General features: G+C 44.3%; 58 protein-coding genes and 1 other annotated feature (2 of these 59 running past the window's edge). Of the genes, 20 read left to right on the forward strand and 38 right to left on the reverse strand.

Annotated elements, in window-relative coordinates; translation table 11 throughout:
- A protein-coding gene (gene cax / locus AC58UU_RS07410; RefSeq protein ID WP_497314330.1) for a calcium/proton exchanger crosses the window boundary here: on the forward strand, positions 1-262 show its end. The gene continues 785 nt to the left of window position 1, outside the view; 262 of the gene's 1,047 nt are visible here — the last part of the coding sequence; its start codon lies beyond the left edge, outside the window; its stop codon occupies positions 260-262.
- 42 nt (positions 263-304) lie between these two features.
- On the opposite strand, the gene AC58UU_RS07415 is transcribed toward cax, so the two are convergent.
- The 4 genes from AC58UU_RS07415 to AC58UU_RS07430 all read right to left on the reverse strand — a co-directional run bounded on the left by AC58UU_RS07415 (position 305) and on the right by AC58UU_RS07430 (position 4,019).
- Positions 305-592, reverse strand: a complete 288-nt coding sequence (locus tag AC58UU_RS07415; RefSeq protein ID WP_497314332.1) for an Fpa/YlaN family protein — start codon at positions 590-592, stop codon at positions 305-307.
- 124 nt (positions 593-716) lie between these two features.
- Positions 717-965 (reverse strand): HPr family phosphocarrier protein, encoded by a 249-nt coding sequence (locus AC58UU_RS07420; RefSeq protein WP_171648663.1) that lies wholly within the window; start codon positions 963-965, stop codon positions 717-719.
- Positions 966-1,079: 114 nt separating this feature from the next.
- On the reverse strand, positions 1,080-1,589 hold the full coding sequence (locus tag AC58UU_RS07425) for a TVP38/TMEM64 family protein (protein WP_497314334.1): 510 nt from the start codon (positions 1,587-1,589) through the stop codon (positions 1,080-1,082).
- 441 nt (positions 1,590-2,030) lie between these two features.
- Positions 2,031-4,019 carry a diguanylate cyclase gene (locus tag AC58UU_RS07430; RefSeq protein ID WP_497314336.1) on the reverse strand — a complete coding sequence of 663 codons (1,989 nt, stop codon included), beginning with the start codon at positions 4,017-4,019 and terminating at the stop codon, positions 2,031-2,033.
- A 352-nt stretch (positions 4,020-4,371) separates the two neighbouring features.
- On the opposite strand from AC58UU_RS07430, the gene rpsD reads away from it, so the two are divergent.
- A complete protein-coding gene (gene rpsD / locus AC58UU_RS07435; RefSeq protein WP_057302933.1) occupies positions 4,372-4,971 on the forward strand; it encodes a 30S ribosomal protein S4 in 600 nt (199 codons plus the stop codon).
- 45 nt (positions 4,972-5,016) lie between these two features.
- Here the strand turns inward: rpsD and tyrS are convergent, their stop codons facing one another.
- The gene (gene tyrS / locus AC58UU_RS07440; RefSeq protein WP_497314338.1) at positions 5,017-6,276 is read right to left on the reverse strand and encodes a tyrosine--tRNA ligase; all 1,260 of its coding nucleotides are present in this window, start codon (positions 6,274-6,276) and stop codon (positions 5,017-5,019) included.
- A gap of 51 nt (positions 6,277-6,327) precedes the next feature.
- Positions 6,328-6,605, reverse strand: a binding site (T-box leader).
- A gap of 128 nt (positions 6,606-6,733) precedes the next feature.
- Between tyrS and AC58UU_RS07445 the strand changes: the two genes are divergently transcribed.
- Positions 6,734-9,862 carry a transglycosylase domain-containing protein gene (locus AC58UU_RS07445; RefSeq protein ID WP_497314339.1) on the forward strand — a complete coding sequence of 1,043 codons (3,129 nt, stop codon included), beginning with the start codon at positions 6,734-6,736 and terminating at the stop codon, positions 9,860-9,862.
- 115 nt (positions 9,863-9,977) lie between these two features.
- Here AC58UU_RS07445 and acsA read toward each other — a convergent pair whose 3' ends face one another.
- Positions 9,978-11,702, reverse strand: coding sequence for an acetate--CoA ligase (acsA, locus tag AC58UU_RS07450; RefSeq protein ID WP_497314340.1), 1,725 nt, complete (start codon positions 11,700-11,702; stop codon positions 9,978-9,980).
- Between the two features lie 223 nt (positions 11,703-11,925).
- Between acsA and AC58UU_RS07455 the strand changes: the two genes are divergently transcribed.
- Positions 11,926-12,564 (forward strand): GNAT family N-acetyltransferase, encoded by a 639-nt coding sequence (locus tag AC58UU_RS07455; RefSeq protein ID WP_497314343.1) that lies wholly within the window; start codon positions 11,926-11,928, stop codon positions 12,562-12,564.
- Positions 12,565-12,633: 69 nt separating this feature from the next.
- Positions 12,634-13,818, forward strand: a complete 1,185-nt coding sequence (locus AC58UU_RS07460; RefSeq protein WP_497314344.1) for an acetoin utilization protein AcuC — start codon at positions 12,634-12,636, stop codon at positions 13,816-13,818.
- 70 nt (positions 13,819-13,888) lie between these two features.
- Here the strand turns inward: AC58UU_RS07460 and AC58UU_RS07465 are convergent, their stop codons facing one another.
- The 7 genes from AC58UU_RS07465 to AC58UU_RS07495 form a co-directional block, all read right to left on the reverse strand.
- Positions 13,889-14,593 (reverse strand): 5'-methylthioadenosine/adenosylhomocysteine nucleosidase, encoded by a 705-nt coding sequence (locus tag AC58UU_RS07465; RefSeq protein ID WP_497314346.1) that lies wholly within the window; start codon positions 14,591-14,593, stop codon positions 13,889-13,891.
- A gap of 88 nt (positions 14,594-14,681) precedes the next feature.
- A complete protein-coding gene (gene ccpA / locus AC58UU_RS07470; RefSeq protein WP_312880513.1) occupies positions 14,682-15,686 on the reverse strand; it encodes a catabolite control protein A in 1,005 nt (334 codons plus the stop codon).
- Between the two features lie 274 nt (positions 15,687-15,960).
- Positions 15,961-16,368: a hypothetical protein gene (locus tag AC58UU_RS07475; protein ID WP_029195585.1), complete on the reverse strand. Its 408-nt coding sequence runs from the start codon at positions 16,366-16,368 to the stop codon at positions 15,961-15,963.
- Positions 16,369-16,492: 124 nt separating this feature from the next.
- The gene (locus tag AC58UU_RS07480) at positions 16,493-17,035 is read right to left on the reverse strand and encodes a type 1 glutamine amidotransferase domain-containing protein (RefSeq protein WP_171688344.1); all 543 of its coding nucleotides are present in this window, start codon (positions 17,033-17,035) and stop codon (positions 16,493-16,495) included.
- 1 nt (position 17,036) lies between these two features.
- The gene (gene ptsP, locus AC58UU_RS07485; RefSeq protein ID WP_171648643.1) at positions 17,037-18,776 is read right to left on the reverse strand and encodes a phosphoenolpyruvate--protein phosphotransferase; all 1,740 of its coding nucleotides are present in this window, start codon (positions 18,774-18,776) and stop codon (positions 17,037-17,039) included.
- Entirely contained in the window at positions 18,773-20,662 is a 1,890-nt protein-coding gene (locus tag AC58UU_RS07490) for a glucose PTS transporter subunit IIA (RefSeq protein WP_497314349.1), read from the reverse strand. Before AC58UU_RS07490 ends, ptsP begins: the two co-directional genes overlap by 4 nt.
- Before the next feature lie 198 nt (positions 20,663-20,860).
- The gene (locus AC58UU_RS07495) at positions 20,861-21,523 is read right to left on the reverse strand and encodes a hypothetical protein (protein WP_497314351.1); all 663 of its coding nucleotides are present in this window, start codon (positions 21,521-21,523) and stop codon (positions 20,861-20,863) included.
- Positions 21,524-21,708: 185 nt separating this feature from the next.
- On the opposite strand from AC58UU_RS07495, the gene AC58UU_RS07500 reads away from it, so the two are divergent.
- The gene (locus AC58UU_RS07500; protein ID WP_497314353.1) at positions 21,709-22,275 is read left to right on the forward strand and encodes an NAD(P)/FAD-dependent oxidoreductase; all 567 of its coding nucleotides are present in this window, start codon (positions 21,709-21,711) and stop codon (positions 22,273-22,275) included.
- 84 nt (positions 22,276-22,359) lie between these two features.
- Here the strand turns inward: AC58UU_RS07500 and AC58UU_RS07505 are convergent, their stop codons facing one another.
- From AC58UU_RS07505 to crcB (AC58UU_RS07525), 5 genes are read right to left on the reverse strand one after another with little or no spacing between them, the layout of a single operon-like run.
- Entirely contained in the window at positions 22,360-22,785 is a 426-nt protein-coding gene (locus tag AC58UU_RS07505) for a CoA-binding protein (protein ID WP_171648637.1), read from the reverse strand.
- An 11-nt stretch (positions 22,786-22,796) separates the two neighbouring features.
- Positions 22,797-23,615 (reverse strand): C39 family peptidase, encoded by an 819-nt coding sequence (locus AC58UU_RS07510; protein WP_497314355.1) that lies wholly within the window; start codon positions 23,613-23,615, stop codon positions 22,797-22,799.
- 30 nt (positions 23,616-23,645) lie between these two features.
- Positions 23,646-24,944, reverse strand: a complete 1,299-nt coding sequence (gene aroA / locus AC58UU_RS07515; RefSeq protein ID WP_497314357.1) for a 3-phosphoshikimate 1-carboxyvinyltransferase — start codon at positions 24,942-24,944, stop codon at positions 23,646-23,648.
- Positions 24,945-24,970: 26 nt separating this feature from the next.
- Positions 24,971-25,330, reverse strand: coding sequence for a fluoride efflux transporter CrcB (crcB, locus tag AC58UU_RS07520; protein WP_497314359.1), 360 nt, complete (start codon positions 25,328-25,330; stop codon positions 24,971-24,973).
- A complete protein-coding gene (crcB, locus tag AC58UU_RS07525; protein ID WP_497314361.1) occupies positions 25,327-25,707 on the reverse strand; it encodes a fluoride efflux transporter CrcB in 381 nt (126 codons plus the stop codon). Before crcB (AC58UU_RS07525) ends, crcB (AC58UU_RS07520) begins: the two co-directional genes overlap by 4 nt.
- A gap of 108 nt (positions 25,708-25,815) precedes the next feature.
- Between crcB (AC58UU_RS07525) and AC58UU_RS07530 the strand changes: the two genes are divergently transcribed.
- A complete protein-coding gene (locus tag AC58UU_RS07530; RefSeq protein ID WP_497314362.1) occupies positions 25,816-26,106 on the forward strand; it encodes a rhodanese-like domain-containing protein in 291 nt (96 codons plus the stop codon).
- A gap of 23 nt (positions 26,107-26,129) precedes the next feature.
- On the opposite strand, the gene AC58UU_RS07535 is transcribed toward AC58UU_RS07530, so the two are convergent.
- Positions 26,130-26,705 (reverse strand): shikimate kinase, encoded by a 576-nt coding sequence (locus tag AC58UU_RS07535; RefSeq protein WP_497314364.1) that lies wholly within the window; start codon positions 26,703-26,705, stop codon positions 26,130-26,132.
- 78 nt (positions 26,706-26,783) lie between these two features.
- On the opposite strand from AC58UU_RS07535, the gene AC58UU_RS07540 reads away from it, so the two are divergent.
- On the forward strand, positions 26,784-27,107 hold the full coding sequence (locus AC58UU_RS07540; protein WP_057302951.1) for a hypothetical protein: 324 nt from the start codon (positions 26,784-26,786) through the stop codon (positions 27,105-27,107).
- 13 nt (positions 27,108-27,120) lie between these two features.
- On the opposite strand, the gene gnd is transcribed toward AC58UU_RS07540, so the two are convergent.
- The 10 genes from gnd to AC58UU_RS07590 all read right to left on the reverse strand — a co-directional run bounded on the left by gnd (position 27,121) and on the right by AC58UU_RS07590 (position 38,350).
- Positions 27,121-28,533 (reverse strand): NADP-dependent phosphogluconate dehydrogenase, encoded by a 1,413-nt coding sequence (gene gnd, locus AC58UU_RS07545; protein WP_497314366.1) that lies wholly within the window; start codon positions 28,531-28,533, stop codon positions 27,121-27,123.
- 32 nt (positions 28,534-28,565) lie between these two features.
- Positions 28,566-29,333 (reverse strand): SDR family oxidoreductase, encoded by a 768-nt coding sequence (locus tag AC58UU_RS07550; RefSeq protein WP_497314368.1) that lies wholly within the window; start codon positions 29,331-29,333, stop codon positions 28,566-28,568.
- Between the two features lie 61 nt (positions 29,334-29,394).
- Complete coding sequence (gntK, locus tag AC58UU_RS07555; RefSeq protein WP_497314370.1) at positions 29,395-30,963, reverse strand: gluconokinase; 1,569 nt, start codon at positions 30,961-30,963, stop codon at positions 29,395-29,397.
- Entirely contained in the window at positions 30,960-32,231 is a 1,272-nt protein-coding gene (locus tag AC58UU_RS07560) for a nickel pincer cofactor-dependent isomerase, group 22 (protein WP_497314372.1), read from the reverse strand. The genes gntK and AC58UU_RS07560 overlap by 4 nt, the downstream gene beginning before the upstream one ends.
- Before the next feature lie 18 nt (positions 32,232-32,249).
- The gene (locus tag AC58UU_RS07565; protein ID WP_497314373.1) at positions 32,250-33,254 is read right to left on the reverse strand and encodes a LacI family DNA-binding transcriptional regulator; all 1,005 of its coding nucleotides are present in this window, start codon (positions 33,252-33,254) and stop codon (positions 32,250-32,252) included.
- 101 nt (positions 33,255-33,355) lie between these two features.
- Complete coding sequence (locus tag AC58UU_RS07570) at positions 33,356-34,657, reverse strand: 6-phospho-beta-glucosidase (RefSeq protein WP_497314375.1); 1,302 nt, start codon at positions 34,655-34,657, stop codon at positions 33,356-33,358.
- Positions 34,658-34,662: 5 nt separating this feature from the next.
- A complete protein-coding gene (locus AC58UU_RS07575; RefSeq protein WP_497314377.1) occupies positions 34,663-35,661 on the reverse strand; it encodes an N-acetylglucosamine kinase in 999 nt (332 codons plus the stop codon).
- Positions 35,662-35,691: 30 nt separating this feature from the next.
- A complete protein-coding gene (locus tag AC58UU_RS07580) occupies positions 35,692-36,687 on the reverse strand; it encodes a LacI family DNA-binding transcriptional regulator (protein ID WP_497314379.1) in 996 nt (331 codons plus the stop codon).
- Between the two features lie 613 nt (positions 36,688-37,300).
- A complete protein-coding gene (locus AC58UU_RS07585) occupies positions 37,301-37,897 on the reverse strand; it encodes a YkzI domain-containing protein (protein ID WP_497314381.1) in 597 nt (198 codons plus the stop codon).
- A 216-nt stretch (positions 37,898-38,113) separates the two neighbouring features.
- A complete protein-coding gene (locus AC58UU_RS07590; RefSeq protein ID WP_056833181.1) occupies positions 38,114-38,350 on the reverse strand; it encodes a DUF6953 family protein in 237 nt (78 codons plus the stop codon).
- 220 nt (positions 38,351-38,570) lie between these two features.
- Here AC58UU_RS07590 and AC58UU_RS07595 point away from each other — a divergent pair, with 220 nt between their 5' ends.
- On the forward strand, positions 38,571-38,675 hold the full coding sequence (locus AC58UU_RS07595) for a YjcZ family sporulation protein (protein ID WP_497314384.1): 105 nt from the start codon (positions 38,571-38,573) through the stop codon (positions 38,673-38,675).
- Between the two features lie 59 nt (positions 38,676-38,734).
- On the opposite strand, the gene AC58UU_RS07600 is transcribed toward AC58UU_RS07595, so the two are convergent.
- Genes AC58UU_RS07600 through AC58UU_RS07610 form a run of 3 tightly spaced genes read right to left on the reverse strand, consistent with a single transcriptional unit; the run spans position 38,735 to position 42,017 of the window.
- On the reverse strand, positions 38,735-39,889 hold the full coding sequence (locus AC58UU_RS07600; protein ID WP_497314386.1) for an ABC transporter permease: 1,155 nt from the start codon (positions 39,887-39,889) through the stop codon (positions 38,735-38,737).
- Positions 39,882-41,069, reverse strand: coding sequence for an ABC transporter permease (locus tag AC58UU_RS07605; RefSeq protein ID WP_497314388.1), 1,188 nt, complete (start codon positions 41,067-41,069; stop codon positions 39,882-39,884). The genes AC58UU_RS07600 and AC58UU_RS07605 overlap by 8 nt, the downstream gene beginning before the upstream one ends.
- Before the next feature lie 12 nt (positions 41,070-41,081).
- On the reverse strand, positions 41,082-42,017 hold the full coding sequence (locus tag AC58UU_RS07610; RefSeq protein WP_497314390.1) for an ABC transporter ATP-binding protein: 936 nt from the start codon (positions 42,015-42,017) through the stop codon (positions 41,082-41,084).
- 201 nt (positions 42,018-42,218) lie between these two features.
- Between AC58UU_RS07610 and AC58UU_RS07615 the strand changes: the two genes are divergently transcribed.
- Both AC58UU_RS07615 and AC58UU_RS07620 read left to right on the forward strand, forming a co-directional pair.
- Entirely contained in the window at positions 42,219-43,355 is a 1,137-nt protein-coding gene (locus AC58UU_RS07615; protein ID WP_497314391.1) for a sensor histidine kinase, read from the forward strand.
- Between the two features lie 18 nt (positions 43,356-43,373).
- Positions 43,374-44,036: a response regulator transcription factor gene (locus AC58UU_RS07620; RefSeq protein ID WP_497314392.1), complete on the forward strand. Its 663-nt coding sequence runs from the start codon at positions 43,374-43,376 to the stop codon at positions 44,034-44,036.
- Here the strand turns inward: AC58UU_RS07620 and AC58UU_RS07625 are convergent, their stop codons facing one another.
- Positions 44,037-44,882, reverse strand: coding sequence for a stalk domain-containing protein (locus tag AC58UU_RS07625; RefSeq protein WP_497314394.1), 846 nt, complete (start codon positions 44,880-44,882; stop codon positions 44,037-44,039).
- Positions 44,883-45,075: 193 nt separating this feature from the next.
- Between AC58UU_RS07625 and AC58UU_RS07630 the strand changes: the two genes are divergently transcribed.
- The 5 genes from AC58UU_RS07630 (at position 45,076) to AC58UU_RS07650 (ending at position 49,205) form a co-directional block, all read left to right on the forward strand.
- Positions 45,076-45,708, forward strand: coding sequence for a YktB family protein (locus AC58UU_RS07630; protein WP_497314396.1), 633 nt, complete (start codon positions 45,076-45,078; stop codon positions 45,706-45,708).
- Between the two features lie 118 nt (positions 45,709-45,826).
- Positions 45,827-46,519, forward strand: a complete 693-nt coding sequence (locus AC58UU_RS07635) for a hypothetical protein (protein WP_497314398.1) — start codon at positions 45,827-45,829, stop codon at positions 46,517-46,519.
- 196 nt (positions 46,520-46,715) lie between these two features.
- Positions 46,716-47,444, forward strand: a complete 729-nt coding sequence (locus AC58UU_RS07640; protein ID WP_497314400.1) for an ABC transporter ATP-binding protein — start codon at positions 46,716-46,718, stop codon at positions 47,442-47,444.
- The gene (locus AC58UU_RS07645) at positions 47,441-48,487 is read left to right on the forward strand and encodes an ABC transporter permease (protein WP_497314402.1); all 1,047 of its coding nucleotides are present in this window, start codon (positions 47,441-47,443) and stop codon (positions 48,485-48,487) included. Before AC58UU_RS07640 ends, AC58UU_RS07645 begins: the two co-directional genes overlap by 4 nt.
- A 115-nt stretch (positions 48,488-48,602) precedes the next feature.
- Complete coding sequence (locus tag AC58UU_RS07650; protein WP_497314898.1) at positions 48,603-49,205, forward strand: TetR/AcrR family transcriptional regulator; 603 nt, start codon at positions 48,603-48,605, stop codon at positions 49,203-49,205.
- 77 nt (positions 49,206-49,282) lie between these two features.
- Here AC58UU_RS07650 and AC58UU_RS07655 read toward each other — a convergent pair whose 3' ends face one another.
- Positions 49,283-50,455, reverse strand: coding sequence for an MFS transporter (locus AC58UU_RS07655; RefSeq protein ID WP_171688374.1), 1,173 nt, complete (start codon positions 50,453-50,455; stop codon positions 49,283-49,285).
- A gap of 34 nt (positions 50,456-50,489) precedes the next feature.
- The gene (locus tag AC58UU_RS07660) at positions 50,490-51,752 is read right to left on the reverse strand and encodes an MFS transporter (RefSeq protein WP_497314403.1); all 1,263 of its coding nucleotides are present in this window, start codon (positions 51,750-51,752) and stop codon (positions 50,490-50,492) included.
- Between the two features lie 171 nt (positions 51,753-51,923).
- Between AC58UU_RS07660 and AC58UU_RS07665 the strand changes: the two genes are divergently transcribed.
- Positions 51,924-53,393: an aminotransferase class I/II-fold pyridoxal phosphate-dependent enzyme gene (locus tag AC58UU_RS07665; protein ID WP_497314405.1), complete on the forward strand. Its 1,470-nt coding sequence runs from the start codon at positions 51,924-51,926 to the stop codon at positions 53,391-53,393.
- A gap of 87 nt (positions 53,394-53,480) precedes the next feature.
- Positions 53,481-53,900, forward strand: a complete 420-nt coding sequence (locus tag AC58UU_RS07670) for a DUF1885 family protein (RefSeq protein WP_497314407.1) — start codon at positions 53,481-53,483, stop codon at positions 53,898-53,900.
- Positions 53,901-53,961: 61 nt separating this feature from the next.
- On the opposite strand, the gene AC58UU_RS07675 is transcribed toward AC58UU_RS07670, so the two are convergent.
- From AC58UU_RS07675 to AC58UU_RS07685, 3 genes are all read right to left on the reverse strand, one after another.
- The gene (locus AC58UU_RS07675) at positions 53,962-54,273 is read right to left on the reverse strand and encodes a DUF1292 domain-containing protein (RefSeq protein ID WP_497314409.1); all 312 of its coding nucleotides are present in this window, start codon (positions 54,271-54,273) and stop codon (positions 53,962-53,964) included.
- Between the two features lie 91 nt (positions 54,274-54,364).
- A complete protein-coding gene (locus AC58UU_RS07680) occupies positions 54,365-54,982 on the reverse strand; it encodes a stalk domain-containing protein (RefSeq protein WP_497314411.1) in 618 nt (205 codons plus the stop codon).
- 80 nt (positions 54,983-55,062) lie between these two features.
- The gene (locus tag AC58UU_RS07685) at positions 55,063-55,956 is read right to left on the reverse strand and encodes an alpha/beta hydrolase (RefSeq protein ID WP_497314412.1); all 894 of its coding nucleotides are present in this window, start codon (positions 55,954-55,956) and stop codon (positions 55,063-55,065) included.
- 97 nt (positions 55,957-56,053) lie between these two features.
- Here AC58UU_RS07685 and AC58UU_RS07690 point away from each other — a divergent pair, with 97 nt between their 5' ends.
- Both AC58UU_RS07690 and AC58UU_RS07695 read left to right on the forward strand, forming a co-directional pair.
- Complete coding sequence (locus tag AC58UU_RS07690) at positions 56,054-56,806, forward strand: MBL fold metallo-hydrolase (RefSeq protein ID WP_497314414.1); 753 nt, start codon at positions 56,054-56,056, stop codon at positions 56,804-56,806.
- A gap of 421 nt (positions 56,807-57,227) precedes the next feature.
- Positions 57,228-57,671, forward strand: partial view of an ATP-binding protein gene (locus AC58UU_RS07695; protein ID WP_497314416.1) — the 5' portion only. It continues 957 nt past the right edge of the window; the window shows 444 of its 1,401 coding nt (coding positions 1-444); its start codon is at positions 57,228-57,230; its stop codon lies off the right edge, out of view.

Genomic DNA, 57,671 nt, shown 5'->3' on the forward strand with positions numbered 1-57,671 from the left:
TAAAATGGGTGCAGCCGTAGAAATAGCAATCGGCAGTTCGTTGCAAATCGCTTTATTCGTAGCTCCTGTGCTTGTACTTGTCAGTTTCTTCGTAAGTGGAACACCCATGAACATTGTCTTCACCACCTATGAACTTGCTGCAATCGGAGTCGCTGTCTTTATTACGAAGTCAATAACCCAAGATGGCTCAACCAACTGGTATGAAGGTCTCCTGCTGCTTGTGGTCTACATCATTCTAGGCGTCGTATTCTTCCTCGTCTAAATACGCAAACAAAGACAAAAAAAAGTAACCCATTGTGAAGGGTTACTTTTTGTTATTCAACGCTTCATATAGCTCCGCAAGGTTACGTTCAAGCTTGCTGAGAATTTGTTTACCAGGTATTTCGGAAATAAGTCCCGCTCGAATGGCAAAATCAATTTCTCTAGAAAGTCCGTACATTTGCGTATCTAAAACTTCTTCATACAGTGGACATTGACGCGTTGTCAAATTCTCCATTTGTACTTCGATTAGCTTTTCGATTTTATCTGCATCTTCTTGGAGAAGATTAAGCGCTTTTTGATTCATGTCCAGCAATAGATCAGATGAAGACATTCCCAACTTCCCCCTATACGCATAGTCATCCGTCCTTATATGATCTATATTAAGCGAAATTGGATCAATATACAAGAGAAGGTACCCTCAGAGATTCTGAGAGTACCTTCTTTAAGCATGAATTCTATTCTTGAACAACGTTTACGCCCAAATTGTGCTTAGCGAATACTTCAGCCATAGCGATTTTCGCTTCTTCTGCATCCGGCCCATGTACATGAAGATCATAGTTGCTGGAGCTAAGCAATGTAGTAAACAAACCTAAGATACTTTTTACATCGATATACTTATTATCATATTGGAGAACGATTGAAGATCTGAATTTATTAGCTGTTTGTGAAATTTCAACAATTGCGGCATTATTAGCACTTGGCATATTTCATTCCTCCATTTATTTGCATCTGAATTGGTCGCCTTGCTCCCTATATGATAACTTGGAAAGGTTACTTAACGCAACTAAAAATTTCCTTCATTCTCCAAGTAAAGCGCTTTACTTCGTCTTTGCTGCAATGGCTTTCTTCACGCCGTTCCCTATTAGAATCAAAACAACGAAAATACCTAGCAACAAAAGTAGTCTTCCCTTATATTTCTGGAAATGAAATAAATCATGTGCAATCATCGATTCCAGGAATACGATCGGCAGTTTCCCCAGCAAGGTACCCCATAGAAAATGAGTAAACCGCATTCGAGTTAGCCCAGCACCAAAATTAATCGCAGAGGAAGGTAAAATCGGAATCAATCTGCCTAGAAGGACATATAGGAATCCGCGCTTCTCCATCCGCTTACTAAACTGCGTCACTAATGGAAATCGCTCGAGCTTTTTTTCTACCCATGCATGTCCATAATAGCGAGCAAAATAAAAAGAGGCAACTGCTCCTAAACAAGACATTATGTAATTAACAAGAAACCCTATTTTAATACCGAAAATAGCAACATTCGTACCTGCTACAACAACAAAGGGAATAAACGGAAAGAACGTTTGAAAAAAAATTAAAGCCATTCCGATGATTTTACCGGGCCAACCAATGTCCCTTAAATGTTCAGATAGCTGTCGCATATTGCTGTGAGTAAGTTTAATGCCTGTAGGGTTATAAAATAAAAAGGCAATCAGGGCAACGAGCAAAATACAAATAAAAAAAACTAGCAAAATGTGTTTTCTGTTTCTGTTTAACACCGACAAATTTCGACCATCCTTCCCTTAGACCAAACCATTGTAACATGTTACAGAAGGTTCAGGAAGAGAAAAGTGAGGAGTTATCTGGTTATACAACAGTGAAGTACCCTATACTATTTCTATCCTTCATATAGTTTACCCTACCTATGCAAATTTATTAGATTAGATACCTTTTTTCGACATTATATGCAAATTGAGCAACCAAGTTCTTGATGTGAAAGTGTTAAAGCGAAGCAAAAGCACCTGTCCTTAGACAAGTGCTTTTTATTAGCCGGTTCGAATTTGGTTACGACCGTTATTTTTAGCTTGATAGAGAGCCATATCTGCACGATAGAACAGCGATTCTACACTAATCTTGTCTTCTTCCCAATTCCAATCCGAAACACCACAGGAAACGGTTACTTGCGGATTAGTCTCCTCAAGCACACGAATACGAATACGTTCTGCAATTCGAATCGTTTGAGCCTTGGCAACTTGGGGTAAATAGACCGCAAGCTCTTCCCCGCCCCACCTTGCTGCAATATCACTATCCCTAATACTAGTTTTAATAATTTGGCTTACCTGGATCAAGATTTTATCGCCTACCTGATGACCGTAGGTATCATTAACCCGTTTGAAATTGTCTATATCAACTACAATAAGTGAACCGCAGAAGTCCTTCTTTTGCATCGAATTGGCCTGTTCGTCCAAATAATGTCGTACATAAAGTCCTGTCAAGTTGTCTGTAATAACCATTCGTTTCACTTCAGCATGCAGGGAAGCATTCGTCATGGCAAGACCAATATGCCCCGAAAGAACCTGCAGCAATTTGTAGTTATCATAGGAAAAGAAATTTGGCTTGCTGTGGACGACTAGAATAACGCCTTCAACTTGTCCATTCACGAGAATCGGCGAACCAATAAGCGATCTGGAGTTGGTTAACTGCATCAGCTTTGACTTGACCTTTTCATTGCTCCAATAGTCCGAAATAATAATCGGTTCTTTGGAGGTATAGACGACGCCAGAAAAGCCTTGATCTACGGTAAAGGTCTCATGAAACATCGCAGGCAAATTAGTCGCTTGTACGATTAAATTCTCACTATTTTTATCCGCTTGCAGAATACAACTATAATCCGCGCCGAAAATACTTAAAATTTCGCTCGATGCTGAGTTAAAGATTTCGTTTAAACGCAAGCTCTGATTTAACTGCTTGGTGATTTCATTAATAAGTCGAAGCTCGTTAATCATTAAATTCGACTGTTCATATAATTTAGCGTTTTCAAAAGCAGACCCGGCTGTATCGGCAAGCAATGATATGAATTGCAAATCCGAAGCGTGAATCAAATCGCTCTTAGACGTCATATATAACACGCCATATACACCCTGTTTGCCTGATAATGGAGCAGCGATATGACCTGTACTTGGGCCACTATTCTCGGATGATGGTTCAAATATCACATGCCCTTCCATAAAAGCACGTGTTCGAATGTCATTCTCTGTACTTTGGAAATTCAAAGGCTTCACAGATAGATTCGTAGAGTCATTATCTTGTGAAAGCAATAAATCTACTTGCATATTGGGGTAAACGCTATGCATGCACTCAATGACTTCAGTCAATACCGAATCAACATCGATTTTGGCGTGTAGTTTCTTAGAAGCCTCAAATAAAATATCATGCTTCTTAAACTCAAGTTCCCTATTTAGATGCTGCATAAACAAATGGTCGTACTTACGACGATCCTCTACGCTCTGCACACTACTTTGGAAAGATAGGGAGAGTATATAGAACAATTGTGCAAGTTCGTCTGCTTCTTCAAGTGTATGGGAAAATAGTCCCAAATATAAAATTGGAGCCCCTTGTGGATCTAGGACTGGAATCGAAGCAGCCAAAACGGATTTCAGTGCTTTTGCGCTCATTTCTTCGCTAGTCATTATATGCATTTTTGGATTTTCAGCACATCGTGCCAACGGATTGTCATTACGTTCTGCATAGCTCCATGATGCTCCTACCTGCAGCAATGCATCAGTAAGAAGTGTATCATGGGAGCAAGCCTTAACCACTTTAAGATCCGTATCCACGCATAGCAGTGCGGTTTGAGGCGGTAGCATCGCTTGCCCGAATTGGTGAATCCACTCATCAAAAGCATCTAGCGCTACATGATGACAATTGGATTCCCAATAGGAAAAGTTGCTAGAAAGAACAAGTCCTTGCCGAAGAAACTCTTCGAAGTGATCTGCACGACTATGTTGTTTCATACTACGAAGTGGTTCACTCATAGGCTCTCCTTCACCAACAAACTGTAGTCCTATTGATCCAGGCTAAATCTTACCTCATTTATCATACTATTTTTCTGTGCTTATTGCACGATATTTTAGAATCACTTTAAAGGATTGAGACTTGACACATGCCCCTGTTTTTAATAAAATTAGAAGTCGAGTAACAACATGATTTCGGTGAATGCCATTTGTGATCACCCTCACTGCTTTTGCTCCTGCCAAGACAGCGGCTGAACTACTCTTGTCAGGGAATCACATTATGATTCGTAAGCAAAACCAGGCACTTGTCTTCACCCTGACATCTAGATGCTATCTACTAAACTAATTGTTGAAAAGAAGGAGTTTTTCCTAAATGTCACGTTATACAGGACCTAAATTTAAATTAAGCCGTCGTGTTGGTATTTCTTTGAGTGGTAACGGTAAAGACTTGAAACGCCCATTCCCTCCAGGTCAACATGGCCCAGGACAACGTAAAAAAATGAGCGGCTATGGCGTTCAATTAAATGAAAAACAAAAACTTCGTCACATGTACGGTTTGAACGAGAAGCAATTCCGCAACTTGTTCGATAAAGCTTCCAAACTAAAAGGTATTTCCGGTGAGAACTTCATGATCTTGCTTGAAAGCCGCTTGGACAACCTGGTTTACCGTCTTGGTCTTTCCAACTCCCGCGCAGGCGCGCGTCAACTAGTTGCTCACGGTCACGTAACTGTGAACGGCAAAAAAGTAGATATCGCTTCTTACATCGTATCTACAGGTGACGTTATCGCTCTTCGTGAAAGAAGCAAAGGTCTTTCCGCAGTGAAAGAAGCTCTTGCTAACCGTAACTACCTGCCAACTTACCTTGAGTTCAACGATGCAAGCGTAGAAGGCAAGTACATTCGTTTGCCAGAACGTTCTGAGCTTCCACAAGAAATTGACGAGAAACAAATCGTCGAGTTCTACAGCCGTTAATAAAAGCAAGCCCCTCAGGGATTTCCCTAAGGGGCTTTTTTTTCGTTAAGCAAACTGTACCAGGTAGTAATTCTTTTTACCGCGGCGAATAATGATGTAAGACTCTCCGAGTCTACCCAAATCTCTAGTAACTGCATCGAATTGCGTCACTTTAACGCCATTGACCGTGACAGCACCACTCTCAATATCTTGACGTGCTTGGCGTTTGGACGGTGCCGCTCCTACGGAAATCAGTAAATCAACCAACGCAATATCATCTTGATCTATGGTTGCAGATGGAACATCCTTGAACGCTTCTTCAATCTCCGTACGTGAAAGCTCCTGAATATTACCACTGAATAAAGCAGTTGTAATGTTAAGTGCACTTTCTAACGCTTCTCCACCGTGTACAAGCTTCGTAACTTCGCGGGCAAGCAATTTCTGAGCCTCTCTCTTCTCAGGCTGAGCTTGCACTTCTTCCTCGAGACGTTCGATATCCTCATGAGAAACAAAAGTAAAATATTTCAGGAAACGGATGACGTCATTGTCGGCTGTGCCCAACCAGAATTGGTAAAACTGATAAGGAGACGTTTTGCTTGCATCCAACCAAATAGCTCCGCCTTCTGTCTTCCCGAACTTTTGACCATCACTTTTTGTCACAAGCGGCAAGGTTACCCCGTACGCACGTTTATCTGTGGACTTACCGATAAGCTCAAGACCAGCCGTAATATTACCCCATTGGTCACTTCCGCCAATTTGCACAGAGCAATTTTTCGTTTCATTAAGCTTCAGGAAATCGTAAGATTGCAGAATCATATAGCTGAACTCTGTGAAAGAAATCCCTTTGGAGATCCGTGAATCAACAGAATCCTTTGCCAACATGTAATTGACGGTAAAGTTTTTGCCTACATCACGAAGGAATTCGATGACGTTCAGCGATCCTAGCCAATCGTAATTGTTGACAAGCTCTGCACTATTTTCAATTTCTGTGGAGAAGTCGAGAAAGCGAGATAACTGATTTTTGATGCTTTGTGACCAAGCCTCGACAACTTCAGGCCCATTGAGTGTTCGCTCATTGGCTTTTCCGCTAGGATCACCAATCAGCCCTGTTCCCCCGCCTACGAGTGCCAAAGGAACGTGACCAGCGAGCTGAAAGCGTCTCAGAGTTAGAATAGGCAGCAAGCTACCGATGTGTAAGCTGTCCGCGGTCGGGTCAAAGCCGCAATAAAGCGTAACACGCTCCTCGCTAAGCTTTTTGTCCAAGCCCTCCCGATCCGTAATTTGATGAAGCAGTCCGCGAAACTCCAAATCCTTCAAAATATCCATGTTCATCCATCTCCTTTTTCATTAAACATACAAAAAAAGCCTTCTTATCCACAAAGGGACGAGAAGACTTGACTCGCGGTACCACCCTAATTAAAACAGTAGATACGTACAACTATAACAGGTGTTATGTGCACGGCTAGCTATTTTCACTCAAGAACCTTTAACGTGGTTTAATCGGCAAATACTACTTGTGCAGCTTATGTTGCTGCAGGTTCCCATTCACTGCTCAAGACCGTAATTCACTAACCTGCAGGTACCGGTTCGCACCAACCACCGGCTCTCTGAAAGCATCCACAAGCTACCTACTGCTGATCTTTCAACGCATTTGATAAAAATTTATCACATGTTTCTGGGTGTTGTCAAACCATGTCGGCATCGTTTCTTCGCTTCATCATTACCGCATAAGGTGCAATTATGGTATACTATTAGGGTTCATGTAAGGAGGATATTGGAACTTATGCGCAATTTTTTCGCTAAATGGAATCGCCCTTGGGTGAGAACTACATTCAAAGTAACATGGATTACATTAAAATGGACCATCATTAGTGCCTTTTTGGCGGGAATTGTCGGTGGATCTGCCGCTTTCGGGTATGTCAGTGCCCTAGTCAAAAAAGATCCTGTTCGTACCGAAGAGGCCATACGTCAGCAGATGCAGGAAAATGCAGTCACTGGCTTTGCTTACTTCAATGATGATACGGTCATAGGGCAATTGCGAACGGAAGAAGACCGTCGACTCGCTCAGCTAGATGACATTCCGCAGCTTCTGTTAGACGCTGTCCTCGCCATTGAAGACAAAGACTTCTACAATCATCGCGGGATCGATATCCGCGGGCTTTATCGGGCAGTAACTCAGAAACTACTGAACGAGGAAGTTCAAACAGGTGGAAGCACGATTACGCAACAGCTTGCCAGACGGGTCTTTCTTACACTAGACCGTGATGATGGACGTAAAGCAAGAGAGCTGCTGCTCGCGTTGCGGATGGAACGCCTAATGTCCAAGGATGAAATTTTGCTCGCTTATTTGAACAAAATTCCTTATGGCAATGGCGCGACAGGCTATAATCTATATGGGATTAAAGCAGCTGCCAAAGGTCTCTTCAACATCGACGATCTGGATAAGTTAAACGTTGCTCAAGCCGCTTACTTGGCCGGTCTGCCGCAATCCCCATCGCTGTACTCTGCATTCACGAGTAAGCCTGACTTTGATGAAGATGGTTTCAAAAAGGCGGTTACGCGTGAACAATTAGTACTCAAACGGATGCTGGAAGAAAAGAAAATTACGAATGAACAGTATCAAGAAGCACTTAAATTTGATCTTAAAGCTTCCATGCCCCCTTCGGCTCAGAAGGCTTATACGACTTATCCTTACCTAATGATTGAAACGGAAAAAGAAGCTGCCGAAATTTTGTTGAAGATCCAGAAGCCTGAGCTTGATCCTAAGAAAAACCAGGCCGCTTATAATGAAGCGTTAAAAGGTATACATACTCAACTCTTACGTGGCGGTTATCAAATCTATACAACCATAGATAAGACCATTTATGATTCCATGCATGAAATATCGAGTAACGATAAAAACTTCGCCCCTACGGATGATAAAAAAGGCATGGAACAAGTTGGGGCCATCATGATCGATTCTAAATCCGGAGCTATCAAAGGGATGATTGAGGGCCGCAATTTCTTCGAAGAGCAGCTCAATCACGCCACACAAGCATTCAGACAGCCAGGATCAACCATGAAGCCCATTGCCGCCTATATACCAGCCTTAGATAAAGGGGCCATTCAACCGGCTAGTATCGTGGATGATATCCCTATTATTCTAAAAGATGGTGTCAAAGGCTTTCATCTTCCAGAAAACTGGGATCACAAGTTTCATGGATTAATGACAGCAAGAAGAGCTTTAAACCAGTCTTACAACATCCCAGCCATTGATATATTTTTGAATAAAGTTGGTATAAATGATTCCTGGGATTTTGCAAAAAAACTCGGTATCACGTCCATTCAAAAAGAAGATTATTATGCGCAGACCGGCGTAATCGGCGGACTAAGCCGAGGAACTTCGGTGAGGGAACTGACCGGCGCCTATGCATCTATTCCGAATAAAGGCGTATTCAATGAGACGTTTATGATTCGCGAAATCAAAGATTCGAATGGCAAAACGATTTATACGCATGATCAAAAGCCAACCCCTGTCTATTCTCCACAAAGTGCATATCTGATTACAGATATGATGAAAACGGTGGTTAGCCAAGGTACAGCAACTGATTTGATGAAAAAGTACAAATCATATGGCAAAATTGAGATATCTGGAAAAACCGGCTCAACGCAAGATGATGCCGATGCTTGGTTTATGGGCTTTACCCCTGATATTACCGTTGGTGTCTGGATTGGTTATGACCAACCGATTAATAAGTTGTCTTCAAAAACATTACAGACGAATCACGCCAAAGATATATGGGCACTCATTATGAACCGAACAATCGAGCAAAAACCGGATCTCTTCCCTACCAAAACATTCGCCAAACCAGATGGTATTGTCTCAGCAACTGTATCCAGTTTATCCGGCAAGCTGCCGAGCGAATTGACTTCTAAGTCCGATCTTCTTGTTACGGATCTTTTCAACAAGAAATATGTGCCTACTGAGGTTGACAATGTCATGGTTCGAATGAAAATCAGTTCTTTTGGCGGCCTGAATTACATGGCGCAAGACAGCACGCCGGCTGATTTCGTCCAAGAGAAGACGGTTATTAAAAGACAAAAATCGATCAGTCAATTGCTCAAAGAAATCGAAGTTGCCATGAGTAAACTTCCTGAAAAAAGCCGTAAGCCGATCGATAATTATAAGCCAACAGATTATGACGATGACGCACCATCCGAAGTTGACCCTCGGGTTGATGACGGTAAAGAGCCCGCAGTACCAACGAACGTTGTAACAACCAAGTCAGGTGACACAGCAACTATTGCCTTCCAGGCAAGTCCGAATCCTGATATCGTCGGCTATCGCATATATCGTTCTGATAACCGCGGCAAGTTCCAGCTCATGGGCGGCAAAGTTGTATTGGCTGGCGCAGAGACGAAGTTTATTGATCAAATCCCCGGACCTAGCTTAATCGGTTATTATGTGACAGCAGTCGATGTAGCGGGGAAAGAATCGGCACCTAGCCGCTCCTCTTATACAGATGGAAGCTCGCTAGATTCATTGTTCGTACCTTCTGTCGATGGCAATCAAATTCCAGGAACTACTAACCCTCCAGGCACTAATGGTGGAATCGGTGAACCCATCGGAACCGACAACGGTAACAATGGAAGCACAAAGGACCTACCTGCCACACCAACCGGTATTAAAGCCAAAGCAGATGGCGCAGGTGTGATGTTAACCTGGAAAGCCAATGCGTCCAAGGATAAAGTAAAAAAATATATTGTTTATTTTAGTGACAAAGAAAAAGGAACGTTTAAGAAGCTTGGTTCTGTTGATGATGCGACCGAATTTCATTACTACGCAGCAGCTTACAACGGTTATTACAAAGTAACTGCTGTCAACGATGCGGGCGAGTCAAAGCCCTCCGCTTCTATCGCCTACAACAACTAAATCACTAAGTAGAAAGACCCGGGTACCCGGGTCTTTTTTATTTCAAATGCTTCTATATACGCAATAAAAAGCCTTCCTTACACCATTGATCTGGTGCAAAGAAGGCTTGATTGCCTTAGTCTTCGATCGTCGATAAGTCGCCTGTTGGCAAATTGAGCTCCCAAGCTTTAAGAACACGGCGCATAATTTTACCACTGCGTGTCTTAGGCAGCTTGTCTTTAAATTCAATTTCACGAGGAGCTGCGTGGGCAGAAAGCCCTTCTTTAACAAATTTGGAAATATCTGCTTTGAGCTCATCAGATGGAGTGTAGCCTTCACGCAGGGCGATAAACGCTTTAATAATCTCTCCACGCATTGGGTCAGGCTTACCAATAACCCCAGCTTCTGCAACCGCAGGATGCTCAACAAGCTTACTCTCCACCTCGAAAGGACCTACCCGCTCACCTGCTGTGTTAATCACATCATCCACACGACCTTGGAACCAGAAGTACCCCTCTTCATCCTGATAAGCCGAATCACCGGAAACGTACCAACCTGTCAAACGGAAATATTCTTCGTATTTCGAAGGGTTATTCCAAATTTTGCGCATCATCGAAGGCCACGGCGTTTTGATAGCTAGGTTCCCCATCCGATTAGGAGGCAAAATGTTCCCTGCATCATCAATAATAGCCGCTTCGACACCCGGAATTGGACGCCCCATTGAACCAGGCTTAATCGTCATGGATGGATAGTTACAGATGAGTTGTCCACCTGTTTCTGTCATCCACCAAGTGTCATGTATACGTTGGTTATAAACTTTTAGCCCCCAACGTACAACTTCGGGATTTAACGGTTCGCCTACGCTAAGTACGTGACGAAGCGAAGACAGATCAAACCCAGTAACAACATCATCACCGGCACCCATCAACATACGGAAAGCAGTTGGCGCACTGTACCAAACGGTAACTTTGTATTTCTGAAGCGTATTGTACCAATCTTGGGGACTGAAGCGTCCACCGCGAATAACATTCGTTGCACCATTTAACCATGGAGCAAAGATCCCATAGGAGGTTCCCGTTACCCAACCTGGATCCGCTGTACACCAGTAAATATCATCTTCTTGAAGATCTAATACAATCTTACCCGTATAATAATGTTGGAGCATGGCGTTTTGAACGTGATAGACACCCTTTGGTTTACCCGTTGAGCCAGACGTATAGTGGATAATTAATCCATCTTCACGATCCAGCCACTCAATGTCAAGTTCGGTTGAAGCGCTTTCCATCTCTTTGTAGAAATCAACTTGTCCCTCAGCTAGCTCCACATTTTCACCAACGAGAATGACGTGCTTCAAATGTGGAAGTTCATTATAAGGAACACGCGATAGTAAGCTTGGTGTCGTAATAATCGCTACAGCTTCACTATCTTCCAAACGGTCTCTAACTGCTGTTTCCATAAAAGCCTCAAATAATGGCCCAACAACAGCACCTACTTTGAGGGTTCCAAGTAACGAATAGTAAAGTTCCGGTGTGCGTGGCATGAAAATAAAGACGCGCTCGCCTTTACCAACACCAAGACCTCGAAGCACATTACCAAACTGATTAGATTTCGCTTTCATTTGTCCATAAGTGATTGCTTCTTCTCGCTGACTATCGCTATAATAAAGTGCGATTTTATCCTTTTTGGATGAGTCAGCATGACGATCAATCGCTTCATATGCCATGTTAACTTTACCTGTTTCATACCAGGAAAAGCTCTTCTCGATGTCTTTCCAGTCAAATGTCGCATGCGTTTGTTCATAATTGATCATGTTAGGATTAGTGGATACAGCTTCAATGAGTTCAACTTTCATTTGATCCATGTACGTAAAACCCTCCTCACGTGGTAAACCGCTTTCACTTTACTGATTAATTCAAGCAAAATGTGATCGATTTTTGACATATTCTATTATATCATACTAGGAAATATTCGCCTACGTTAAAAATTCGTCTTTTAATTCCAACCAAAGTTTGGTATAAGAATACTATGACCTAACGGAAAAGGAAACGTTCATCATGCTTTTTTTTAAAAGGAGAGCTAAGGTTATGCAGCATATCAAAATATACCACTCACACAGCTTGCGCGCAGCTCCCGATCAACCCGAAATTATCATAGAAGGTCCTGTTTCAGCAGAAACCCTGCAGGAACTTGTTATGCATATCAAATTAGATGCGTTCCGCAGACCTAAGGAGCAGTTAGAGGCACTAGTCGAAATCGCACAATTACCTGAAGGACGTATCATAATTGCAAGAGACGGCTCCACCATTGTCGGCTATGTCACCTTCCACTATCCAGACGAGATTGAGCGTTGGTCACAGGGACATATGCAGGATTTAATTGAACTAGGCGCCATAGAAGTTGCAGACGACTACCGATCCATAGGATTAGGGAAAAAGATGATTCGACTCGCTTTCGAAGATGAGCAAATGGAGAATATCATCTGTTTCACCACAGAGTATTATTGGCATTGGGACTTGGAAACAAGCAAATTAACGGTCTGGGAATACCGTCAAATGATGGAGAAGCTCATGAAAAGCATCGACATGATCTGGTTCGCTACGGACGACCCAGAAATATGCTCACATCCAGCCAACTGTCTTATGGTAAGAATCGGCAAAAAGGTGCCGATTTCTTCCGTTGAGCAATTTGATCGCATTCGTTTTCAGCAGCGTTTCATGTATTAATTTCTAAGTAATCGTGGGATTTCTAGGGCTTCAAGCGAAATTGTTAGTCCATTCGGGGGAATTAGGGATATGAACAAGAAGGCAAATCCTGTCTTTATCTATGATGATCAAGAAATTCAATATAAATTCAATGAAAACCACCCGTTCAATCAAGATCGCCTTACGATGACGGTAGATCTGCTGCGAAAAGCCGGCGCGCTCCCTAACAGCGCGCTATGGGCTCCTCGCTCCGCGACAGATAACGAGCTGCTGCGGGTTCATTCCCCCGCTTACATCGAAGCGGTGAAAGCGCTTAGCTGTTCCGTGCCGGAGGCGGCTTGGGTCCGAGAAGCAACGCGCTTCGGACTTGACACCGACGACACGCCTTACTTCGCCGGGATGCATAATACTACGGCGAAGGTCGTGGGCGGTTCCATCACCGCTGTCGAGATGGTGATGTCCGGTAAGGCTCCACACGCCCTCCACCTGGGCGGCGGATTGCACCACGCCCTGCAAAGCAAGGGCGCAGGTTTCTGCGTCTACAACGACGCGTCAGCGGCGATTGCGCACGCAAAAGAGATGTACGGCGCAAAGGTGCTGTACATCGACACAGATGTGCATCATGGAGATGGCGTGCAGTGGGGCTTCTACGCCGATCCTCAGGTATGCACACTTTCTATCCACGAGACGGGGAAATATTTATTCCCCGGCACGGGCGCCGTGAACGAACGCGGCGAAGGCGACGCGTTCGGCACGAACATTAACATGCCGGTGGAGCCCTACACCGAGGATGAATCGTGGCTGGAGTGTTTCAGTGAGGTGCTCACCGAGACGATTCGAAGCTTCCAGCCAGACGTCATTATCTCGCAGCATGGGTGCGATGCCCATGCTTTCGACCCGCTCGCGCATGTACATTGCTCCATGCGCGTGTACAAGGCTATGCCCGAGCTGATCCACTCCCTTGCGCACCAGTGGTGCGAAGGGCGATGGATAGCGCTCGGAGGCGGCGGGTACGACATCTGGCGTGTCGTACCACGGGCTTGGAGCCTGCTCTGGCTCGTCATGAGCGAGCAGGCGATCTTAGATCAGCTGGAGGCGCAGCCCCAGCTGAAGCTGCCACAGGCGTGGCTGGACGCCTGGCAGAGCAAGAGCCCTGTCCAGCTGGTGGATACGTGGCTGGACCCCGTAGATGCTTGGGCGCCGATTCCAAGGCGCCAAGCGATTGCCGAGAAGAACCGGCAAACGAAGGAACTCGCTATGATGTATTTGAAGTAAAAATAAAAGCTCAGAACCACCGTCATTTCGGCGATATTCTGAGCTTTTTTTATTCCTGTCTTTTTTATACCTAATATAGATGTTTCACGATATCCTCAACCATTTTGTACGAATTCTCAGATGCCTGGACTGTAAACTCAGCAAAGTTAACATGAGCTGAACCATCTGCTTTATCGGACATCGATCGAAGCACGACATAAGGAGTGGCATTCATCGAGCAAACTTGAGCAACTGAAGCCCCTTCCATTTCAACACAAACGCCGCCAAGCTCTTCATACAGGCTAGCAACAACTTCCCTGCTTGCAATAAACTGGTCCCCAGAGAGTACTCTCCCCTTTTTAACCTTGCCTGCAAACAGTTTTTCACCTGATGCAACAGCCAACTCAACAAGCTTACTATCCGCTTCGAAGGTGGATTTCGCTTCATAAGGGATGACGCCACGAGGAAACCCAAGTGCTGTAACATCCATATCATGCTGCATGCATTCACTCGATATCACGAGATCCCCGATATTCAGCTCTGGATCTAATGCTCCCGCTACTCCTGTAAAAATAACGGCTTCGACGCCGAAGCTATCAATTAAAATTTGAGTTGTCACAGCGGCATTCACTTTCCCTACACCTGTCCGGCACACAACAACTTGCTTGTCAAAATACGTACCTTCACGAAACGTAATACCAGCTTTGATCGTTTCACGTACATCGGTCATATGTGAAACTAGCAGCTCTATTTCTTCGTTCATCGCTCCGATTAGAGCAATTTTATTCCATGTCATTTCATTATCCTCTTTCCCTTATCAACATGAGAAAACCTCTACCGAGATCATCCCCAAAGGAATGACCTCGCTTAGAGGTTTGATTTGATTAAGATTGTGTAACGGAGTTGCGGTAAATAACTTCGTGCGGTAGGATAACCTGCATGTTATCCGTTGACTCTTTATTCATCAGCTTCGTTAGAAGACGCATCGACACGGCGCCGATATCATACATCGGTTGGGCTACTGTCGTTAAAGTCGGTCTAACCATGGAAGCCATGCGAATATTGTCCACGCTAATTACGGCGATATCTTGCGGCACTCTAAGTCCATTGTCTTGAATCGTATGAATGGCGCCAATCGCCATCTCGTCTGTTGCGGAGAAGATCGCTGTTGGTCTTGGTGAAAGCTCCAAGAAATAATTCACAGCGTCTACACTTGACTCATAACGATAGTTCCCAATGCGAACATATTCATCGCGCAGTGGAATGCCTGCTTCATCCAATGCTTTTTTGTAACCTTGATAACGCGCAAATCCATTCGCTGGATCATGCAGCGTTCCGGATATCATCGCAATGTCACGATGACCGGCTTCAATAAGCACATTCACAGCATCGAAAGCAGCTTTCTCATGATCGATATCCACGGATGCCATGGCTTGGTTCTCATCCTTCGTGCCGCATAAAACGACAGGGACGGAAGACGTGCGGAATGCCTGTGTATGTTCCTCAGTTACTACGCCACCCATGAAGAGCAATCCATCAACCTGCTTCTCAAGCAAGGTGTTAATAACACGAATTTCTTTTTCTTTCTTCTTGTCCGCATTACACAAAATAATATTGTAATGGTACATATTGGCAATATCCTCAATCCCACGTGCTACTTCAGCAAAAATGGAATTGGAAATATCGGGAATGACAACACCAACTGTCGTTGTCTTCTTACTCGCTAAACCCCTTGCTACCGCATTAGGGCGGTAACCGAGCCGTTCAATGGCTTCAAAAACCTTCTTACGTGTTTGTGGCTTAACGTTAGGATTGTTGTTTACAACCCTAGATACGGTTGCCATCGAAACTCCTGCTTCTCTTGCTACATCATAAATGGTTACGGTCACGGTTACTCTCTCCATTTTCAAAAGTATTCTGCGATCCTAGTATATTATCGTTATGATACGACAAATTAATCCATCTTGCAATGTATATTGAAAATGCTTTGAAAATAATTTCAATGTTTTTTCAAAAGATGTACACATTATGCAAGGATAAACGACTCCATCGTCCTTTTGGGACGAGTGAGTTTGTCAAGGTTGATGCGAAGCTAAAGTATAAACTTATACTTTCTTATCAACTATAAAAGCCAACCCCCCAATGGGATTGGCCACATACTGCTTATGTCGATATTGCACTCTGTGTGATTTGCGATAACCGCTTGCGAATTTCTTCGGTCCATGGCTCATCACCCAGCGATTGTGCTAGCAATAAGATGTCCAAAAGTTCATTGATACGTTCTTCAACGATCTTTTCCATGGAATCATTCATATGCTCTTTTTCCGTCACCTTCAGCAGCAGAAAAGCAACTTCCGAAAGCTCATGAAAAAAGAGCTGCTGCTTCTCAGGCTTACTCCCCAGCCTACCGATTAAACCGGTAAGTTCGGGTTTAACATGAGGAACAACTTCACTGCGACCACACGCTTCACATGAGTAAATAGGTACATTCTCAATGTCGACTTTGTTTTGATAAATAACCGTACGCAGACGAAGGTTCATCGTGCGTCCGCACTTACAATACTTTTGCATTCTAACACTCCTTCACTGGCGGGCGGCATGTACATGAATTGCTTGTACTATGATATTCTACGATTTTAATCGATTTCCTGCCGAATGAAGAGTAGTAGTTTTTGCCACCTATGGTAGTAGAATGTTACTTTACCTGTTGTTTATTAAATTGAATAAGCTCATCCACAAATCGCTTAGAAAATGCAGGAAGATCTGGCGGACGACGCCCAGAAATGATGTTGCGATCGACAACTACTTCTTCGTCCAACCAAGTTGCTCCCGCATTTTCGAGATCATCTCGAATGCCAGGCGTAGAAGTCATCGTGTACCCCTTTACGATTTTCGCCGAAATTAGCACCCAACCTGCATGACAGATTTGAGCAATCGGTTTTACTGCCGCGTGAAACTCCTGCGTTAGACGAATCACGTCCGGATAACGACGTAGCTTATCAGGCGCCCATCCTCCCGGAACATAAAGGCCGATGTAATCGGAAGACTTTACTTCATCAAAGGCGTAGTCAGTCGTAATGGGTACACCATATTTACCGTGATACACGGTTCCAGCCTTAGGACCAACAATATCCACTACGACCCCCGATTCACGCAAACGTAATACAGGATACCACATTTCCAAGTCTTCAAATTCTTCATCAACAAAAGCTAGTACTTTCGTTCCTGTCAATTCCATGCTAATTTCCTCCTACGATGGATTCTGTTTGTTCGGTTTGAGCAAGCAGTTCTATGATTTCATCACTTGTTTTACAAACTAGAATTTCATTGACTAGCTGTTTGCACTTCTTAGCGTCACTGCTTAGTAAACGGTGTTTCACTTGTAATAGTGTCTGCACGGAAATACTTAGTTCTTCTATTCCCAATCCCAGCCATATCGGAAGCGCTCGAATGTCACCCGCCATTTCTCCACAAACGCCTACGGGAATTCCTACACTTTTGGCCGAGTCGATCACATGTTTGAGAAGCCTAATAACTGCTGGATGATAGGGATTATATAAATGCGCGATGTTTTCATTCATCCTGTCCACAGCTAATACATATTGAACAAGATCATTCGTACCAATGCTCATAAAATTCACTTCACTTGCAAGGACATCTGCGATGAGAGCTGCAGCAGGCACTTCAATCGTTAATCCAACTTCGATATTTGCATTATATGGCAAGCCTTGTGCATGCAATTCCGCCTTGGCCTTCTCGAGCAGAGCTTTAGCCTGACGCACCTCATCCAGGGAAGTGACCATAGGATACATTATTTTCACGTTACCGTAATGGCTGGCCCTTAGAATCGCTCTAAGCTGTGTCATAAATAGGTCTTTACGGTCCAGCGAGATACGAATCGCCCGATACCCCAGAAATGGATTATCTTCTTTTGCAAGCGGCAAATAATCAAGCTTTTTATCTCCGCCAATATCGAGCGTTCGGATTACAATGGGGCGACCTTTCAGCTGCCTCGCTGCGTGACGATAAACTTCATACTGCTCGTCTTCGCTGGGTAACGAATCGCGGTCCATGTAAAGATATTCCGTCCGGAACAAACCTACCCCAGAAGCCCCGTTACGTAAAACCTGATCGATCTCCAGCACAGAATTGATATTGGCATGTAAATTCACATAGCTCTTGTCCAACGTTACTGGTGCAACGTCAGCTATCTCTTGCAAGCTTTCTTTGAACTCGAGCCAATTCTTTTTGCGTGCTTGATACCGCTCAATCGTTATTTTATCAGGATTGATGTATAAGGTACCCTCTTGTCCATCAATAATTAGGAAATCGCCATTTTGAATGGGCCGCAGAAGCTTCCCTTCCAAACCCAGCACATATGGAACGGACATTGCTCTTGCCATGATAGATACGTGTGAATGCGTGCCACCAAGAATCGTTAGCAGACCAAGCACATTAGCCGGGTCCAAATGAGCCAATTGAGACGGTGTTAGCTCTTTGGCGACCAATATGTAAGGATGATCGATCGGCGGTACCGTTGAGCTAGTATCGCCGAGCAAGTGCTTCAAAAGCCGGTTTCCGACATCTTTAATATCAAGCGCTCGTTCCTTCATATATTCGTCGTCAATGAGATTGAACATATCGACAAATTTATCGATAACTTCTTTTACAGCGACTTCTGCCGCCTTGTACTGCAGCTCAATAATCCCTTGAATCTCGTTCATAAAAATGGGATCTTCCAAAATCGCCAAATGTGCATCAAAAATATAGGCTTGATCTTGTCCAACAACATCCTTAATCTCTTGCTTAATGATCTCTAGCTCATCTTTGGAAGATCGAATACCATCATACAAACGTTCAAATTCATAAGACAAATCGGTGACATCAATCATTTTCTCAGGAAAATCCCACTCCCAAGTAGGTATGACAAAAGCCTGACCCATCGCGATCCCTGAAGACGCTCCTATTCCTCTGATCATCCATTCGTCCCCCCCGTTTGTTTAGTAGGCTTTAGGACAACCGACATCACAGAACCTTGGCCTTTTTTGACAGCTTTAAATGGAGCAAAACTCCAAGATTTAACAAGATCGGGATTCGTAATAATCATCGGTGTCGCCATCGATGAAGCGAATTTTTTGACTTTATTGTAGTTAAACTTAACTAGTAGTTGCCCCGGTTCCACGTGATCGCCTTCTTTTACTACCGCATTAAAACATTTACCCGGCAAACTAGACGTATCGATGCCAATATGCAGCAGGACCTCCAAACCTTCCTCGGTCAAGATGCCCAGGGCATGCATAGTCGGATAAATGTGCATAATGGTCCCGGCAACAGGAGAAACCAATTCTCCTTTCTCGGGAATAAAAGCAACGCCGTTTCCTACCAAACGCGAAGCAAAGATACGATCAGGCACTTCTTCAATTGGGATCATGCGTCCTTGCATTGGCGAAGTAAATAACACCACATGAATATCCTTGCGCAATACTTTCATAATCTCTTCACGAATTAGCTCTGAGAATGTTCCGAACACGACCTGAACATTGCCTCCTCCAAGACGGATGACGCCTGCTGCTCCTAAGTGTCGTAATGCCGTGATGTCCATCAAACGATCATTGACAAGTGTAAGACGCAATCTGGTAATGCAGGCTTCAATCTTCTTAATATTGTCTTTCCCACCGAGTGCTTGCAAAATAAGTGGAGAGCGATATGGAATATCACCTGCCCACTCTTCAAGTGAGGAGCCTTCTTCTCTACCTGGCGTAGGAATCTGGAACCGCCGTATAGCCCAGCGGAACATGAAATAGTAGAGAAGCCCATAAACGATACCAATCGGTATGAGCAATAAACCGTTATGCGATAGGTGCAAATTAATGACATAGTCGATGGCCCCGGCTGAATAAGAAAAACCGTGATGAATATTTAATTCATAAGCCAACCACATGGCTGCTCCAGACAAAATCGCATGAATAACAAATAAATACGGAGCAACGAAGAGAAAAGCAAATTCAATAGGCTCAGTGACTCCTGTTAAAAAAGAAGCTAACGCTGCTGTCAAAAATGTCGCTTTAATCTTCGGCTTCAAATCTTCCCGCGCTTCCCCAATAATCGCAAAAGCGATTGCTGGGAGGGCAAACATCATAATGGGATATAATCCGGCCATATACATACCTGCTGTCGGATCTCCGGCAAAATACCTAGGTAAATCCCCATAAGCCATATGTCCCGTTGGCGTCTGATAAGCACCTACTTGAAACCAGAAAAAGTTATTCAAAATATGATGCAAACCCGACGGAACGAGAAGACGATGCGCGATACCATAAACAAAGGCACCTAAACCGCCTAATCCAAGCAGCCAATTGGAGAGCTTACCCATCCCCATTTCTAAGTAGGGGCCAATAGTGATCATAATATAAGACACTACAAGCGTGGACAGCCCCATAATAAGCGGAACTATGCGGGGGCCACCGAAAAATTGTATGTATTCTGGAAGCTTAATCTCTTTACAGCGATGATAAATAATAGCAGCCAGTAATCCAATTAATATCCCACCTGGTACACCCAGTTGAAATTGAGTCCCCAGTTCATGTTCAATTAGTCTTGTGAACATAAAATAGCCCAGCATGGCTGATAAACCAGCAATCCCAGCACTTTCAGTAAGGCCTAGCGCTACACCAACAGCGAAAATGATTGGTATATAATCGAAGACCGTATTCCCAGCCAACAGCAGCATATCCCCTAAGCTAGATGCGTGAATGACATCCCAAGGTAGATCCCCTAGACGAAGCAACACAGCAGCGATAGGAAGCGCAATGGTAGGCAGCATTAATGAGCGGCCAAGCTGTTGTAAGTTCCCCATCCAGTTCAAACGTATGCTACCTCCTAAGAGTTTTGCTTTTGCAAAACTGACATCGTAAGCAAAAGCTTAGCGTTTTCTAAGAAAACTTGCATTGTAAGCATAAGCCTTCTCTTATCAAATCGTAAAGCTTGTTAGCCTGTTTGTCAAAACAAAATAAGCAGGTCGGCGTTCGACCTGCTCGTAAACTCATTCGAAACGGTTTCCCTATTAAAACGAGGAATTGTATCCGGATTGTTGCCCCATGCTTGTATTATTAAATCCGGAATTAAAAGATTGAAGCGATTGTTGTGGCATGTTTTGTTGCATGCTTTGTTGTGATCTATAGCCACTTTGGAAGGATTGCTGAGAAGGTGTCGAGGATTCACTACGCAAATTCGCATCATGGCCTGGTTGATTCCCACGATAGTTCGCTGTATGGAAAGCGTTTGGTGAAACGTAAGCTTGTCCGTATGGTTGTTGATTCGACTGTGTAGAGCTACTGATCTGACTAGAAACAAATGGTTGTTGTTGAGCGGATACATAACCAAATTGTTGGGATTGGTTAGAAGCAAATTGGTTGCTCATTGGGGTAGAAGAATATCCGCTTTGGAAGTTAGTTTGTTGCTGTTGTTGTGGTTGATTCCCACGATAATTCGCAGTGTGAAAAGACTCTTGTGAAGTTGCCTGAGGAGCTTGTGAAGCTTGTAAATTCCCTTGGTTGAAACCTTGATTAGCTTGTCCAGCGTTAGGTTGATTATAGAAAGATTGTACAGTGCCAATAGGTTGGTACTGTTTTTGGTTACCTTGATACTGCGCATTGTTCCCCTGAAAACCTTGTGAAGATTGATAACCTTGGGAAGCATTCCCAAAGCTGTTATTATTGTTGTACATGTGTAAATCCTCCTCGGACTCTCATATTTTTGAGCACCTTTTTTGGGGCCTTTTTTATTCTCTCCGCTTGTTGATTTTTTATTTATGGAAGCCATTGGGATGATCCTTAAAAGAATTGACTATGAATTACCGGCTATGCCATAATCCTTTTGTATCCCATTCTCTTTGTAGGAGGAGTTACCGTAATGACATACGACGTTATTATTATTGGAGCAGGCCCAGCAGGATCTAGTGCAGCCTTATTCACCGCAAAAGCTGGTAAAAAGACGCTTGTCATTGACAACAATCAAAGTGTCACCAAACGAGCATGGGTCGAGAATCATTATGGCGTAGAAGCGATAGCGGGTCCTGATTTAGTCGAAATCGGGAAGAAACAAGCAGCTAAATTCGGGGCTGAATTCGTACAAGGCAAGGCGGAACAATTGGCAAAAACCGAAGAAGGCTTCCAAGTAACGACGGATATCGGAGCTTACGAAGGAAAACATGTTATTCTTGCTACAGGGCTGTCCGTTGAGCTCGCAGAAGCTTCAGGCATTCAGACGAGGCCCGGAACAGAACCACGAATCAAAACTGTCGTTGATGCTGATGCGCAAGGCAGCACGAGCCTTAAGGGTGTCTGGGCAGCAGGTACTACAGCTGGAGTTAGTATGCATACAATTGTTACTGCCGGTGATGGTGCTAAAGTCGCAATTAATGTCATTAGTGAATTAAATGGTGAGCGTTACGTCGACCATGATATATTAAAAGCTTAGCTGCTAACATAAAAAAAACCGCTTATCCCTTACCAATCTGGTAAAAGAAAAGCGGTTTTTAGTTTTGTCCAAAGTGCGGTGATTTTAGTTGTTTCGAGGATTTAGAATCGCATCTTCCACTTTAATACAGCGGTCCATAATGACTTCTAACCCGGCTTCGCTAGCAATACGTGCAGCTTCTTCATTCACAATATCGAGCTGGAGCCAGAAAACCTTCGCTTTAATTTTAACGGCTTCTTCTGCGACAGGAACCACTTGGTCAGCACGGCGAAACACATTGACGATATCCACAGGTTCAGGAATATCAGATAAAGAAGCGTAGCATTTCTCACCCAGTATTTCAGTAGCGTTCGGATTGACAGGAATGATCCGGTATCCTCTGCTTTGCATAGCCGCGGAAACCATATACGATGTACGATCTGGTTTATCAGACAAACCCACTACGGCAATATTACCCGCACTCGCTAGAATCTCCTTAATGTGCTCTCTTGACGGATTTTCAAAAGTCATGTGCTTCCCTCCTATTTTTTCAAGTACGTGAGACCTTGTTTCCCCATTGCGGTCCAACTGTCGATAAACTGATTTTTGTTTACCTGGACTTGCTTTTTACCGCTTAATGGATCATTCAAGTATACATTATTCTCATCATATCCTACCAATAATACAGCATGTTCAGCATATGTCGTCTTGATAGGTCCCTTAGGTGTATCCCAAGTTACCCATTTGTAAGGTATGTTGAAATCAATCGTTGTCCAAATAATAACCGGAATATCATTCGCAATCTGCTGCTCATATAGCTCGAAGGGCTCCCCCGTAATGTCAATGGCTTGAGGTACGTACGATTTCAGCATTGGAAATAGTCCGGCATGATAGATGCCAAAACCTCTCTGCTTCCGAGTGACATCGCCTACGAAACCTGTATTAGGATTTCCCCAATAAGCAATTGAACCGTCCGCATTTAAGGTGGCTGGTGTGTCATCCTTAGGCATTTCTGCAGCAAGTTCCATTTTGCTTTTTGTAATACCATGATACTGGAGCAGCATCGTTAAACTTGTTATTTCACAACCTGCTGGCAATTCTGGTAGTTGTGCAAAAACAGGCGCATCAATCATTGCTGATTTTTTTATCTGGATAGCTGGCGGCGGAGAAGCAACCTCAGTTACTTTCACGGAAGCTGTAGGCTTGACGGCAAGTATCCCAGGACTGGACGCTAAAAACGCTGGTTCTTTGCCAGTCGCTTTAGCATACAGCAACACAGCAAATACACTGCTTGCAAACACAAGTCCAGCAACGAGGAAGAAACCGAACGTCACCTTTAAACCCTGCCAAATAATCGTCATGCTGACTCACCCATTCGTTGTTTTGGGAATCTATGTCTCACTCACAAGTTCAACTTGAGCACCAATAGAACGTAAATGGTCAAAGTACTGCGGGTAGGATTTGGCCACATGATGGGCATCATGGATTATCAAACCCTTCTCTGAACGAAGACCAACAACAGTTAAAGCCATAATGACTCTATGATCGAAATGAGCATTAATTTCGACCCCACCTGTAACACCTTGTGGTTTACCATGTACGATAATTTCACTTTGGCGTTCTTCTACATCAGCACCGGCTTTACGCAACTCGTTCAAATAATCGGTGATACGGTCGCACTCTTTATAACGTAAATTTTCGACATTGTAGAAACGAGAAGTACCTTCTGCAAATACAGCTGCTGCAACCATAGCAAGCACGGCATCTGTAAAGTGATCACCATCGAACTCTCCAGCAATTAGCTTCTGGTTGCCTTTAACATGCACAACACCATTGTCATGAGTTAAATTGACACCCATTGCTCGCAGGACATCCACACAAGCCTTCTCACCCTGCTTGCTATTCTCTTCAAGACGAAGAACGCGTACATCTGAATTCGTTACAGCCGCAGCTGCTAGAATCGCAGCAGAACCCGGGTAATCGCCTTGAATGACGTATTCTTTGGCTTGATAGGATTGTCTACCTGGAATGCGGTAGTGCATAAGGTCTTCGCTGGCGTGCACAATAATACCAGCTTGTTCTAATACTTCCAGTGTTTGACCTACAATGATTTTGGATTTCAAATCGTGCAGCACTTCAATCTCGCTATCCTCTTCTAGCAAAGGTGTCATAAATAAAAGTGAACTTAGGAACTGTGAGCTGACATTACCGGAAACAGTGAGCTTGCCACCGCGCGGTTGTCCTCCTTTAATAGTTATCGGCAGACGTCCGTTAGAATGTTGTACTTCCACACCCATTTGTTGCAAAGTATCAATCAGATCATCATGCGGGCGCTTGCCCAGAGATTCAGGATACGTGTTTACGAATGTCACATCGGGACAAAAAGCGGCTGTAGACATCAAAAAGCGAAGTACAGCGCCGGCATTCCCTACATTAAGCTCAGAAACATGCTTGGGATGCTTACCAAAACCCGTAATAACGATTTTCTCATCATCTTCTTCAATAATAGCGCCTAAATCACGGACACAACGTCTCATAGCATCACTATCTTCACTATGAGCCGGATAATAGATGGTGCTCGTCCCGTCCGCAAGTGCTCCAATTAGCAAATAGCGGGTAGTGTAGTTTTTAGAGGAGAGAGCGTTTATTTCCCCTTGTAGATGGGCGGTTGGTTTCACGATGGCTTTCATGTCGTTGATATCTCCTTCGTAAGTGTTTATATGTAATATCCGAGGAAAGTCAGAAGAATTCCACCGGTATAACTGAGCAGTGTATAGAGGATCCATGCTTGCCACAGTCCAGCGCGGAGCTGTTTAATGCTCTCGAGATTCAATGTGGAAAATGTAGTGAAAGCACCCATAAAACCCGTGCCTATCAACAGTTTCCAATCGTCAAATGAATGATATCTCATCAACAGGCCAAGCAAAAAACAACCCAAAAGATTTATTGTCAGTGTACCATACGGAATAGAACTTGGGAACCTGTTTGCCATGTATGTCCCTAGCTGAAATCGGCAAATTGCGCCAAAGAATCCTCCAAAACCTACCAGGCAAATGGGCCATAACCATGTCATCATGAACGACGAACTCCTCTTCGAACAGACTCGCCTATACGAACACCCATCCATGTAGCACCGAGTCCTCCCCATAAACTTCCCAAAACATAAAGAGCGGCAAGGATAATTTGTCCATGGTTTAGCATGCTCATAGTTTCATAGCTGAACGCAGAGAACGTAGTAAAAGATCCAATAAAACCAGTTGTTATAGGTAGTCGAAGTCTAGTAGGTATGGGAAGCTTTTCGGCGAACGTTATAAAACCAAGTATCAGACAGCCGGTTAAATTACAAAAAAAAGTTCCCCAAGGAAAAACGGAAGCCGTCGTAGGATTCCATAAGGCGGAGAGCCCAAATCGGGCAATGGCGCCTAATATACCGGCTAAACCAATGAACAGCATGGTTATACAACTCCTGTTATTAACCCTAGGTTTGACATCTTGACTGTTTGTTTCTATCATTACTTGTAATGGGGGTTCTTCCCCACATATCAAGCATGGAGGTCCGAAATGGATACGATATTACCATCCGAAATTAAAGAAAGACTGGACCGCGGCGAACAGCTAGCAATTGTCGATGTTCGTGAAGATGAAGAAGTAGCAGCCGGTATCATCCCTGGAGCTAAACATATTCCGCTGGCTCAATTGCCAGATCGCCTCAGCGAAATCCCCAAAGTTGAAGAGCTTATTCTTGTTTGCCGCAGTGGAAACCGCAGTGGGCGTGCAATTAGCTTTTTGGAAGCTCAAGGCTATAAAGGTCTTAAAAACATGACAGGCGGCATGCTAGAGTGGGAGGACTAAGCTGCTAAGCTTGTCCCCTCCTTCTAGATTTCAGCTTGCTGGATGATAAGTGCTGTAATTTCGTCCGTTGTTAATTGCGTAGTATCAATAACCGAATGCGCGAAATCATAGGCAGACTTACGTTGCTCAAGCAGCAGGTGAACGCGCTCCTCTAAATTCCCCTGCAGCAAAGGACGACTTGTATCGCTGCTCACTCTTTGAATGATTATCTCTGGTGATGCTTTCAGCGCTACCACAAAGCCATTCTGCAGCATACAAGCTCGGTTACACTCGGCCAGCACTGCGCCGCCGCCTGTAGCCACAACTTGTCCTTTACGAGCTAATATATGTTCCAGCGCCTTACTTTCCAAAGCGCGAAAATGCGATTCACCATGAAGACGAAACAAGTCAGAAATGCTTGTCTGATGCTCTTCTTCCAGAGCCGCGTCTGAATCTTGAAAGAACCATCCCAGTTGCTCGGCCAGCTTCTTTCCAACGGTTGATTTGCCTGTCCCCATAAATCCTACAAGTACAATATTGCTTGCTGTCACGTTAATCCCCTTTTCCCATATGCTGATCATACAAACTTTCCCAACATCATAACATAGCCAAATCGACATGAATACAATCCACCAAAAAATCATATAGTAGTGTGAATAAATTCCAGCACAAACAGTTAAGATTTTAAGAGAGACCATATGCCGACAAGGAGAGATGGAGCTTTGAACCCAACTGTTGCCTACCAAAACCGCACAAAAGGCAAACTGGAGCAAATTTTGCACCCAAGCTATACGCTTTGCAAAGAGGATGTTGTGTGGATACTGGAGTTTATTAAGAAAAAAGTGGCTGAAGAAGACCCGCTTATGCAAGGTCTTACTCAACCACGATTATTAAGAAATTTTCGCTATTTTGCCGAAGTCTCCCTGATGCTCATTCACAGACGGAACGGCTTTGATCAAGAGGCCGATCGTTTGAAAATGTGGCTGCGTGAAGCGGCATACGGTTTGCAGGAAGAGGCTTAAAGGCCTTATCCACTTAGTTTTCCATCCAATTGAAGTGGAAGGAACCCTCTTTATCTACACGTTGGAACGTGTGTGCACCAAAATAATCGCGCTGCGCTTGTAGCAAGTTAGCCGGCAATCTTTCCGTACGGTAGCTATCGTAGTAAGCAAGCGCCGATGCGAAAGACGGAACCGCAATACCGCGAGTAACCGCTTCTGCAATGACTTGTCTCCATGATTGTTGATAGTTGTCTACAACACCGTTGAAGTAAGAATCAAGCAGCAGGTTTTTGAGTCCAGGAGCGCGGTCATAGGCTTCCATAATATTTTGCAGAAATCTAGCACGAATGATGCAGCCGCCGCGGAAGATCTTGGCGATGTTGCCATATTTCAAATCCCAGTTATATTCCTCAGAAGCAGCTCTCATTTGAGCGAAGCCTTGAGCATAAGAACAAATTTTACTTGCGTAAAGCGCTTGGCGAACAGCCTCGATAAACGCTTTGCGATCGCCTGTAAAGGCTGGAGCATCAGGTCCTTTGAGCACTTTGCTTGCCGCTACGCGTTCTTCCTTCATCGCGGAGATGAAACGGGAGAATACGGATTCTGTAATAATGGAAAGCGGTACGCCTAGGTCCAAAGCACTTTGACTGGTCCATTTTCCTGTTCCTTTTTGACCAGCGGAATCTAGAATAACGTCAACCATAGGCTTGCCGGTTTCAGCATCATATTTGGTGAAAATATCACGTGTAATTTCGATCAAGTAGCTGTCGAGCTCGCCGTTGTTCCACTCTGTGAAGATCTCATGAAGCTCTTCTACGCTTACGTTCAGAACATCCTTCAACAATTGATAAGCTTCGCAAATAAGCTGCATATCGCCGTACTCAATGCCGTTATGCACCATTTTCACATAGTGACCAGCGCCATCAGGTCCGATATAGGTACAACAAGCATCGTCGCCCACTTTGGCAGAAATCGCTGTAAGAATAGGCTCAACGAGTTTATAAGCGTCTTCTTGTCCGCCTGGCATAATAGATGGGCCTTTAAGCGCGCCTTCTTCACCGCCGGAAACACCTGTACCCACGAAACGAATACCTTTTTCTGCCAGCTCTTTGTTACGACGCTGCGTATCTGGGAAGAACGCATTGCCTCCATCGATTAGGATATCGCCTTTGTCCAAATAAGGAACAAGTTGGTTAATTGTATCGTCGGTTGGACCGCCTGCTTTAACCATAATCAAAATTTTGCGTGGAACTTCGAGTGATTGTACGAACTCTTCAATGCTGTATGTACCTACTAATTGTTTGCCCGGGGCTTCTTCTAGAAGCTCTTTTGTTTTTTCAGCAGAACGGTTAAAAACGGAAACAGTGAATCCTCTGCTCTCAATGTTTAAAGCCAAGTTTTTACCCATAACTGCTAGACCGACTACACCAATTTGTTGTTTAGACATCTCTCTCATACACCCTTCCGATATATAAATATTTAAATCGTCATCGCGCCAAAACCGCCATCCACTCTTAAAACAGAACCTGTTACAAAGCTAGAAGCTTGTTCAGAAGCAAGGAACACAGCAGCACCCTGAAGCTCAGACGCTTCACCGAATCGATTCATTGGCGTATGACGCATGATGGACTCGACACGTTCCGGTGACAGAATCTTACGATTCTGCTCCGCTGGGAAGAATCCAGGAATAATCGCGTTGACACGCACACGACTCGAAGCGAATTCGCGGGCTAGATTCTGAGTGATGTTATTGACAGCTGCTTTGGAAGCGGAGTAAGTGAATACACGGGAAAGCGGCGGATCTGATGATACGGATGAAATATTAATAATACTTCCTCCCTCTCCTCGATCAACCATGTATTTCCCAAACACTTGGCAGGCTAACACGACACTTTTCAAATTAACCTCCATAATAGAATCCCATTCTTCCATGGAAATGTCAAAGAAAGGCGTGGCACTATTTTTGCCAGGGCAGTTCATTAGAATATCCGCACTGCCAGACCAAGCGATAACTTCTTTGAGAAGAAGCTCCAAATCTTCCCGCCTCGTAGCATCCGCTTGAAAGGTATGTGCTTCCCCGCCAATGGCTTCAATGCTCTGACGAACCTGATCACTTTTCTCTTGATTCCGACCGACTATGGCTACTTTCGCTCCGTGTCCAGCCAGGGCAAGAGCCATAGAGCCTCCAAGTGTGCTGTTGCCGCCAATAATAACTGCTGTTTTCCCTGTAAGATTGAATAAATTCATTGTCTTCATCCCCTTCGGCATTTTGCAAGGCAAACCTTCATAATAAGCCTAAGCTAAATTATTATTGAGGGCTCCGTAGGTGCTGTTGTTGAAAGGCGGTAATCGCATCGAATTGATCTTTTAACTGATGATATACGCTTGTATAAATAGATGTCAATTGTTGATAGATGCGATAATCGTTTTCATTCACCTCGTGAGCCTTTCCTACCTGAATCCATTGATGAGCATGAGATAGATCTTCGATTTCCCCCATTGCAAGCAGACCTAGCAAAGCAGCGCCGATCCCTGAGCTTTCAATCGAATCCGGCACAGTAACGGATGTGCCGAGCATATCTGTCATCATCTGGCGCCAAAACTCAGATCGAGCAAAACCACCAGACGCGCGAATCACAGTGGCAGGTCCCATAATCCGTTCCAAGGAAGCGCTAACAGCTTGGATCGAGAACATGACGCCTTCGAGCGCTGCACGAATCATATGCTTCTTCTGATGGCTGAGTGAAAGCCCGAAGTAAACACCGCGAGCATTCGCGTTCCAATAAGGTGCACGTTCGCCGGAAAGCAGCGGCAGGAACAGCAGGCCATCAGAGCCCGCAGCGACTTGTGAAGCTATCTCCGTCAAATAATCATAGGGGTCGATTCCCTGACGGCGGGCTTCTTCTGCTTCCGCCGTAGCGATCTGGTCTCTCACCCAACGGAAAACGATGCCACCGTTGTTGATCGGTCCGCCAACGACCCAGAAGTTTTCTGTTAGTGCGTAGCAGAACAGCTTGCCTTCGGGGTCGGTTTGCGGCTTGGTGACGACGCTGCGCACGGCACCGCTGGTGCCAATGGTGACGGCGACGACACCTGGCTCGAAAGCGCCAACGCCGAGATTCGCGAGGACGCCGTCAGATGCGCCGATAATGAACGGCGTGTTCTCTGCCAAGCCCATCGCAGTGGCGAACTCGGCGCTGAGCCCTTCTACGCGGTGCGTTGTAGGCACCAGCTCAGAAAGCTGCTTCGGCGTCACACCTGCTTGACCAAGCGCTTCTTCATCCCAATCGAGCTTCTCCAGATTGAATAGCCCTGTTGCACTGGCTAGTGAATGGTCAATGAGATAACGACCAAACAGCTTCGCGAATACGTACTCCTTGATACCGATGAACTTGTAAGTTTCCTTGACGAGCCTTGGCTCGTTATCACGGAACCACATCAATTTGAGAAGTGGTGACATCGGGTGAATCGGCGTTCCTGTCCGCGAGTAAATCTGCTGACCTAGGCCGCTGCGTTTAAGCTCTTCTGCATAATGCGCACTGCGATTATCCGCCCAGGTGATGCATGCGGTCAGTGGCTTCGTCTGCTCATCAACAGCAATGAGGCTGTGCATAGCTGAGCTGAAGGAGACACAGAGCACTTGGTCAGCTGTGATACTAATCTTGCGAACAACAGCGCCAATTCCTTGCACAACGGCGTTGAAGATTTGTTCCGGGTCTTGTTCGGCCCGATCAGCGGCCGGTGTGAAGAGCGGATATTCGATCGAGTGCGAAGCTAGTACTCGACCATCCCGATCAATTACAAGCGTCTTGGTGCTCGTTGTCCCGATATCCGCGGCGACAATGTAAGGCTTATCTCTGACTGCATCAACTGTCATTTGTTAATATTCCCCTCTGCATCAAATGAAAGTTCATAAGGTTCAGACAAAATTTCAATATCTGGATGCTGACGAGCTTCTTCTAGCAAATTCACGGAAATCTCAATTTCGCCCAGGTGAAGTGTATCTTGAATCCGAACTAGCTTGCAGGTCGTGTAATCTAGAATGTTACAGGTTTTAACAGCCGCCTTGATCGCGTAGAAATCGTTCTCCAGCGTTGTTGCGATCTTGGTAGGCGCACATACGGTTGAAGTTAGGCCGTTCGCGTAAGTGAACTCCAAATTTGTTTTATCCACTAGTCTTTGTGTGGTGAAATCAGCTGTTCCTACACCGTTCGCGTTACCCTTCGTTTCTGGAGTTAAGTCCAGTACAACCATTTTGGCAACATCTGGGCCGCCATGTGCATATGGTGTTGGGTAGCGGCCGGTAACATTGGGATCCATGCCATCGCCGCTAATATTTTTACCAATATAATCAATGACAAGGACATCGATTTCGTCGAATAAAATCTTCGGCAGACGCGATTTGGCTTCAATCAGCAGTTGTTCCTCCCGCACTTCAATTTCAGCTGCTGGCAGCACTTCCACTTGGCATGTCTCATCATAGGCATTTTCTACAAGCGCGACGCCGAACACGATGGGCAGCTTTTCGATCATCAAATTGGCCATTGCCGGCACATTCTCCGCCATATACTTGAAACCAAGCTGGTGACAGGCTTCAGCGCCTTTTTGTTTGCCCAGCCCGATAGCGATCATCTTCATGATCCCGCTCTCAATACGTCCACGAAACGCCGTATGCGGCTTCACACGGTTAATAACGACGATAGCATCTGCCTCTGAAGCAATGCGATCTACATAAACGGGCAAACCGTTAGGCAGTTGATCGATCTTCACGACTTCCATCGAAGAACGAATCGGTGCTCCCATCGAGGCTTCCGTAATGCCAAAATGCTGCAATACTTCCGTCTGTCCTTCAGCTGTAGCACCACCGTGACTTCCCATACAAGGAACGATGAACGGGAACGCACCTCTATCTTTAATGGCGTCGATGGTCGTTTTGGTGAAACCTGCGATATTAGCGATCCCCCTACTTCCCACAGCAACAGCAACCTGCTGACCGGGATTTATGCTTTCCATAACCCCGCTGCTGGCAAGCTTATTCACTAATTCCAATTCTGGATTTTCTAAAATGGTACGATCAAACTTCTGCCGAATCTTAACCATTTGTGGAATCGGAATATCATTTAATAACTCCCTCAGAATGCTCATCGACTAATCCCTCTTTCCTTATGGTGTCAATAATCGTACGGATTCCCGTACAATCAACTCTGTTTTTAATAGCAACTGCTCCGTTTCGTGCTGCTTATTTTCTATATTTCCAAGAAGTCGCAAAGCGCCTTCTCTGCTAATTTGCTCAATCGGTCTGCGAACGGTTGTCAGTGCTGGGGTTACGTAGGCTGCGAATACCGTGTCGTCAAAGCCTACCACTGAGATGTCGCTAGGCACGTTCATCCCAGCCTCCGACACCGCTTTCATCGCCCCAAGCGCCATTTCATCATTACAGCAAAATACGGCTGTCGGTCTTTCATCCAGCGTTAGAAATTGCTGCATGGCCTTATGTCCGCTCTCCAGATCGTACAATCCCGGCATGCGATATGCGGGTGGAACGGTAATCTGGTAATGCTTCATGGCTCGTTCGAAGCCGTCTTTCCGATTCTGCGCGGATTTAAATCCCTTGCGCCCCTCAATGAGAGCAATACGCTTATGTCCCTGCTCTATCAAATATGAGGCTGCCAGAAATGCGCCTTGCTCCTCATCTGAGAGAACATTCAGCACGCCTGAAGTTTCAACAGGGCGATTCAGCACAACTTGCGGGATACCTTTACTGGCAATATGGTCAATGATTGCTTGGTCATCATCACTCTGACTGACAACAACAATACCGTCGAAGCTTTTCCGCGTAATCGAGTGAAAACTGGTGTAATCGTCAATCCCTTTAACGATCAATTGGTAACGATCCTGTATGACACTGTTGACACCACGGATAGCTTCATAGAAGAAGCCGGCGGAAGTTCCTTTACTTAGTGTGGTAAAGAACAGCCCTAAGTTATACGAACGATCCAACACTAAACTCTTCGCGCTGTAATTAGGCGTGTAATCCATCTGTTCAGCGATGATTCGGATGCGCTCCTTCGTCTCCTCCTGAATGAGCGGACTGTTGTTAAGCGCTCTGGAAACCGTTGTATGAGACACACCTGCAAGCTTGGCAATATCTTTAATGGTAACGCTCATACCCTCACCTCAATCAAAGCATATCACATCTATGCACACGTTAACAATAGTCATTTTTACAGCAAAAAAACTCCCTTCTCAGGGAGCTTCCACTTCTTGTATTATTTGAAAAAAGCCGGTAGATACGCTTTATTCTTCTCCAGCATTTCTTCCATAAGTGTCTTGGCTACTGCCACTGACTGCACCAATGGATGATGAACCAGTGCTTGTAGAACGAGATCTCTACTGCCTGTAACGGCTGCTTCAATGGTGAGGCGTTCATATGTTTTGACTGCATGAATAAGGCCTTTGACATGTTCAGGAACTTTGGTCAAGCCCATTGGAATAGGGCCACGCGCTGTAATGACACAATTCACTTCAATACAAGCATCCTTCGGCAAAAAGTCGATGATGTTATCGTTCATAACGTTCAGCGTTTGGATATCCCGCTTGTCATTGTAAATGGAATCCATCAGATTTACAGCTGCCTCGGAATAATAAGCGCCCCCGCGTTTCTCCAGCTGTTTAGGCTTCTCCTGCAAGTCAGGATCATGATACAGCTCGAACAATTCATCCTCAACACGTTTCACAACTTCCGCCCGAGTACCGTTTTCTTTGAGCGACGCCAACTGTTCTTCAAGCATGATATCCGTCATGTAAAAATATTTCAAATAATAAGAAGGCAGGGATTGCAGCGAACGCAAGAAGTCAGCATCCCATTCGCTTGCCGGTACGTTTTTGCCGCTATATTCTTCTTTGCGATCCAGCAATTCAGCTAATTTATCTTCGCCTCTGATTTCAGCACGCGTAACCCAATGGAGATGGTTTAACCCAACGAACTCGGTATATATCTGTTCAGGTGCAGCATCATATTTGTTCATTAACCATTTATGCAAGCCAATAGGCGCATTGCAAAGGCCAATACTTTTCACTTTGGAGTACTTATGAATCGCCTCAGTCACCATACCTGCAGGATTAGTAAAGTTCAACAGCCACGCATTAGGGCTCAGTTCTTCGATATCCTTACAAATATCAAGCAGTACAGGAATCGTGCGAAGTGCTTTCATCATCCCGCCCGGGCCGGTCGTTTCCTGACCAATAACACCGTATTTGTTAGGAATATGCTCATCCCATTTACGGGCTTCCAAAAGTCCTACGCGCATTTGCGTACTTACGAAATCGGCATTTTCGATCGCTTTTCTGCGATCCAAAGTTAAGTGCACCTCTATCGGTAAACCTGACTTCTCGATCATTCTTTTTGCCAAATTACCGACGATTTCCAGCTTGTGCTTACCTTCTTCCACATCCACAAACCAAAGCTCTCTTACAGGCAGCTGGGCATATCTTAAAATAAACCCTTCTACGATTTCCGGCGTATAAGACGAGCCTCCGCCAATGATGGCAATTTTCAATGCATTTCTCATTGCACTCACATCCTAGTCTTATCTAATAATAGTATGGTTTGATAATCGGACACGGTCCGGAGTTTCTCGTAGACATCTATGGTAACGGAGTTACCTGCGGCTTCCATCGCCATCCAAACAGCGCCAACCACAGGTTCAACGTTCAATTTCACAATTGTGGCATTGGGGGAGACTTCGCTGACTGCCTTTTCAATATAAGAATGAATAAATGGCCCGTCACCTCTTGCAATGACACTACCTGCAAGCACAACTTGAAAAGTCTCTTGCTCCATCTTTAAACGTTTAATTACAGCTGTAGCTGACTTGCCAAGCTCCTCCCCTTGCACCCTGAGAATGCGGCAGGCGACCTCATCACCCTGCTCTGCGGCTTGGAACAATAGCTTGGTCGTATGGAGCGGCACGGATTTGTTGTTATCCAGAAAATCATCAAACATAGCCTGCACCGAATTATAGCCAAGAAACTTGATCAGCAGCTCAGTCAGCATAGTGGGTTGCTCCCTGCCATCCCATGACCGAATGACAGAACGAAAAACCTCTACAGCAAGAGTGCCTCCTCCGCCAAAATCACCAAACTGATAGGTGAAGCCTCCGCATTGAAAAAACTCACCCTGCCTGTTCTTGCCGGCACTGTTCGTTCCACTTCCGCAGATTAGAACAACGCCAAAAGGCTGTGACGTACCAGCACGCAATGCAATCATGGTATCACAATCAATCCCATAATTCGTGAATCCCAGTCCGCCAATTAGCGGGCGAAGGATCGTATAATCAATTGGTCGATCTGCGCCAGCAAGGCCGAAAAAAGCATATTCAATGTCACTGTGTGTAAGCCCCGCCTGCTGTAGCGCCATTGCTACCGAATTTGTAATATTTCTGAGTGCTTGTTCTACACCAAGTTGATGATTGCCATTGCCGCTATGCCCTTTACCGATGATATGTCCCTGTTCATCTGTTACGAGCGTGTAGGTTTTACTCCCGCCTGCGTCTACACCCAAATAATATTTCATGCTTTCAACTCCTGTATATATCCATCATCTCTAGTTTCGTTTACTTGTGGTGGATTCTCGAATGATTAGTTCCGGTTCCAATTGCACCGTTATATTACGTTTGGCTGTACCATCTATCCACTTAAGCAATATATCAACACCTTGTTGCCCCATTTTGTCCGCCGGTTGACGAACGGTAGTTAACCTGGGGCGGAATTCCTCCGAGAAAATCTGATCATCAAAACCAACAATGGACATATCACGCGGTATTTTGTAGCCCTCATTTTTGAGTGCGTCCATCACACCGAAAGCCGTCAGATCATCTGCGGCAAATACCGCACTCGGAAGTTTTCCCGACTGAATCCAGCGACTTGCCGCTTGATAACCGGAGGTGATGCTGAAATTACCTTTTTCAATCCAAGAAGGATCCAAGCCTGCCTCCTGCATCGCACTGACGAAACCGCGCCGCCGCTCGCTGCTGCTTAAGTAAGGTTCAAGCCCGGAAATATGGGCAATCTCCGTGTGGCCTAGGTCAATTAAATGTTTCGTGGCTTCGTAGCCACCTTTATAATTATCAATGATTACAGAGGATATGGATGGGTGAATATGCTGATTATCCAGCATAACGAATGGAATCTTCTTCTTTTTCAATTCCATGACATAATCATCCTCATGAACCGGTGAGAGCATAATAACACCATCCACACGGTCCTCTTGGAACATGGAATTATCGAAAGATGCGAACACGTCTGTTGATATCGAAAGCGCTAAGAAGTAACCTTTTTCAGCAAGCCGATCGTTAATCTCTTTGACTACTGCATCCAAGAAAGAATCATTTAAAGTGGTAATGCCGAGTCCAATAATACCCGTCTTACCACGAGCTAAGCTTCGTGCTGCTGCATTCGGATGGTAATCTAACTCTTTCATCGCTTGCAGCACTTTTTGGCGATTTTTTTCACGTACAGTGCCTGCTTGATTAATGACTCGCGAAACGGTGACAACCGACAAACCGCTTCTCTTGGCGACGTCAAAGATGCTTACTTTCATATAAAACAACTCCTGTAGCTCTATAATTGCAGTAATCAAGTCGATTTACAGCATGTTTCCAAAGTATCACAATTAGCGCTTCAAATATACAGGAGGAGTGCAAATGCAGTACCAACACTCAGCATTCCCCCAGCTTGAGATTACCAGCTATTTATTGACGCGTTCCAACAACTTGGTTAATTTATCTTGAATGCCAGGTAAAGCTTCTTCAACTTTTTTGTCGAGCCCCAATCGGAAATAAAGCAAATACAATGAAACCGATGATCCAGGGTGATATGAACAGGTAGAAATACTTGCTTTCTCGACGACTTCCTCTACTTATGCCCAGCGAAACCGTTCTTTCCACTGTTTTCTTTGTATTGAATTCTCAGCTTTTAAAGTTTAACCGCTTTAACTTTTAGTGTTTACTTCCCCCTTCGTTTTAGAAAATAAACACATTTAGGTTGCTTTCAAAAAAAGACCCCCCCTCAAAAGTTAAAGTGCTTTAACTTTCATAAAGTGATTATATACGATGACGCTCGGGTTAACAAGCATAATTTTACATAAATTTAAAGAGAGACCCTATCTATAGCTAGATAAAGACTCTCCCTTTATTTGATTCCAATATTCATTTTCACATCTCCAATAAGAGCATTTCTTGTCTCATTTCGATCAGCTTGGTTTTACTCTCCATGACCGCTTTGACATCACCTGAAGCCATCGCATCATGTAGGGTAGCTAGTTCGTAATCCAGCTCCATGCGCAAAATAGGAATCCGATCGTCGGTACGTTTGGATCGCAGCGCTTGCATGACTTCCTCTACGGTCACGGCAGGCTCCTTCTGATACAGCACTTTATGTTCGATACCGCTAATCTCGACCATTCGAATAATTTCACCGAACATAATATTCTCAATGAGAATTTGCCGATCCTTGAATCTTTTGACTATAGCATGACCACGTGTATCACCAATCAGCTTCTCCATCATTTCGGCAAGCTTCTCATCTTTGAAGGAATAATTGCCTACGATTTTATACTTTTCACCGATTCGTTCGAATTTCAGCTTAATCAGCTTGCGTCCTGTGCGAATGGAAATGATGAACTGCAGCTCGCTTTCGTTCCAATACAGAGAATAACCTTCTTGAATGAGTGCTTTAATGAAGTTCCGGATTAGCCGGCGATCAAATCGTAACTCTAGGTTGCAATACTCCACTTCATGACTCTTACTCACGGCAATCCCCTCCATAATTGGCGCTAATGATTTTGTTTAAATATTCAGACAACTTATCTGCTTACTCTTATCATATTATGAATTCTATGTTTTAGCAACTTGGATTATTGACATTTTTTTAAGGAAAAACGTACAAAAAAAGCTGATGCCTGTATCCCAATGGCTTCAGCCCTAAACTGGAAGAAAACAGCCTCTGCCTATGCAGTACCAATGCGTTTAATGCCATCCCCAGAAAAATCCATCGCGCTCCCAAGCCGCTTTACCGCCATGAAGTTTTTTGAAAATTTTCTTCACATCTTTGGAAATCGCTTGATTCCCATTCTCGTTCACATATATGAAGGATTCCCCAAAATGTTGAATTATATAGTCCACTGCTTCTTTCTGATGTAAAATACCCGCGGATTTCAACTGCTCCATCATCCATTCCGCAACTTCATTCGCCGTAACGGCCATTTGCATTCTCTCCCTTTATTCGTATGTTTCTGTGGCCTTTATACAGGCGAGTGACGCTATTGTACCATAGTAACACAATCTTTTCGAAATCATCGTCCGAATAGGTACAGGAGCACAATCATCCTGATAAATCCGAATAGCCCATTCATTCCTAGGTGGATCCCCATATGCTATCTCGTAAGACAAACGCATAGATTTTTAAATGGAAAGGGTGATATAAATGGGTTATGAAGCAGGCGTAGGTGTCGGTGGTTATAGTTCTTCCGCAGCCGTTTTGGTTCTATTCATTTTATTGGTAATTATCTCTAGTGCTTTCTTTATCTAATACATTTAAAAACGAAAGGGCTAATCTGCTGAAGAAGCAGGTAGCCCTTTGATTTTTAATTAACTAACCTCAGCATCTCCCGGTCTAAGAATGACTGAACCAACACCCAAAAGTATTAGTCCAAACAAGGTGAGTACACACATGTGCATCCACATCTGGGATAGACTCTGACCAGAAGCCATTCGTTGAATGGCCTCAATCACCCACTTTTGCGGAACGAAATTCGCAATCTTCTGCATCCAGTCCGGCATCAGGCTGATTGGCCAGAAACATCCGCCTAGCATACACGTTGGGGTAACAACGAGAGAATTAATCATGCCCATATTCGACGCATTCTTAACCATACTAGCTACCGCACTGGCAATTCCCATGCTGGCTAATAAGAAAAACTCCAACAAAATAAACTGCGATATAAACGGAAGTCCATAATCATAATTCGTTACATAACGTGTAAATAAAAGAATGACAAGCACCTGCAGCGTCCCAACCAAGAAACTGCCTATGAAGTTCCCAAGTACAATTTCGAAAGAATGAATGGGTGCCGAATACGTTCTAGCCATAGTGCGTTGTCTTCGATCATCCATAATCACAGAAACGGTATTATTGATTAACCCCATCATAAACATCAGCATGAAACCAATTACTGTATGCATATTCGGATTCACATACAAATTAAGATCAGTGACTTGTGCCTTCACCTGATGCTTCTCCATCTGAGAAATTGTCTTCTCCACTGCTTCACGAAGCGCTGCATCTTGGAGCCCTTGCTGGCTATGCAGTTCTATCGTTCCTTGATATCTAGATAGAATACTATCCAGATTGATTTTAAGCGTAATCGAAGCCTCATTGATGTTTAGTTGGTACATTTCTATTTGCTCGGATGCACCTTTCATCAACATCTCACTGAATCCTTCAGGAATGAGAAAGGCGCTGCTCACTTTTTGCTTCGTGACAACTTCTTTGAGCGCTGTTTCAGAAGCTTCTTCTTTGAGCCGATAATCTGACAGCATCGAAAGTTCTTGCAAGAGATGGGAACCCATCGCTCCCCGATCCAAATTGATATAAGCAATATCAACTCCGTTCTCACTTTGTTGACCAAGTACACCAATAATTAGCGAAACCACTGCTGCTGGAATGACTAAATACATCAGAAAGCCTTTTTTCTGAAAAAGTGTACGACGCAGCATATTGAGCGCTATAAATAAGCTATTCATGATATCCCGCCTTCCGAAAGACAATCAGGGAAAGAAGTAACAATCCCCCACTAATACAAGCTAAGATCGATATATGATACCCTATGATTGCAGCGTCACTTCCGAGCATAATACGAAACATACTCTGCATGGCCCAGTGATTGAGGGTAAACTCTCCCATTCGCTGCAGAAGACCTTCTGGAAGAGGCGTGAAGCCTCCACTTAGGAAAGTCATGACAAGAATGATCATTTGAAACGTCGTGCTGATTGCTTTAGACGATTTCGCTGCCAGCATAATCAATATAGCTAGACTCATCGAAGCGACGATAATCAATAAGCAAACCAAGAAGAGGTGGAAGAAGTCATTTCCCCAATCGACACCATAAAACAGAATGGTTGCACCAATAACGAGCCCTGCCTGGACGATCGAACTGAAGATACTTCCTATGATTTTACCCAATAAAATTTGATATTCATGAATGGGCATCGCATTTAATCGGGATAACGTGTGCTTTTCTTTCTCTCCTTGCAAACCCAATGCCGCTCCCATGCCCGAGTATAACAAAAACATGACTAGCATAGACGCTGTGTAATACTGCATGGCCGTATAGTTGGAATTAGAAGAAGTAAGCTTGCCTAGCCGTACATGCGAAGAAGCCTCCGATATCGGTTTGAATGAACCATCACTACCTTGTTTCTGCAATAGCTCAGCAGCCCTGGAGCCTGCTGAAATAATCGCCGATTGCATGTAATTAACTTGATCCAAAAAGGAGCGAAGCGTCATCTTAGCGGTCAAATTCTGCCCATAATCCTGACCTAGAATCATTTCCCACTCCGCTTCTTTTCCCTCAAGCACGCGGCTGCTAAAATCACTTGGAATGATGAGTGCAAATTCCGAATCCCCTGACTTGAGCCGTTTTACAGCTTCATCACGTGATTGAATGTTCATAGGCTGTATGATCTTCATTAACTCTGGTGTGCTAAGAAAGCTTTTAAACCCTGCGCTTAAGACTCCTGAATCAGACTGCACCACATCTACCTTAACGGGCTTCAGTGTACGATCTTCCATTTTGAAAGCGCCTGAGAGCGCCGAACCCAAAATGAATATAAGTAAAAGCGGCATCAAAAACTGAATAATGAGTACATAACGCATGCGCATAAAACGCAATATTTCATACTTAGCAATGATCCAAATCAGCATGGTGACCTCCTCCTAATCCCGTAAGGTTCTTCCGGTCAACGACAGAAATAATGCCTCAAGATCAGGCTCCACCTTCGTGAGCGATTGAATTTTCACTTCGTGTTTGGAAAGGATGAACAGGATATCCTGCAAATAGGCTTGCGAGGAACCCACCAGCAGCTCAAGTGTCTGTTCTTGAATAGTGACTTGCTTAATCCGCGGATGATCCCTTAATTCTTTGACAGCTTCTTCCCTCAGGTTAGCTGCTTGAATGATAATTTTATTGTCCTGCTCAACTTTACCGCGCAATTCTTCTTGGGTTCCACAAGCAATGAGATGCCCATGATCCATGATGCCGACCCGTGTGGATATGGCGGACACTTCCTCCATGTAGTGTGAAGTATAAATGATCGTTGAGCCCATACGGTTCAGCGTCCTAACTGATTCCAGAATGTGGTTTCGGGACTGAGGATCGATACCAACGGTAGGTTCATCCATAATAATCAGCTTTGGACGATGCATAATTGCACACGCAATATTCAATCTTCGCTTCATCCCACCGGAAAAGGAACTTGGTCTATCACGAGCGCGATCCAATAATCCTACAAATTCCAGCGCTTCCTCCACTCTTTCTTTCAGCAGCTTACCTCTTAATCCATATAATTTTGCGAAAAAAGCGACATTTTCTCTTGCTGTTAGGTTTTCGAAGATTGCGAGTTCTTGTGGAACAAGACCAATTCTCCGTTTCACTTCAATTGTATCTTTCGCAACCGAGAGCCCATCAACAAACATTTCGCCTTGATCAATTTTGAGCAGGCCGCTCAGCATTTTGATCGTTGTGCTTTTCCCGGCCCCATTCGGGCCTAACAATCCGAAAATTTCACCTTCATGAATCGATAAATTCAAATGATCGACAGAAATTTGATTGCTATACTTTTTGACAACATTTTTTATTTGAACAAAGCTCACAAGATCCTCTCCCTTTTCCGTTTCCCCTTTTTCCAACTGCTGTTATTACAATCATTGTATCTCCAAGGGATCCCGTTAACAGGTAGAATAAGTCATTATTCAAAGGTGACAAAAGTCATTATCTGTCTATTAGACGTGTTAACTCACTTGGTTTGTATGGTATACTTTGCTAATAGTTGCCCTGCAAAGGAAGGAAATCGATTGACACAATTACGCTTGTTAACCCGTTATTTACTCATTCTCATTCCAGCGATTGCCTCGATGTATCTCGAAAGCTATTCATCCAATGGCATGTATGTTTTCCTCATTCTTTTATTCATTTGGATCGCTGAACTGCGCAGAACGATATTCTCGAGATCAGCATGGATGCTTTTACTCGAAATAGGATTCAGTGGATGGATGACCTATCACTATGACGGCATTTTGTTCATCACATTTTACTCCACGCTCTTATCCTATGTAACCACCGTAAATAGTCATATTCGTTACTACCTCTTGAGTATTCACTTGATTCTATTGAACATATCCTTACATAGTCAGCCAAGCAGCTACTACCTTATGAGCAATCTCATCTTCTTGTCTCTGACGCTGCTCCTGCTGCAGATGCTCCAGACTGAGCAAAACAAAGAGGAAGTTGAGCTGCTCTACGATAGGCTTCGGAGGCAGCATTACGAGCTGGACGAAGCTCGCATTCAGTTAATGGATTACGCCCGAAAAGTCGAAAACATCGCACAAACGGACGAACGCAATCGGATTTCCCGAGACATTCATGATGAATTGGGACATAAGCTGATCCGGCTTAAAATGATGATGGAAGCATCCTTGCAGATCCTTCCAACTCAACAGACGAAAGGTGTAGACATGTTAATGTCGGTCCGCGACCAGTTAACAGAAAGCATGGAACTGCTGCGCTCAACCGTACGTAGACTGAAACCAGATGAAGAAACGCTGCAAACCTACTCGCTGGGGAAGCTCATTGAAGGACTGACAGCAGAAAAAGGAATATCTATTGAGGTTGAGATGCAGGGTATGCCCTATGTGCTGTATCCGAGTCTAGAGTTCATTCTATACCGTAATGCACAAGAAGCCATTACAAATGCCATTCGTCACGGGTCCGCAACCCAGGTTCTAATTCGGTTAACGTATGAATCCAAACAGATTACAATGTGTATTTCGAATAACGGTAAACTGCCTAATGAGCGCAGTGGGAACGGACTAGGAATGTCAGGCATGGAAGAACGAAGCAAGCTCATTGGCGGTCAGCTTATTGTGTCGATCGAAGATCGATTTACAGTGACGACTGTCTTGCCCACTTTTCGCCAAATTGAATCTACCTAAGAAAGGGTTGAACACAGCATGATTCATGTGCTCATTACAGACGATGATCCATTCATCCGCGAAAGCTTACAATTAATCATTGGACTTGACGAAAATATAAAGGTCGTTGGCACGTGTACGCATGGAGACGAAGCTCTTGCTTTTATCCAGAACGGCGTCCAGGTTGACGTTGTCCTAATGGATATTCGGATGCCAATCTGTGACGGTGTACAGGGCACATTGAAGATTAAGCAAGCTTATCCGGATATTGCTGTGCTTATTCTGACCACATTCGACGATGATGAATTTATCGTTCAGGCCTTACGAAACGGAGCCAGCGGTTATCTGCTCAAAAATATTTCGCCGGATCGGATTATTCAGGGAATTAAGACGGTAGAACAAGGCAATCTACTTATTCATGCGGATATTGCCAAGAAATTGACGACTTTTATCAGCGCTAGTTCATCTCCAAACGTACCTGCACCCAAACCACTTAGTGGATATGGATTAACAGCCAGCGAACAAGCAGTCGTAGCGAAAATTGCTGAAGGCCTATCTAATAAAGAAATCGCCCAGGAGCTATTCCTGAGCGAAGGTACAGTTAAGAATTATATTACGGAAATTCTCAGCAAGCTGAACCTCCGAGATCGCACGCAAATTGCTATTTTCTATTTAAAAAAACAATCAGGCACCGGTGGTTAATTATCTAACCTTCGTCACTTGGATGTCCTCTTTGGAGGAGCTTCCAACCACATAATCAGGCTTATTATTATTGCCATTTATTTGCGTTAGTTTGAGAGTTGTACGATAGAAATGCCCATTTTCCGTAAGTAAGTAGCTGTATGTATTCTCTTCAGGCAGCGCATCAATGATAATCGGATTCGTCATGTAAGGTACTTTATTGATCTCATAGTATCGGAAACCTTCCACGTATTCTCTGATTGTCTTGAGCTTGACTGGATCCTGCTCCCCTGTAATGACGATGGGTTCATTAATGAGATAGGAAATTTGCGGCGTTTCTTTCCAACTCTTTTTCAATTCTTCTTCGCTGACATAGATATCCTCTGAATACTTTTCCTTCGCTTTACGCAATCCGCCCGTAGAAACACCCATTCGGTCCAAATCTTTCAATCGATAATACGTCTGATCCGTCATATTAACAAGAACGGGGTAAGTCCCCCCTAAATAATCTAAGTACTGTGGAAACGGGTACTGCAGCACAATTTCTGTATAATTCGTTTCGTTGCCTTCCGCAGGCTGCTGAGGATTAACACGGGAATTCAGATAGATTGTTTTCGTACTATCCTTCCAATTAACAACCGCTCCTAGGTAAGTTCCTAGCTCCTTCACAGGCAAATAACTGGAATTATTATAAATTAAAGGCGGATTCGCCAGCTTCACTTCTTGCCCGTTCACCACGACTTTAAAATCATTTCTTAAGTAAGAATCAACGCGCTGCAGCACATCCTGAGCGTAAACACCTGCTGTGAAACAAGTTCCCATTAAAGTGCCAAGTACCGCAATTTTGGACCATTTTGACATACGCATAAGTATAAATTCTCCTGTCTTTCCTAATTGATAGTTACCACATATTTCGGCATGGTTCCACTTTTTTCCTGCTTTTCTGTCATAAAATCGGTCCAATGGCCTACTTCCTTTCTACGAGACTCGTAATCATTGCGGGAATACACGAATTGCTTTAGAATAATTGAAAACGTAATTGAAAAGAGGAATTAAACAAATGAGTTTCACTGGATTTGCACAGCATGATTTCGATACCTTTGCTATAGAAGGTCTTGATGGACGTATGGAAGCCATTCGAGAGCGCATTCAGCCTAAATTTAAAGCATTAGGTGATTCTTTGGCCCAGGATTTGTCCGTCCTTTCCGGTACAGAAATGTTTCTACATATCGCTAAACACTTAAGACGCAAAGTGAATCCCCCAGTCGATACATGGCTGGCGATTTGTCCAAATAAACGTGGGTATAAACAGGTACCTCACTTCCAAGTCGGTCTATTTGATGATCGTGTCTTTATCTGGTTGGCACTTATTTATGAACTCCCGAATAAAAGTAACATTGCAACTACCTACATGAAAGAAATCGACCGTTTGCAGAAGGAAATCCCATCCGATTTCGTACTTTCCTTCGACCATATGAAAAAAGACGTTATCTCTCTTGCCGATTTAGACCGCAGCGGCTGGAACGACACACTAATTCGTTTCCGCGATGTCAAAAAAGCGGAGCTGCTAATCGGCCGCAACCTCAGTTTCAAGGATCCAGTACTAGTGAAACCAGCTGAACTTGAACTGCTTATTAAACAAACCTTCGAGAAGCTCATTCCCCTTTACAAGATGGCTGTGAACGCAAAGTAAATCGAATTTATGGAAATTTTTATGTGGGACTAAGGTTCCTTTAAAGTAAAATTAACCCCTCCTGCACAGACTAAGCGCTGTAGTCCTAATTCAACAGGAAAGGAGGGATCCAACAAGTATGAACCCTATGTATATGAAAAAGCTAATGGTGAGCTCAATTGCTTTCACAATCGCCCTAGGCTGCAGTGCTCTTCCCTCCATAACGGCTGCCGCGCAATCTCCTTCCGAGGATCAGGAGCAAACGATTCGTTTGCATCAGACCGATGAGAAGGAACAAGGCGGTCATCGCCGAAAATGGCCGATTGTTGATGAGTCTGCTACTGTCATCGGTATTGACAAGGAAGTGCTCGTCAAAGCACTGAAGAGCGGTAAAAGCATCGTTGAAGCAGCCGCAGACAAAGGCATCAGTGAAGCCGACTTGACGGCCAAACTGCAGCAGCTTCGAACAGGCAAAATTGAAGCGGCCGTCAAAGACGGCAAGCTGACAGCAGATCAAGGCGAGCACATGAAGATGAAGCTCAGTGAGCATTTGAAGTTCATCCTCAACGAAAAAAACTTGTTAGAAGGCCATGCAGGACATGGGAAGTGGCATAAGTTCGGACTGAAGCCGGATACAGAGAAGCTTGCTAAGACTCTCGGTCTGAGCAAGGACGAACTTCACGCTCAGCTCCGTTCCGGCAAATCGCTGGCTGAGATTGCCCAGTCTAAGGGCATTTCGAAGGACAAGCTTGTAGCGTCCATTAAGGACCAGTTAACCCCATCTATTGAGAAATGGGTTGACCGGAAGAAAGACGCGAAAGTCAAAGACTGATAGCTGCAAGTGATAGCAAAAAGGCATTCCTCTGGGTCCTCTGGGATGCCTTTTTTGCTATTTTAATTTATCAATCCATTTCAAAATAAATTTTTAAAATGAGTGATTACTCACTTCACAATATTAATAAGATAGCATATGATGAGTGCATTAACAATAATGAGTGATTACTCACTTCTGAAAGAGGTGCAAGACTATGACAACGGACATATCTATTCAATTGCATGGTGTCAGCAAGCAATTTGACGAAAAGGTTGTTCTGAATGGCATTACTCTGGCTGTACCGAGAGCACATATTTTCGGATTGCTTGGCCCTTCTGGATCAGGGAAAACAACGCTTGTACGTTTGATTGCCGGCATCGATGTCCCCACTTCTGGGACCGTTCATGTGCTCGGAGAGCCGATGCCCCAGTTAGCCATGCTGTCCAAAATCGGTTACATGGCGCAATCGGATGCCCTTTATGCAGAACTAACCGCTCAGGAGAATTTGGAGTTTTTCGCTTCTTTGTATGGGTTAACGGGTACAAAGCGCAAGCAGCGCATCCATGATGTCATGGAGCTTGTTGATCTAGGATCACATTTGAAGAAGCAAATTTCCAATTATTCTGGAGGAATGAAGCGCCGCTTATCGCTCGCTATTTCTTTGCTGCATGAGCCAGGGATTCTAATTCTCGATGAGCCTACGGTGGGAATTGACCCCGTCTTAAGGAAATCAATTTGGCAAGAGTTGACGAATCTCAGCCAGCAGGGTACAACGATTGTCGTCACCACCCACGTGATGGATGAAGCTGACAAATGTCATCAGCTTGGGATGATCCGTGACGGCAGACTCACGGCGGTAGGAACACCGAATGAGTTGAAACTGGCTACTTCCTCCGCAACGATTGAAGAAGCATTCTTATATTATGGAGGTGTCAAGCAATGAGAATACGCGCGATTGTCATCCGTATTTTACGTCAGTTCTTTCACGATAAACGGACTTTAATGATGATGCTTGTAGCTCCAATGTTAATTCTTTTTATGATGTCATTGGTGTTTAACGGCAACACATATGTCCCTAAACTAGGCGCTGTTAATGTCCCCGCTCCGCTCATTCAAAAACTGCATGATCTTAATGCTGAAGTAGTGGCATACACGGCAGATGAAGCCCAAACTGAGCTAGACGCTGTGCATTTAGATGCCATCATTGCGATGAATGGGGCAGCACCGCAAGTGACCTTAGAAGGAAGTGACCCCAGTAAAAATAGAGCTCTGCTATTCTTGCTGCAAAAAGCATTACAAAGCGTCGTTCCAGCGAACTCCAACGTTAACTCCAGCTCTAATTTTCAAGCGCCAACCATAACCTATTTGCATGGCTCTGCCGATATGGCGGCTTTTGACAATTTCGGTCCTGTCCTCATAGGCTTTTTCGTCTTTTTCTTCGTCTTCCTGCTCTCTGGCGTTTCCTTCTTGAGAGAACGAACCGGCGGAACCTTAGAACGACTGTTGGCTACACCGCTTCGTCGGTGGGAAATCGTTGTCGGTTATATTCTAGGCTTCGGTATATTTACAACACTCCAAGCAACGCTCATTGCATGGTTCGCCACTAGCGTGCTGGGTCTAATGATGGTCGGCTCTTTCTGGTATGTTTTGCTGATCACGGTCTTGCTCGCGCTGGCTGCCCTATCGCTAGGAACGCTGATTTCTGCTTTCGCAAACAATGAATTCCAGATGATTCAGTTCATTCCACTTATTATCGTACCCCAGGTGTTCTTCTCAGGCTTATTCAGCCTTGATACGATGTCAGTATACCTTCGCTGGATCGGTGTCGTAATGCCGCTTAAATATGGAGCAGATGCCCTACGGAATATTATGATCCGTGGTGCAGGTTGGGATCGCATTTGGTTGGACGTTCTCGTGTTAGCAGCATTCACGATTTGCTTCATGATCTTAAACATATTGGCACTCAGGAAGCACCGTAAGATATAATGTTAGGATGTCTTATGTTGCAAGGCCAGTTTTGCTAAATGAAGAGGTGAACACATTGTCCCAAGTCGAACCATGGTTAACTGAGCTTCTGCGTCTAAATGACGAGGAAGAAAAGATGACCGATAAACAAATAAAAATTGTTCAAGCAGCCGTAGAGATTTTCTCTGAAAAAGGGTTCGCAGGCTCCTCGACCAGTGAAATTGCCCAAAAAGCAGGCGTAGCGGAAGGTACCATATTCCGTCATTATAAAACGAAAAAAGAACTGCTGCTCTCGATCGTTGCCCCCATTATGACGAAGCTCATTGCACCGTTTGCAGTAAAAGATTTTACCAAAGTGTTGGAAGCTGATTATCCCGATGTTGAACAATTCTTACGCGCCATCACGGTGAACCGATTAGAATTCGCCCGTAAAAATTTTCCTGTTATCAAAATTTTCATGCATGAAATCCCTTTCCATACGGAGCTGCGTGAACAGTTTAAGGAAACCGTTGCCGTATTAGTGCTGGAAAAAGCTTATAAAGCCATACGTCATTTTCAGGCTGAGGGTCAATTAATCGAACTTCCCGAAGCTACGAGCATGCGGCTGATTGCCTCTACGATTATTGGCTTCTTGATAACTCGATTTTTGTTTGCACCGGATTCGGAATGGGATGAAACCCAAGAAATCGAGTACACGATTAACTTCATTATGCACGGCTTATCGCCTCGCAAGCGATAGCTAGCCGTTAAACAGAAAAAAGCTGTACACCAATTTCCCCCTATTCGGGAAGCTAGTGTACAGCTTTTTTTCATCTGTCAGGCGGTTTGCTGCTGCGCCCGCGTCTGACGATCTACGAGTACGAAGCGCTGCAGCAGCAGGATCGCTGCTAAGCAGAGCACGCCGCCGATAATGAACGGCAGCGAATGCGCGATAGCGAATACCGCTCCGCCGAGGAGCGGGCCTGCAATGCGACCCAGACTGTCCATAGAGGAGCTGAGGCCCGTCGCGACACCCTGACCTACTTTCGTGCGCTGTGTAATCAGCGACGTCACACACGGGCGTATGAGGGCGTTACCTGCGCCGAATACCGATAAGTAAATCGCAGCAGTTACGACGCTGCTCGAGTACAGCAGCAGGAAGAACCCTGCAGCGGAAAGCAATAACCCAATGCCGATCACACGCTGCTCGGCTCCCTGTTTGACCAAGCGGCGAACAACGCCGCCTTGGATTAACGCGCCAACAATACCGCTAGCTAGGAACATCATGCCGATATCAAATGGCGTTGCGCCAATCTTGTCCATTTGGTAATACTGAAGCGTCGCTTCCAACCCTGCCAATGTGAAAGATACGAAGAATGATAACACATAGAGGTACTTCGATGCCCCAGCGAAAGCTGTCCATCTAGATGGAGCTTTCTCCTTCACAGAGGTGCGTTTGTCTACGGACAATGATTCTTTCAGTATAGCAAATGCAAAAACAAAGGAAGCTAGTGCGAGCCCAGATGCTACGAAGAATGGCAGGTACGTCCCCCACCGGCTTAAAATCCCGCCGATTGCTGGACCGAAGATAAAGCCTAACCCAATCGACATCCCCACCATACCCATGCCTTTTGTCCGATTCTCAGCGGTTGTAATATCAGCTACATAAGCCACAGCGCAAGCCGTTGCTGCTCCTGAGAATAATCCGCCTAGAATACGGGATACATACATGATCCACAGATTACCGTCGGCGAATCCAAATATCAAAAAGCTAACACTAAACCCAAGCAGACCTATTAAGATAATCGGTCTGCGTCCGATGCGATCCGATAGTCCTCCCCAAATGGGGGACATGAGAAATGAGGCTGCAGAATAGACCGACAATAGCAGCGCGTTATGATATTCAGCGCCTGCACCTTTAACAACTTCCGGCAGTACAGGAATGATAATCCCGAAACCTACGAATATAGTCATCAACAACAGCATGATGATTCCAATCTGTTTATTCATGATGCTTATAATCCTCCAAACGAAACATTTTCCCTTATCGTACCATACCTTTTTTGGGGATGGAAATGAACATTTGAAGAACAAGCAGCAGTACCAGGACTAGGCCACTCATCAAGAATGGTGCATGATAGCCATACACATCCCAAAGCTTACCGGAAACGATCGGCCCAACGATCATCCCCAGTCCTTCTATTGTTAGGAAGAAGCCCCAAACTGCGCCTCGTTTTTCCGGTGGAATGGCTGATGCAATGAGCGCATTCCAAGATGGAATAATGAAGGCATAGCCCGCCCCAAGTACAGCAACCAATGCATAAAGCAGCATCATTGTCTTCGCGAAAGTAAACAGCAGAAGTGCAGAAGCGCTTAGCATAAATCCTGCAACCAAAAATGGACGAATACCTAGACGATCAACCAACTTCCCCATCGGAACTAAGAAAATGACAGTTACAGCTCCGCCCGCAATTAGAAACATGCTGTACTGAAAAGAGGTAAGCATCAATACCTCTTTGGCATAGAGTGTGAGAATGGGTGTCAGAATACCAAGAGCGAACGTTTGCAGGAACATCGCGGGGAATAACAGCGGGCTAACAGACATAGAGCGCCGTACTTCACTTAGATATGATTTAATCCGCTCCAATAGTGGTGGTGCAGCAGCTCGGTTAGAAACCAGGGCTTTCTCCGCCCTGCCCTCTCCATCCGTTTTTACCACGCCATTCTTTCTTGGAAGCATGAGCGCAACAATAACGACAACCGTCATACAGCCGATCAGTAATCGAAATCCGGTGCCGTAGTTATTTTCTCCAACGAAAAAGTTAATCGCTACCGGTCCCAGTCCTACGCCCGAGAGCCAAGCCATATAGACAACGCTCATGATCGTGGCTTTACCATCGTCGCCGGCCACTTCCGTCGTTCCTGTAATCACACACGGCCATAATGGCGCCGTACCAAAGCCAAGCAGCGCACATCCAACGATCATCCAAATATACTGAGATGTCGTTGCAATTAGAATGACTGAAACAAATGTCAGGAGCACACCTGTAAGCATGGTTGTTCGGTAACCCAACTTGTCAATAATCCAGCCAACGGGTGTACGAAGCACATTATCACCAATATATTGAGCAGCTAGCGTCCAGCCGATAATAAATGCGGAAGCACCTAATGTCGTTTTCATATATACGGGTAAAATCGTTAAAAGTAAGGCTCCCTTCACAAATTCGACGACAAACATAATAATTAACAATTCGATCACAAATGGGGAAAACAAGCGATTATTCCGCCATTTTTGCATCCAAACCATAAGATTTCTCCTTATTTTGGCGTATTTTTACAAGTTGCTGTTAGTTTTACCTGAACTAGCACAAACTATTTTCAAAAAATTAGCTTGCATGAAATCTCTATTTTGATATACTCATTTTGTTTGTTGCAATGTTCGACAAGCAATCCACTATAGAAGGGAAGCGATAATCAGGTGGATCATACCCGTACCCCCCTGTTCACTGCACTGCTCACACATGCTGAGAAAAATCCAATTCAATTCCATATTCCAGGCCATAAAAAAGGAGTCGGCATGGACCCAGAGTTTCGTTCCTTTATTGGGGACAACGCGCTGTCTATCGACCTCATCAATATAGCACCGCTGGATGACCTACATCAACCAATGGGCGTGATTGAAGAAGCTCAGAAGCTTGCTGCAGACGCCTATGGAGCGGATCACACGTTCTTCTCTGTACAAGGGACAAGCGGCGCAATCATGACCATGATTATGACCGTCTGCTCTGAAGGCGATAAAATTATCGTTCCGCGGAATGTACATAAATCCGTCTTGGCCGCGATTATTTTCGTAGGCGCTAAGCCCGTGTTCATCCAACCTGCTCGCGATAAAAACTTAGGTATTGATCACGGAATTCCGACACGTTCTGTTCGCCGCGCGTTGGAAAAGCATCCGGATGCCAAAGCTGTTCTAGTTATCAATCCGACCTACTATGGCGTATGTACTAATCTTAAAGAGATTGTTGACCTTGTTCACAGCTATAACATGCCTGTCCTTGTGGATGAAGCACATGGCGTGCTCATTCATTTCCATGATAAATTGCCGATGTCTGCGATGGAGGCCGGAGCCGATATGGCCGCGACTAGCGTGCATAAGCTTGGTGGTTCCATGACACAAAGCTCAGTCCTTAACGTGAAAGGGAATCGTGTTAATCCAAAGCGAATCCAGACCATTATTTCGATGCTTACAACAACTTCAACTTCCTATATATTGTTAGCTTCATTAGATACTGCCCGCAGACATTTGGCGTTAAATGGCCATGCAATGGCCGAGCGCACGATAGAACTTGCACAGTACACAAGAAAACAGATCAACGAAATCAGCAACCTCTACTGCTTCGGGGAAGAGATTCTGGGTGAAGAGGCAACTTATGACTATGATCCGACGAAAATATGCGTTCACGTGCGCAAGCTTGGCATCACTGGTTTTGAAGTCGAGAACTGGCTGCGCGATCATTACAATATTGAAGTTGAAATGAGCGACATGTACAACATCCTGTGTCTTATAACGCCGGGTGATACCCAAGAGAACGTCGACACCCTATTGGATGCCTTACGCGAGCTCTCTCATATGAATGATGACGTTATTGAGGTCAAGGAAGTCGTAATCAAAGTTCCAGCGATTCCGCAATTAACCTTGACACCACGGGACGCCTTCTATGGCGAAACCGAAATACTTCCTTTCAAAGACGCTGCAGACCGCATTATTGCCGAATTTATTTATGTGTACCCACCTGGCATTCCCATTTTGCTTCCAGGTGAAGTGATAACTCAAGAGCTTATTGATTACATTGTGGAGCATGTGGAAGTTGGGTTGCCTGTAAAAGGACCTGAGGACCGCAGTGTTCAAAATGTGAAGGTTATTGTAGAGACACAAGCGATTTTCTAGCACCCGCCTAGAGCGGTGTATATATTGTAAAACCGTTTACATGATGCTATGATGTTGGTGATGTTTAGCGAATGAGGTGAACAAGGAATGGCTCAAAGCGCTTATATTAAATTCGTAACAGGATCCACAGTTGCCGCACTCACCTTAGATGAACTAAAGGAAAGGCTGCTGCATTACCGTGATCAGCTCAGTCAGACAGCCAAGCAGCTTGGCTGGGAGTATGATGAGGCTGGATTCCCTTATACCATTGAGACGAAGCCGGAAGGCGAAGGCAAATGGTTCTACCTGAAAGGTATCAATCCTCTATACAAATATATTGTGATTGGTGTTGGGAATGAGCAGATCCAAGAGAAAGAGCAGCATTATGTGCAAGTCATATTGCCCGACGACGCCACGCATGGCGACAAAAGCAAGGGCAATGAATTCTGCAAATACCTTAGTAAACTGCTGAAAGCTGAACTTCATCTATTCAACAGCAGAATCATGTATTTCAATCCTAGAAAATGACTGTATGCAAACAGAAACCCCCTAGCAGAATAATCTGCTAGGGGGTTCTTATGTATAGCTCTTATTCTTCGTCTTCTTGAGCTACGATCTCATTGTAAATAGTCACTACACGTTCCCACTCTTCTTCATCTTCAATGTTGACAAGGAAGGCATCGTCGTCCTCTTCTTCAACACGGAAAATAACACCGTCAGCTTCAGGATCGTTGCGATCGAGCAAAACAGCATACGCCTGCTCTTGAGATTGGAAGGTGTATACCATCACCATCTCATGCTCTTCACCGTTCTCGTCCGTTACGATAAAAACATCTTCCCCTTGCTCGTGATCGTGGTCACAGTCCGGGCCGTGTACATGATCATGCTTATCATCGCTCACAGGCAGAACCTCATTTCGTCGAATAATTAGTTACCTAATTATCCTAACATTTTCATAATAAGAGGTCAAACCACTTTCGAGGTTGCTTATCCTATTCGGATTGAATCTGCTTCTCTGATACGACTGAGTAGTCATTAGAACCATCTTGTTTCATAGCAAATTTAACGACGTACGTACCGGCTTCATTAAAGGAAACGCCATACAAAGGTACTTTCAGCCAAAACGATTCTTTGGATTCTGAGATTGATTTCACAACCGGTGTAATCACGCTCTTCCCACTTGGTGATACAACAGAAACCCGTACAGAATTAATATTTGTCTTCAAATTATCGACTTGAGCAAAAACGATAAAGTCTGCTTCTTTGCCGCGCTCTACAACACCAAAAGGAACGATGGCGGAGTCTTTACGCACTTCAGTCGTAAAGAACATATGCACATTTGGTTTGTATAAGTAGGCAGTCTTGTTTGAGTTATCCCATTTCACCAATGCTTGAAGCGCATCACTTACAGCGCGCAGCGGCAGAACGGTTTTACCTTCAACAATAAGAGGCGGAACATCTGCATCCCCGAATTCCACTGTCTCTTCATTAACGATTAATCGGGCAATATTATTACCTTTAAAATCCCCCCATATCGATGAAGCCACCACTGCAGCCGTACTTAGAACAAAAAACATCAGCATCAACGCTAATATCCGTTGAACTTTCATTCGCGTAACCTCCAGCTCTTGTTAGTAATCTTTGTGTCTGCATCTTTATACTCCGATGGTTAAGAAGAGTTGCGATGATTTTATAATTTTGATAAAAAAGCTAGAACACGTTGTGTATAGGCCTCCGGCTGCATGTGATAGGAGCCGACATGCCCCGCTTTTTGTGTGACCCAAAGTTCAAATGCATCCGGATGGCGGCTCCACATTCCTTCACTGTTAGACCAAGGAATAGCCTCATCATCTCGACTATGAATAAAAAGAATCGGCCTAGGATAAATGTGATCTACCGCGGCAAGCGCGTCAACGCGATGTGGATTGATACCAATTAATCTAGGTAAAATAAGTAGAATTAAAGGTGTAAAAGGAAACCGCGGAAGATTAGACCATACAGGCAAATTGTCCTTCAAGTAAGGACTGAGCTGACTAAAGGCGCTATCTGTTATGACCCCTAACACAGCCCTCTCTTCGGCTGCTGCTAAGATGGATGTACTACCGCCCATTGAAAAGCCGATCAAGCAGATTTTACTTGGTTCGCGCTCCTGAACCCAGTCAATAGCACCGAGTACATCTTGCTTTTCCAAAAAGCCAACCGTAGTTATTTCACCCTCCGATTTCCCCGAGTTCCGAAAATCAAACATAATCACATGATAGCCTGCTTCGACAATGGATTTAGCCAAGGCCAGCGCCGGAAGCCCTTTTTCCAGACGTGTCCCTGCATAACCATGAGACATAATAACGGTCATTGGAATAGTATCAGTTGGAGCATAAGGAGACTTCAAAAACCATCCATCTAATCGGACATCTCTAGATCGGCTTGGGAAACTAATATTCTCCATGTGTAAACCATAGTCGTCAGGCGAGGCATCAACCGGCTTACGCTGCGGATGTGTGAGCTGCCAACCTACATAGACCGATATACCTATTAGAGCTATACAGACAAGAACAAACAAAATACTACTAATCATCCAAATCATGAAGTAATCAACACCTTTTATTTTATGGTTGAAATTCCGCAACCTCCCATGCTACATTAGAAAAAGATGGTTTTTGTCGAACAATGGAGGCTGCTGAATGAGTTTGCAAATTCAAATGTTGGGAACCGGCAGTGCGTTTGCCAAAACATTTTACAATACAAGCGCATTAATCCGTTCAAATGAAATGAACATCCTAATCGACTGCGGGGCAACAACGCCAAGATCGCTTAATGAGATCGGTGTACAGCCTGACCAAATTGATGGTATCATCATTTCGCACATTCATGCCGACCATGTGGGCGGATTAGAAGAAATTGCCTTTCGATTGTTATACCAATATACGAATAAGAAAACCAAACTTTTCCTTACAGAATCGCTAGCAGGAGTCCTTTGGGAAAACACGCTAAAAGGTGGCATGTATAATCCCGCAGACGGTTTCAGCAGACTTGAGGATTATTTCGAAGTCATCCTTATCGAAGAAAATGTACCTGCTAACATCCTACCTAGTCTTACCATTGAATTTATATCCACACTTCACATACCTCATAAGCTTAACTATTCACTTTTTATCAATGGCCGAACGTTCTATAGTGCTGATACCCAATTTAACGAGGAACTTCTCGTTCAAGAAATCGTGAACAAAAGAAACTGTCACACCATTTTACACGATTGTCAACTAAGCGGGAACGGTTTTATTCATGCTACATTGGAAGAATTGCTTACCTTGCCTGACTATGTACAGGAACGAATCTATCTGATGCATTATGACGATGATATGATGAAATTTGTTGGGAAAACAGGCAGGATGACTTTCATCCATCAACATGAAGTGATTGAAATTCCAGAATAATATTATTTTACGATCAAAACCTAGGGATGAAATGTCCCTAAGGTTTTTTTTTTGACAAGAAGCGTGATACTTTTCAATTTTGTTTACTATTGTTAGAAGGGATTTAGTTCATAGATAGAGAACATGTCACAATGATGTGAGAAACCTCTATGGAGGACATTCAAAGATGAGCGACCGCGTTTAGTTACATTCAGGAGATGATATGGTGGTTATCAATTGGATTTTTTATGTCTATGCACTACTTTTTTGTCTATACACAACTATTTTGCATACTGCACTTAACATACCTTTACTTGTAATAGGATTGGTCCTTTACATCATCAGTCTTAGGTTTCACATGCAGCATGCGGCAATCCCTTGGCTTCGCCTACTTTTCATTGGATTTTTACACTACATCGGACATTCAAATCTTTGTCTTCCCTTGTACATCCTAACACTTTCCTACGATATTTATAAAGAAGAAAGCCGCAAAAAATCTTGGTTGTTAGCTGCGTCCTATGCTCTCATTTATATTTGCAATGTTTATCTAATTATTGGTCTTTCTAATAATAACATGCTATGGATTCATGCTCTTACTACTATACTTAATTTTACCGCGGTAGCCATATTCACACGAGCAGCTTATTCTACAATTAGACAAGCGGATTCATTAAGAAATGAACGATATTTATATGCGCAAAAGGATTCGCTAACTGGATTATATAATTACGAAGAGTCCCATCGCAGATTGGAACAATACATACAGCAAAAGCAAAGTCTAGTCCTTATCCTTATTGATTGTACGGACCTGAAGGCAATGAATACAACTCGCGGGTTTCAAGCGGGGAATTTCATTTTGAAGCAAATGGCAGACCTCCTGCAAATC

The sequence above is a fragment of the Paenibacillus sp. JT22N1 genome (genome assembly GCF_059692155.1).

Coding starts and splice junctions, on each gene's coding strand:
- AC58UU_RS07670 (WP_497314407.1), top strand. CDS start 53,481: ATGGCTCAAAGCGCTTATATTAAATTCGTAACAGGATCCACAGTTGCC.
- AC58UU_RS07565 (WP_497314373.1), bottom strand. CDS start 33,254: ATGAGCGTTACCATTAAAGATATTGCCAAGCTTGCAGGTGTGTCTCAT.
- AC58UU_RS07465 (WP_497314346.1), bottom strand. CDS start 14,593: ATGACATGGAATAAAATTGCTCTAATCGGAGCGATGAACGAAGAAATA.
- AC58UU_RS07495 (WP_497314351.1), bottom strand. CDS start 21,523: ATGTACAACAATAATAACAGCTTTGGGAATGCTTCCCAAGGTTATCAA.
- AC58UU_RS07550 (WP_497314368.1), bottom strand. CDS start 29,333: ATGAATTTATTCAATCTTACAGGGAAAACAGCAGTTATTATTGGCGGC.
- AC58UU_RS07630 (WP_497314396.1), top strand. CDS start 45,076: ATGAGTTTCACTGGATTTGCACAGCATGATTTCGATACCTTTGCTATA.
- AC58UU_RS07530 (WP_497314362.1), top strand. CDS start 25,816: ATGGATACGATATTACCATCCGAAATTAAAGAAAGACTGGACCGCGGC.
- crcB (WP_497314359.1), bottom strand. CDS start 25,330: ATGATGACATGGTTATGGCCCATTTGCCTGGTAGGTTTTGGAGGATTC.
- AC58UU_RS07655 (WP_171688374.1), bottom strand. CDS start 50,455: ATGAATAAACAGATTGGAATCATCATGCTGTTGTTGATGACTATATTC.
- AC58UU_RS07560 (WP_497314372.1), bottom strand. CDS start 32,231: ATGAGCATTCTGAGGGAGTTATTAAATGATATTCCGATTCCACAAATG.
- gntK (WP_497314370.1), bottom strand. CDS start 30,963: ATGACAGTTGATGCAGTCAGAGATAAGCCTTACATTGTCGCCGCGGAT.
- AC58UU_RS07605 (WP_497314388.1), bottom strand. CDS start 41,069: ATGCTGATTTGGATCATTGCTAAGTATGAAATATTGCGTTTTATGCGC.
- AC58UU_RS07595 (WP_497314384.1), top strand. CDS start 38,571: ATGGGTTATGAAGCAGGCGTAGGTGTCGGTGGTTATAGTTCTTCCGCA.
- AC58UU_RS07460 (WP_497314344.1), top strand. CDS start 12,634: ATGAACAAGAAGGCAAATCCTGTCTTTATCTATGATGATCAAGAAATT.
- AC58UU_RS07535 (WP_497314364.1), bottom strand. CDS start 26,705: ATGTCGATTTGGCTATGTTATGATGTTGGGAAAGTTTGTATGATCAGC.
- AC58UU_RS07660 (WP_497314403.1), bottom strand. CDS start 51,752: ATGGTTTGGATGCAAAAATGGCGGAATAATCGCTTGTTTTCCCCATTT.
- AC58UU_RS07645 (WP_497314402.1), top strand. CDS start 47,441: ATGAGAATACGCGCGATTGTCATCCGTATTTTACGTCAGTTCTTTCAC.
- AC58UU_RS07575 (WP_497314377.1), bottom strand. CDS start 35,661: ATGAAATATTATTTGGGTGTAGACGCAGGCGGGAGTAAAACCTACACG.
- AC58UU_RS07620 (WP_497314392.1), top strand. CDS start 43,374: ATGATTCATGTGCTCATTACAGACGATGATCCATTCATCCGCGAAAGC.
- AC58UU_RS07570 (WP_497314375.1), bottom strand. CDS start 34,657: ATGAGAAATGCATTGAAAATTGCCATCATTGGCGGAGGCTCGTCTTAT.
- AC58UU_RS07635 (WP_497314398.1), top strand. CDS start 45,827: ATGAACCCTATGTATATGAAAAAGCTAATGGTGAGCTCAATTGCTTTC.
- AC58UU_RS07650 (WP_497314898.1), top strand. CDS start 48,603: ATGACCGATAAACAAATAAAAATTGTTCAAGCAGCCGTAGAGATTTTC.
- AC58UU_RS07505 (WP_171648637.1), bottom strand. CDS start 22,785: ATGACTTTTGAAAATCCGTCAAGAGAGCACATTAAGGAGATTCTAGCG.
- AC58UU_RS07455 (WP_497314343.1), top strand. CDS start 11,926: ATGCAGCATATCAAAATATACCACTCACACAGCTTGCGCGCAGCTCCC.
- AC58UU_RS07475 (WP_029195585.1), bottom strand. CDS start 16,368: ATGCAAAAGTATTGTAAGTGCGGACGCACGATGAACCTTCGTCTGCGT.
- AC58UU_RS07415 (WP_497314332.1), bottom strand. CDS start 592: ATGTCTTCATCTGATCTATTGCTGGACATGAATCAAAAAGCGCTTAAT.
- gnd (WP_497314366.1), bottom strand. CDS start 28,533: ATGTCTAAACAACAAATTGGTGTAGTCGGTCTAGCAGTTATGGGTAAA.
- AC58UU_RS07690 (WP_497314414.1), top strand. CDS start 56,054: ATGAGTTTGCAAATTCAAATGTTGGGAACCGGCAGTGCGTTTGCCAAA.
- AC58UU_RS07430 (WP_497314336.1), bottom strand. CDS start 4,019: ATGAGTGAACCACTTCGTAGTATGAAACAACATAGTCGTGCAGATCAC.
- AC58UU_RS07640 (WP_497314400.1), top strand. CDS start 46,716: ATGACAACGGACATATCTATTCAATTGCATGGTGTCAGCAAGCAATTT.
- AC58UU_RS07590 (WP_056833181.1), bottom strand. CDS start 38,350: ATGGCCGTTACGGCGAATGAAGTTGCGGAATGGATGATGGAGCAGTTG.
- AC58UU_RS07600 (WP_497314386.1), bottom strand. CDS start 39,889: ATGAATAGCTTATTTATAGCGCTCAATATGCTGCGTCGTACACTTTTT.
- AC58UU_RS07425 (WP_497314334.1), bottom strand. CDS start 1,589: ATGGCTTTAATTTTTTTTCAAACGTTCTTTCCGTTTATTCCCTTTGTT.
- AC58UU_RS07580 (WP_497314379.1), bottom strand. CDS start 36,687: ATGAAAGTAAGCATCTTTGACGTCGCCAAGAGAAGCGGTTTGTCGGTT.
- rpsD (WP_057302933.1), top strand. CDS start 4,372: ATGTCACGTTATACAGGACCTAAATTTAAATTAAGCCGTCGTGTTGGT.
- AC58UU_RS07445 (WP_497314339.1), top strand. CDS start 6,734: ATGCGCAATTTTTTCGCTAAATGGAATCGCCCTTGGGTGAGAACTACA.
- acsA (WP_497314340.1), bottom strand. CDS start 11,702: ATGGATCAAATGAAAGTTGAACTCATTGAAGCTGTATCCACTAATCCT.
- tyrS (WP_497314338.1), bottom strand. CDS start 6,276: ATGGATATTTTGAAGGATTTGGAGTTTCGCGGACTGCTTCATCAAATT.
- AC58UU_RS07680 (WP_497314411.1), bottom strand. CDS start 54,982: ATGAAAGTTCAACGGATATTAGCGTTGATGCTGATGTTTTTTGTTCTA.
- aroA (WP_497314357.1), bottom strand. CDS start 24,944: ATGAAAGCCATCGTGAAACCAACCGCCCATCTACAAGGGGAAATAAAC.
- AC58UU_RS07420 (WP_171648663.1), bottom strand. CDS start 965: ATGCCAAGTGCTAATAATGCCGCAATTGTTGAAATTTCACAAACAGCT.
- AC58UU_RS07625 (WP_497314394.1), bottom strand. CDS start 44,882: ATGCGTATGTCAAAATGGTCCAAAATTGCGGTACTTGGCACTTTAATG.
- crcB (WP_497314361.1), bottom strand. CDS start 25,707: ATGCTGTTCATTGGTTTAGCCGGTATATTAGGCGCCATTGCCCGATTT.
- AC58UU_RS07500 (WP_497314353.1), top strand. CDS start 21,709: ATGACATACGACGTTATTATTATTGGAGCAGGCCCAGCAGGATCTAGT.
- AC58UU_RS07685 (WP_497314412.1), bottom strand. CDS start 55,956: ATGATTTGGATGATTAGTAGTATTTTGTTTGTTCTTGTCTGTATAGCT.
- AC58UU_RS07540 (WP_057302951.1), top strand. CDS start 26,784: ATGCCGACAAGGAGAGATGGAGCTTTGAACCCAACTGTTGCCTACCAA.
- ptsP (WP_171648643.1), bottom strand. CDS start 18,776: ATGATCAGAGGAATAGGAGCGTCTTCAGGGATCGCGATGGGTCAGGCT.
- AC58UU_RS07510 (WP_497314355.1), bottom strand. CDS start 23,615: ATGACGATTATTTGGCAGGGTTTAAAGGTGACGTTCGGTTTCTTCCTC.
- AC58UU_RS07480 (WP_171688344.1), bottom strand. CDS start 17,035: ATGGAATTGACAGGAACGAAAGTACTAGCTTTTGTTGATGAAGAATTT.